Source organism: Mycobacterium neumannii, assembly GCF_048452905.1.
In the GTDB taxonomy this organism is placed as follows: Bacteria; Actinomycetota; Actinomycetes; order Mycobacteriales; family Mycobacteriaceae; genus Mycobacterium; species Mycobacterium neumannii_B.
The window spans coordinates 546,380-604,050 of the sequence record NZ_JBCGVF010000003.1 but is presented as its reverse complement, the minus strand read 5'-3'; the positions used below and the strand labels follow the sequence as shown (position 1 = coordinate 604,050).

Here is a 57,671-nt window from a genome sequence, read left to right as displayed (position 1 = left end):
CCGAACACCTGAACGGCGGTCTCCACGACGTCACGGCCGGCCGCGGCGGAGTACGCCTTGGCCGTCATGGCCGCCAGCAAGGCCTCCTCGGTGGGCAGGTGGTCGACGGCCCACGCCGCGTGCCACACGCAGCTTCGCGCGCCCTCGACGCCGATCAGCGCATCGGCGAGCATGTGCTGCACCGCCTGGAACGAGCCGATCGGGACCCCGAATTGGACTCGCTCCCCGGCGTAGCGGACCGCGTCATCGAGGGCGCCCTGCATGACCCCGAGCAGGTCGGCGGCGACGACGGTGAGTGCGAGTGCTTCGACGCGACGCCAGCGCTCCTCGGAGATCGGCTCGCCGACGGTGGCGATCGGCACCGCGCTGTCGGAGGGCAGTCGGCGCAGCGTCCGGGTGAGATCGAGGCCGTCGGCGGCCGCGCCGCCATCCAGTGGGGCCGTGCCGAGGTGGCGCAGCCCGTCGGCCTGGTTGGCCACCAGAACGTGGGTCGCGCCTGCGGCGTCGAACGCCACCGCGCCGCCGTCTGAGGCGCCGAACCGGCGCAGGTCGACGGTCAGCGCCGGGGCGATGCGCAGTTGTCCCTCGGCCAGAAGATCCAGTTCCTTCTCGGCGCGCGCGGCTTCCAACAACTCGGCGGCGAGCACAGCTTGACTGGCGACCGGCACCGCGCACAGCGTGCGGGCCAGCTGCTCGATCGCCAGGACCGTCTCGACCCCACTGGCCTCCAGCCCGCACAGGGCGGGGGAGCGCAGGGTGGGAATGCCGATCTCGACCACCTGGCTCCACTGCCGCGCCAGGGTGTCACCGCTACCGATGTCGCTCGGATCCGTGGTCGCCAACTGATCCGCCAGCTTGGATACCGTGTCCCGCAGGAGCTTTTGCTCGTCGGTCAGGCCGATGTCCATCGAGCGATCAGCCGTCTGTCAGAGGCTGTGTCAGCCCACACACCGCATTGGATTCGCAGCGCTCGCGATCCACTTCGACACGCATCCGGCTTCCTTCCTGGGCGTTCGGATACCATCATGAATGATAGAACGAATATTGTTCAACTGTTCACTCGAGGAGGCTCGTCTTGTCCCGGCTGGAGAATCGAAACGCCCTCGTCACGGGTGGTGCTCAGGGGCTCGGGCGCGCGGTCGCTCGTCGACTTGCGGCCGAAGGCGCGCGGGTGACGATCGTCGACCTGAACGAGGAGAAGGGGCGCGAGTGCGTCGGGATCATCGAATCGGCAGGCGGTAGGGCGGCATTCGTCCGGGCGAACGTGGCCAAGCGGGAGGACATCGAGGCCGCCGTGCGGGCGGCCTCCGTCGACGGGCGCCTCGACGTCCTGGTCAACGCCGCCCAGTATTTCGCGATGCCCAAGGCGCTGGAACTGGTATCGGACAAGGATTGGGAACTGTCGGAAGCCACGGGACCGAAGGCGACGTTCCGGTTCATGCAGGCGGCGTTCGGCGCGCTGAAGCAATCCGGTAAGGCGTCGGTGGTCAACTTCGTCTCGGGCTCTGCGCTCGGCGGGATGGCCTACACCGCACCGTATTCCGCGGCCAAGGGGGCGGTTCAGGCGTTGACGAAGGTCGCCGCCAACGAGTGGGCGCGCCACGGCATCCGGGTGAACGCGGTGTGCCCGTTCGCGCTGACGGACGTGCAGCGCAAGATGATCGGCACCGAATGGGACAACTACACCCGCACCGCGGATGCATCGCCGATGAAGCGCGGCGCCGATCCGGACACCGAGATCGCGCCGGCTGTGACCTTCCTCGCCAGTGACGACGCGGCGTTCGTCACCGGAACCGTGCTGCACGTCGACGGCGGCATGACCGAGTTGTCGACCGTGGACTATTCGCAGTCGCCGGGTGTGTTCAGCGCTACCTGAGCGTCATCTCCACGCTGGTGTATCCCCGCACGGTGGCGGTCAGCACGCGCTCGTGCGCCCCGATCGAGTAGTTCGGGAACTTCTCGACGATGTACTCCAATACGAGTTGAGCCTCCCGGCGGGCCAACCACTGGCCGAGGCAGATGTGGATTCCCCAACCGAAGTACACGTCCGTGCCGCGTGGGCGGTCGATGATGAACCGGTCGGGGTCGGGGTAGCGGCGTTCGTCTCGGTTGGCGCTGCCGAGCAGCAGGAGCACCCAGTCACCGGCGGCCATTGTCACACCGTGTTTTTCGACGGGTCGGGTCAGGGTGCGCGCGACCCAGTGGCTGGGGGTGTCGTATCTGAGTGCCTCGTTGACCGCGGCCGGGATCAATGTCGCGTCGTTGACGATTCGGCGCCACTGGTCGGGATGCTCGTACAACGCCACCAGTCCGTTGGAGATCAGCTTCTGGGTGGTCTCCGAGCCCGCCGCCGACAACAGGTTCGCGAACATCAGCACCTCGTGGGGGGTGAGCGAGCGCTCGCCGCCGGCCTCGGGGTCGTCGAAGGTCGCGTTCAGCACGGTGCTGATGAGATCGTCGCCGGGATGCCGGCGGCGATGGTCGATGAGATCACCGATATACGCGCTGATCTTGCGGTTGGCCTCGATGGCGCTGGCCGGCATCGCGACCTCGCCTTCGTGCCGGGTCAGGAACGCCTCCCACCACACTCGGAGCTGCTCGCGGTCGGCCTGCGGAACGCCGAGTAGGTCGCCGATCACATCGGTGGGAATGGAGAAGGCGAACGCCTCCATGGCGTCAACGGTGGTGTCCGGTCGCAGCTTGTCGAGGTGGTGTGCCACGACCGCGCGCAGCGCATTCTCTAAGGCCGCGACCGCCTTCGGGGTGAAGAATCCCTTGAGCACTCCACGGACCCGGTCGTGCCGTGGCGGGTCCATGGAGATGATCGAGTACTTGCGCCCGTCGTTGTCCGGGTTCTCCGGCGCCGGGCCCTGCTTGGAGGAGTACGTCGACCAATCGCGCAGCGCGCCGGAGACGTCGTCGAATCGGGACAGCACCCACCATCGGTCTTCAGGATCCCGGTACACCGGCGCCTCGTCGCGCAACCGACGGTACACGGGATAGGGATCATCGAAGATCGCCTTGGAGAACGGCGAATACGTCAGCTCGTTGATCGCTGGCACCATGATTTCGTCACCTGTCAACCGGGGGAGTTCGTTCGATGAGCTCGAGCAGGTTGCCGTCCGGGTCGGTCGCCATCAGACCGCGGTTGCCGGCGCCGAACGCGACGGTGCGGTCTGGAAGCGCTCGGCCCCCGTGCGCCACGATCGCGTCCACCGCCCGTTCGGCGTCGTCGACCCGAAACGACAGGTGGGTGAAGCCGAGGGTGTTCATCGGGCGCGGCCCCGTTGCCCCCACGGTTCCCGGCCGGACGTAGCCGAGCAGTTCGAGGCGAAACCCGTCGCGCTGCAGGTAGACGAGTTCGAGCAACAGGCCGGGCACGTCGAGCAGCTGGGCGGTGGCGTCGTCGTCGACTGTCATCCGGCCGACGACTTCGAAACCCAGTGCCGAGCAGTAGAACTGCTCGGCACGACCGATGTCGCGCACGCACAGCCCGATGTGGGTGAGGCGGTGCCCGTCGCTCATCGCGGTCGTTCGGCGAGGTCGTCGAGCAGCGCGTTGTGCTCACCCAGCAGCGGCGGCCGCGTCGGTGCGGCCGGCGGGGTCGCGCTGAACAGGTACGGCGTGCCCGGGTAGGTGATGGTCCTGTCCAGGTCCGGGTGTGGCACCGGAACGTGAAAGCCCCGTGCGATCGTGTGTTCATCGTCGAAGGCCTCGTTGGGGGGAAGCACTGCGCCGCAGGGAAAGCCGCGGCGCTGACTGGTCACGAAGAACTCCTTGGCGGGCAGTCTTGACGCGATGAGGCGGATCGCGTCGCGCGCGGCGCTGAGGATCGCCGTGGTTTCGTCGTCGACACCGATCATGGCCAGGTCGACTGGTTCCTCCCGGCCGGCCGCCAGTTCGAGGAACACGGCTTCCGGCAGTTCCACGGAGAGGCCGAGTTCGTCGAGCCACGCCAGCAGCCGCGCGAAGTCCTCCTGCTTGCGGGGGAGCACCCCGGTGGTGGCGTAATGCCCGTCGGCGCACCGTACTTGCACCGGAGAGCTGCGTGTCGGGTAGGCGTGTCTGCCCGTCTGGCGCAGACAGATGTCCTGGTTCACCAGCCAGTGATACGTCGTCTGCTCGCTCGTGACGTTGCACGCGGCATTGACGTTGACATCGACCAGTTGGCCCTGCCCGGTTCGATCGCGGTGTGCGAGGGCCACGAGAGCACCGATCGCGCAGTACATTCCGGCGATGTTCGCCGACTGATCGCCGGCTCCCCGAATCGGCGGCAGCGTGCGGTCGTCGTATCCGCAGTTCCACACCGGGCCGCCACCCGCGAGCATCGTCAGGTCGGTCGTCGGTTGGCCGCTGCGGACGCTGCCCAGCCCGAACGGGCTGACCGACACCCAGATCAACCGGGCATCACGGGACGCGCATGCGGCATAGTCGACGTCCTCACACCGGTCGCTGCCCGCGATGACCACGTCGGCAGTGGCGATCAGCGCCGCAAGATCCCGCTGTCCGGGATCGGTGCGCAGATCGACTGTGACCGAGCGCTTCCCGACGTTTCCCGCCCACCAACGCAGACTCCGATCCACCCCCGGCTGATCGTCGACGAATGGCGGCCGGGCCCGGTCAGTCGATCCGGTCGGCGGCTCGACGACGATCACGTCGGCGCCCAACTCGGCCAGCACCCGACCACCGACCGGAGTGAACTGGTCGGCGATCTCGATGACCCGCAGGTCGCTCAGGGCGGTCAGATCACACCTCGCTGTGCCCAGTCGTCGAGTTCTGCCTCGGAGTGGCCGAGCAGATCCACGAGCACCTCGCGATTGTGTTGGCCAAGGCGGGGTGCGGCCGAGGTGATCTGCCACGGAGTGGCAGAACATCGGATCGGGATGCCCTCGACACGCACCTCGCCCATATCGGGATGGGTCACCGTGGGGAAGAGCCCCATCGCGGTCAGATCGGGGTCGTCAACGATACGTTCCGACGGGCTCTTGACCATGCTCGCCGGTAATCCGGCGGCCACGAGGTCGTCGGCGAGCGTCGCCGCGTCGCGGGTAGCGGTGACGTCGCCGATTAGCGCGTCCAGTTCATCAGCGGCGCGCACACGCTGCTCGAGGGTGGTGAACCGATCCGACGACAGCTCGGGTTCGTTGAGGACCTTCGCGAGCACGCCGAGTTCACGCTCGTCGCGGCAGGCGATCGCGATCCAGCGGTCCGCGCCCGCACAGGGGTAGATGCCGTGTGGCGCCATCTCTGCGAAATCGGCGCGATTACCGCTGGCGGTCGCGGCGCGGCCGTTGACCGTCCAGTCGAGCACCTCCGTCGGCAGCATCGCGATGCCCGCGGGCACAGTCGCCAGGTCGACGTGCTGGCCCTCCCCGGTCCTGTCGCGGTGGTGCAGCGCCGCGAGGATGGCCGTGGTCATGTACAGCGCCGACATGTGATCCATGTAGGAGAAGCCCCACCCGGCGGGTTCGGCATCGGGGAGGCCGGCGGTGAACGTCAAGCCGCTCATCGCCTGGACGATCGGCCCCCATGTCTTGAAATCCCGATACGGGCCGGTGTGGCCGAACCCGCAGTTGGACACGTAGATGATGTCGGCTTTGATCTTCTGCAGTTCCGCATAGCCGAAGCCGCGCCTGTCCAGGACGCCTGCCGCGAAGTTCTCACAGACGACGTCGCTGATCGAGATCAGCTCGCGCAGCAGGTCTTTGCCTTCCGGCGTGCGCATGTTGATCGTGACGCCGTACTTGCCGACATTGTGGTTGTTGAACCCGGCGCCGAAGTTCACCCCGCGGCGCTCGTCGACGTACGGGCCGACGCCGCGCAAGGCGTCCCACAGTCCCTGCGTGGCAGGGTCTTCGACCCTGAGGACCTCCGCTCCGAACGCAGCAAGGATCTTGGTGGCTCCGGCACCCGCCAGCTGACCACTCAAGTCGCACACTCGTACGTGGGACAACGCGCCCGTCACAGAAGCGACAATAGCAGCTGGACATAAAGTGTTCTATTGTTCAATTCGATGGTGTTGACCACAACGGAGGCTGTGCAAATGACAGCAGGTGTCCCTGCGCCGATGAAGGGTGTGCGCGTGCTGGAAGTCGCGCAGTGGACGTTCGTCCCCGCTGCGGGGGCGGTGCTGGCCGACTGGGGGGCCGACGTCATCAAGGTCGAACACCCGCGCACGGGCGACTCCCAACGCGGGCTGCGCAGCCTGGGCCACATCACCATCGAGGGCGACCGAAACCCGGTGATGGAACACGCCAACCGCGGCAAACGGTCGATGGCCATCGACATGTCGACGCCGGACGGCCACGCGCTGCTGATGGACATCGCGCGCACGGCCGATGTGTTCCTGACCAACTTCCTGCCCGAGGCCCGCAAGAAGCTCAAGATCGACGTCGATGACATGCGCGCGGTCAATCCCCGCCTCATCTATGCCCGCGGCAGTGCGTACGGGCCACTCGGCGCCGAGGCCGACACCGGTGGTTACGACATGACCGGATTCTGGAGCCGCGCCGCGGGGGCCATGGGGTCGACCCCGTCCGACCTGGAAGGTGTTGTCCCGCAACCGGGCCCGGCCTACGGTGACTCGATCGGCGGCATGACCATCGCCGGCGGGATCGCGGCAGCGCTGTTCGAGCGTGAGCGCACCGGGCATGCCCGTGTGGTCGACATCTCGCTACTCGGCGTGGGTGTGTGGGCGTCGGGGGTGGCGATAAACGCGGCCCTCGTCAGCGGCGAACCCTGGGTGGCCAACCCCGCTGGCGCGAACGTCGCGCCGAACAATCCGCTGGTCGGCTTCTACCGGACCGCGGACGGCCGCTTCCTCGGCCTGTCGATGATGCAGGGTTTCCGCTACTTCGGCGAGTTCTGCCGTCGCGTCGGAGTGCGCGAGTTGGCCGACGACGAGCGCTTCGCCGGCCACGAGGCGTTGACCGAGAACGCCGCGGCGGCCGCCCAGATCCTACGGTCCGCGATCGCCGCGCGGCCACTTTCGCACTGGCGGGCGGCGCTGGAGGGCTTCGACGGCCAATGGGCGGTGGTGCAGAACACCGTCGAGGTTGCCGCGGACCCGCAGCTGCGTGCCAACGGCGGCATCGTCGACGTCGAAACCGGCGGCGAGCGAGCCGAACTCGTCGCCAGCCCGGTGCTGTTCGACGAGACGCCGCTGAGGCTGCGCCCGATGCCGGAGTTCGCCGCCGACACCGAACAACTGATTCTCGAACTCGGCGGTGACTGGGACCGCATCACGGCGCTGAAGGAAAGCGGTGCGATCGCGTGAGATCACCCACGCAGTAGGGCCACCACGCACGAGCCGCCACCGCCGACGGCCTGTGCGAGGCCGATTCGCGGTTGCGGTACCTGGCGCGGACCCGCCTCTCCGCGAAGCTGGCTGACGATTTCGGCGGCCTGTGCCAGCCCGGTCGCGCTGATCGGATGGCCGCGGGCGATGCAGCCGCCGTCCGTATTGGTGGGTAGGGAGCCGTCCGACGCCAGACCCCCGGACTCGGCAAGGTTCACCGCCCCGGCCGCGTCGGTCAGGCCCATGGCGATCAATGCGGTGATCTCCTCGCTGGCGCACATGTCGTGCAGCGACACCACCCCGATGTCCTGTGGATCCACGCCCGCGTTGGCGTACGCGCGTTTGGCGGTCAGGGTGATCTGGGAGGGTGGGCCCACGACCGGTCCGACCAGGGGCCAGTCGCGGTCGGCCGGCCAGCTGGTCTGCTCGATCGACAGCACCGGCACCGAACGCGGTACCGGATCTGTCGAGACGACGATGGCCGCGCCGCCGTCGACCGAGGCGTGGCACATCATCTTGGTCAGCGGTTCGGCAACCATCCGCGAGCCGAGCACGTCGTCGACCGTCACCTCGTCCGGGTTACGGTGTGCGGCAAGAGGATTGAGACGGGCCTGGTTGTAAGACTTGGCGGCGACGGCGGCGATGACGTCTGGCCCGCAGCCCGTGTCGTGCAGGAAACGGGCGGCCTCAATGGCGTAGTGCAGTTGCGGTGGGAAGCGGTCCCAGAAGCCGACCGCGGCCGGGACTACTCCGCCCGGTTCCAGTGCGGTGGTCTTCTCGTACCCGATGGCCAGCGCGGTGCGACAGCGACCGGACGCGACCGCCCAGACCGCATGCCGCAGGGCGACCATTCCGCCGGCAGACGCACTCTCGGTCGCGGTCACCGGTATTCCTGTGCGGCCCAACCGGTGTGCCACACCGATGCCGGTCTGCGGTCCTGCCAACGCCGAGGCGGTGAACACCTCGCCGACGGCGTCGTACCCGACGCCCGCGTCCTCCAGCGCCTTCTCGGCCGCGGCGACGCCGAGGTCGGCCAGCGGGGTCTGGCCGTGCTTGCCGAATTCGGTGACACCGACCCCGGTGATGTGTACGCCGGTCACGACGGATCCGCCACGAACATCTCGACGGTGTCCTCGCCGAGCGTGGCGCGAATCAATCGACCGGGGGTGCCCGGCGCGGGCCGGGCACCGTCAACCAGAACCTGGAACCGGCCGGTGTGGGTGTCGATCCACGCGACGCTGTAGCCGTCGCGACCGTAGTCGGGGTAGGGCGATTTCGACGGCACAAAAGTCGATGACCACACGGTCGCGATCTCGGACATCGTCAGACAGTCGTCCTCTCGTAAAGCGCACTGGAGGGTGTACTGCCCAGTGCGGGAGGTGGTGTCAGTGGCAACGGTCCCGCGCCGGCGAACCGCCACGGCAGACCCACCAGCCGTCCGGTTTGCAAATCCGGGTCGGGGTGAGCGATTTCGGGGAAGAAGCCACGCGCGGCCAGGTGCGGGTCGCCGACCAGTTCGTCGGCGCTGCGTACGACGGCGGCGCGGACACCAGTGGCGGCGAGTTTCGTCGCGATGACCTCGGCGCGGGACGACCCGATCTCTGCGGTGAGCTCGGCCGTGTCGATGGACTCGTCGTCGGTCGACTCGACCGCCACCCACCGCTCGTCGGCGCTGCGGTACACCGCGCGGCGCACGGCCGAATCCGAGTCCACCAGATCCGCTGATGCCGCGGCGAGGTATTCGGCGACGGTGTAGGCGACCACCTCCGACATCGACAGGTCGACGACCGCACCGGTGTCGGCGCGCGGCCCGACCGCCCACGCGGCGATGACGACCGCGGCCACCACGGACGACAACGGATCGGCCAGCACGGTGCCCAGCCGCGCGGGTTTTCCGTCGTCTCCCGTCGTCAGGCCCGCCAGGCCGCCGTAGGACTGAACATTGTTCGCGTACACGCGATATCCGGCCAACGGCCCGTCCGATCCGAAGCCCGACACCCGCATCACGAGTCGCCCCGACGCGGCCAGTCGCTCCGGTGACACGTTCAGTCGATTCAGCCGGGACGACCCGACGTTCTCGATGACGACGTCGGCCTGCGACAGTGCCTCGGCGACGTCGTCGATTGCGTGATCCGGGTCGATCAGCACGCTCCGTTTGGAATGGTTGGCCACGGCGTAATAGGCGCCGCGTTCCAGCCCCGCGATCCCGTCGGCGAACGGACCGCTGCGCCGGTAGATGTCGAGGCGGTCGGGATCCTCCAGGCGTACCACGGTCGCACCCATCGCACCGAGCAGCGAGCCGACGATCGGGCCCGCCAGGACATGGGTGAGCTCGGCGATGCGCAGCCCACGTAGGCCATCGGTCCGACGTTGACCGCTGTCGCCGAGATCGGTACGCCACGGCGGACCCAGCACGGTGACGTCGCGGTCCCCGATTCGCGCCGTGGTCAACGACTTCCGGTGGGCCAGCTGCGGCGACATCAGCAACTCACCGGGCAAATTCACCGGTGTCGAGGGGACGCCGTTGGCCTGCAGGATGGCTGCGCATTCGGCCTTGTCTCGGTCGCGGGTCCACTCGGTGACCTTGGCATTGATCAGGCCGGCGTTTTCGATCCGGGCGGGACGGTCGTCGAGGCCGGCCGCCCATTCGGGCTGTCCGAACGCCGCCAACAGGCCCCTCCACTGATGGTTCTCCACCGCCGTGATCCGCACCAGCCCGTCGCGGCACGCAAACACCCCCGACGGTGCAAGGTACCGACCGCTGCCCGCGCGACCCGGGCATCGGTACATGACATGTGCGCACTCCGGCAGAGCAGAGGTGTAAATGACCGCTTCCTGGATCGACACGTCGACGCGTACAGGTGTCGAGGAGTCGCGCCGGTCCAGTCCGTGGAGCGCGGCCAGTGCCGCGACGGCTCCCGCGGACTTGAGGGCGACGTAGCCCGGAGCTGGAACTGGCCGCCCGTCACCGTCCTCGATCGTCGCGAGGAGTCCACCGCTGGCTTGGGCGACCAGTTCGCCTCCGGGGTGCGGTGGTCCGTCGGCGCCGAACGGGGTGAGTGTCACCACCACCGTGGGCCCGTCGACGGGTGGGGCTGCTGTGCCGTCGACGATGACGATGTCTGCGTCGCGGGCGTGTTGGGCCGGGTCGGCGGCGGGGTCGAGTATCCGCTTGCGGCGGTCGAGCACGAAGTCGACCGCAGCGACCGGACCCTCGGGTGCCGCCAACTGTGGGCCCTCCCGACGCGCGTTCTCGCCGGGAATCCTGGCGACGTCGGCGCCGAGGCTCGCCAGGAGCGCGGCGGCGGCCGAGCCGGCGACGCCATCGCCGACCTGCAGAACGGCGACGCCGGCCAGGACATCCGTGGTCGCGGGACGTTCCTGGCTCACCGTGCGCGCTCCTTCCCGCGGTTGCTGAACAATTGAACATTATTCGTTCTGTTGAGTCCACTGTGACCCGACCGACTGACGCCGCGCCATGACTTCACAGATTCACATCATCTGTTTTATTGTTCATAGCATGTCGCCACTTGCCGGCCTGTCGGAAGCACGCTTCGATGACCCCGCGTTCTACCAGGGTGACCCCAACGCGACGTTCCGGCGGCTGAGGGAGAGCGACCCGCTGCACTGGTACGACGAAGGCCAGTTCTGGGTCGTCACCAAGTACGACGACATCAAGGCGATCTCGGCGCGACCGGAGAAGTTCAAGTCGGAGCGCATTGCGATCATGATGGATTTGATCGCGCATCGCCAAGGGGTCGACCCGCAAGGATTCGGGAGTCGCGGGATCATGTTCATGGACCCGCCCGAACACCGTGCGCATCGCAAGGCGATCGGGGTCAGGTTCACCCCGGCGGCGGTCGCCAAGATGGAGGATCGCGTGCAGCAGGTCGTCGCTGAGGCGTTCGACAGTCTGCCCGACGGTGAGTTCGACTGGGTCGAGCACATCGCAGAACCGATTCCGGTGTACATCTTTTCCCACTTTCTCGGTGTGCCGGAGTCGGACTGGTCGCAGGTCGCGTCGTGGGCGACGACCATCGCGAAAGCGGGCAGCGGGCTGGCCAGCGACGAGGATTTTCAGCTGATCTTCGATCAGATCGCGCCCTACCTGTTGGCGCTGGCCGCAGAGCGAGCGAAGGATCCGCGTGACGACCTGTTGACGATGCTCACGCAGGTGAGTATCGACGGGGAACCGTTCAACGAGGTCCAGATCATGGTCTACGCGATGACGCTGCTGGCGGCGGGTAGCGAAACCACCCAGAGCCTGCTGGCCGGCCTCATTCACTGTCTCGATGTGCATCCCGGGCAGGCCGAGGCGCTGTTCGCCGATCCTTCGCTGGCGGAGAACACCGTCGAGGAGACGATGCGGTGGTGGACCCCCGTGATGAGCATGGCCCGGCAGGCCGCCGCCGACGTCGAGCTGCGGGGTAAGACGGTCCGCGCGGGCGACGGCCTCCTGATGGCGTACGCCTCGGCCAATCGCGACGTCGACCACTGGGGCCCGACGGCCGACGAGTTCGACATCACCCGGCCCGATGCGTCCGGCCATCTCGGTTTCGGTGTCGGGGAACACTTCTGCATGGGGGCGGCGCTGGCCCGCCGCGAGGCGCGGTTCGTGCTCGCCGAGGTGATCAAGCGGGCGAAGCGAGTTCGCGTCACGGGGCAGCGGGTCAAGCGAAACTCGTCCTTGGTCAACACCTTCGACCGGCTGGGCGTCACGCTCGACTACCGCTGACGAGTACTGCTTCGCGACAACGGGATCATCCGCGTCCGGCCAGCCAGTCGGTGACGACTCGGCGATGCTGCGCACGCGAACCCAACGCCGCGATGAGCGTGGTGGCCCGCCGCAGATACACATGCGCGTCGTGTTCCCACGTGTACGCGATGCCGCCGAAGACCTGCATCGCCGCCTCCGGGACGGCGCGTAGCGAATCGATGGCCCAAAAAGCCGCCAGCGACACCAGCGCTTCCGCGTCGGGTTGATCGTGGTCACAGGCATCGGCGGCCCGATTGACCAGCGCCCGACCGACTTCGATCGCCCCGCGCTGGTCGACGAGCCGATGTTTGATCGCCTGAAACGCGCCGATCGGCCGGTCGAACGCGACGCGGACCTTCGCGTACTCGGTCGCGGCCTCGTTCGCGGCGGCGACGACGCCGACGACCTCGGCCACCTCCGCCACGCGCATGCGCATGACGGCTTCGCGGTGGCGGCGGACCGCTTCCCCGCCACGGGCGATCGTCTCGAGCGGCGCCCGGTCGAGACCGATGCGCGCCGCGGGGCCGTGATCGAGGGGGGTGACCGGCGTGCGCTGCACTCCCGCGCCCGCGAGGTCGACGACACCCAGCACCTGCCCGCCATCCGCCTGGGCAAGCACGACGAGGCGGGTGGCGACGGCGCCGTACGGGACGCAGTCGAATGTGCCCGACACCGTCTGCCCGACGAGCGTGGCCGGCTCCGCAACCACGAGCGCGACGCCGTCGACCCTTCGGCCCTCGGACCAGGCCGCGGCCCCTGTCGCGGCCAGTGGCAGCGGTGCCGCGACCGATCCGGTCACCTCGGTCAACACCGCCAGCTCACGCAGGGTGCCGCCGGCGCCGCCACCGCTTTCGGGCACCAGCACGTCGGGCCAGCCCAGCCCGCGGATGGTCGCCCACAGCTCGTCGTCGAACGCGGGGGCCGGCCCTTCCAGAAGCGCGCGGCTGCGGTCGACCGACCACGCCCGGTTCACGATGTCGAATGCGGAGCGACGCAGCTCGGCCAGTTCGGCTGCCGTGTCGGCTATCTCGGCGAGGGAGACGGTGGTATCAGGGGTCACGGGGCAGCCCCAGCAGTCGTTCGGCGATGACGTTGCGTTGGATCTCCGACGTGCCTGCACCAAAGGTGGCCGCCCGCATCAGCAGGTAGCTCGCGGCGACGTTGCCCCGCTTGGCGGCGCCGGGCGATCCGCGCTCCAAAACCCCTGACGCTCCGGACAGTTCGACACCGAAGTTCGCCATCGACTGGTCCACCTCCGAGCTGAGGAGCTTGGCGACGGAGGCCTCCGGGCCAGGAGCGACGCCCCGCACGCCGGCAGCGGTGGCCTGGGCGGCGATCTGACGCAACGCCTCGACCTGGGCCGCATACCGGGCGATCCGGTCGGCGACATAGCTGTCATCGAACCCGCTGTCGGTCAGCGCATTCGGCTCCTGCGCCATCTTCACCAGGATGTCGAGGCGACGCTCGATCCGATGCGTGCGGCTTTGGCCCACCCGCTCGTAGCCCAGCGTCGACTTCGCCACCGTCCAGCCGCCGTGCAGCGGTCCGAGCACATTGGCCAGCGGCACGCGCACTGCGTCGAAGAACACCTCGCTGAACTCGGCGGCGCCGGTGATCTGCCGAATCGGCCGTACCTCGATGCCCGGCGTGGACAGCTCGGCCAGGATGTAGCTGATTCCCTCCCGCTTCGGCGCGGTAGGGTCGGTCCGGGCCAACAGGTAGATCCGGTTCGCGTAGGAGGCCTTCGACGTCCAGATCTTCTGTCCGGTGATGACGAGTTCGTCGCCGTCGATGACTGCCTTGGTCTTGAGCGCCGCGAGGTCGCTGCCGGCCTCCGGCTCCGAGAAGCCCTGACACCAGACATCTTCCGCCGACAGGATGCGGGGGAGGTAATGCGCACGCTGCTCGTCTGTGCCCCACTGGATGATGGTCGGACCCAGTTGGTTGATCGCGCTGCGGTTGATCGGTTCCGGGGCGTGCACGGCAGCCATCTCGGTGTTGAAGATGAGCTGTTGGGTGGGAGTCGCGGCGCGCCCGCCGAATTCGGTCGGCCACGAGATGGCCGCCAGCCCGGCGACGTGCAAGCGATTCTGCCATTCCCGCAGTCGGTCGAGGCGAGCCGTTTCGTCTCCGTCGCGGCCGAGCAGGTCGGAGGTCAGCGACGACGACAGGAAGGCGCGCACCTCGTCGCGGAAGGTCCGGTCGGCGTCGGTGAGCACGACGCCGTAATCACGATCGGTCACGTGCCGCCGCGGATGATCGACGCCATGCGCTGTTTCATGTCACCGTAGGTGATCGCGGTGGTGCCGGCCTTGGGGGCGCGGCCCGCATCGACCTTCGGCGCGGACAGATCGAGTTCGGCGATCTTCTCGCGCAACGCCTTCACGGTGCAGTTCTGCCGCCCGAGACGCTCGACGGCGTCATAGCCGAAGGCGCGCGCGGCATTTCGCCAGGTGATGTCTTCGACCTCATCGGGCGAACAACCCTCCAACTGGGCGGCGAGCTGCTCGGGTGCGTCCGGCCAGCTGCTGTCGGAATGCGGGTAGTCCATTTCCCAGCAGAGGGTCTTCACGCCGATGCGGTCGCGCATCTCGACACCGACCCGGTCGCGGATGAAGCACGACATGAAATTGCGGCGGAAGACATCGGTCGGGGTCAGGCCGTCACCGAGGTCGTCGCCCGTCCACGCGCGCTGGCGGGCGTAGAGGTCTTCGAACCGTTCGAGCATGAACGGAATCCAGCCGATGCCGCCCTCGGAGAGGGCGAACTTCATCGTGGGGAACTTGACGACGACGGGGGAGAACAACAGGTCTGCGGTGAACCGCATGGTGTCGATGGCCAGCATCGAGTTGTACGCGAGGTAGGTCGTCTGGTCGGAGGGGACGGGAACGCCGCCGCCGGTGCCGATGTGAATGTTGACGATCGTCTCGTGCTCACAGACCGCTTCCCACAGCGGATCCCATTGCGGGTCCTGCCACGGCGGCTGCCCGTAATTTCCGATGTGTTGGGGCACCGTCACCGCGTGACAGCCGTTAGCCGCGAGCCGCGCCACCTCGCCGGCCGCGAGAACGGGGTCCCACAGCGGAAGGATGCCCAGCGGGATGAAGCGGTCCGGATGGCGGCCGCACCAATCCTCCAGATGCCAGTCGTTGTACGCACGGACCATCACTTCGGACACTTCGCGGTCGCCGCGGTAGGTGAACAGCGCCCCGGAGATGGTCGGAAAAGACGGGAAGCACAACGAGGCCAGCACCCCGGCCGCGTTCATGTCATCGACGCGGGCATCGACGTCAAAGCAGCCGGTGCGCATGTCCTCGAAGCGCGACGGTTCGAAGCCCCACTCGTCGTTGGGTCGGCCCGCCACGGCGTTGAGCCCGATGTTGGGCATCTGCAGACCCGCGTACTCCCAAAAGCAGACGCCGTTGTTGTCCTGCACGATCTTTGGTGCCTGGTCTGCGTAACGCGACGGCACCCTGTCCTTGAACATGTCGGGTGGTTCGACAGTGTGGTCGTCGACGCTGATCAGCACGAGGTCCAGAGGGTCGATCACCGGGAACAGTCTAGGCTATTGAACAAAGTATGTATATCTGTTCCAGCTATGCGGTGGAGTTCACCGCCGCCGCCAGCCAGTCGGCCATCATCCCGTAGACCGACTCGATGCTCTCTCGCGCGCTGGCGTCGTCGCCGGATGGTTCGTAGTCCACGTCCCACTCGACCCTGCAACCGTCGGCACCGGACCCGATGACCGAGACGACGGTCTCGAAGCGGCTAACCGGCAGCGGGTTGTTGGTGATCCGGTAGGAGATCTGTTTCTGCTCGGGCCGTGCCCACAACAGCGTCTCGACCGTCGGCTCGCCGTCTGCGGAGCCGCGGATCCTGCGGCTCATGCCGGGCCCGTCCCCTTCGACCTCGACGTCGTTGATCACCGGAATCCACCGGACGTCGGCGAAGTCGGCGAGTAAACGCCAGACCGCCTCGGCGCTCGCGGCGACATCCTTGCTGACCGTGATCGACGCCATGTGGCGACCCTACCACTTATGTAACAATAGAGCGGATTATGTTCAGATGTGCAGTGTGCTGCCGGGTGGAATCGGGGTGTCGTGAGCGCTGACGATGGGTTCGCGGGCGATTTCGAGGTCGACGAGAACTGGGTGCGCTACGAACTTGTCGAACCACACATCGCGCAGATCGCGATCAGCAGGCCCGACCGCCGCAACGCGATCCTGTCGCCCGACATGCACGCCCTGTTCAAGGCTCACCTCGATCGAGCCGAGGCCGACGACGAGGTGAAGGTCGTCATCCTCGCGGCCGACGGCAAAGACTTCTGCAGCGGCGACGATGTCCGGCGGCTGCCCGTCGAACAGGCCGGCCTGAAGAAGGGCAGGAAACTGCCGCAGACCGCGCGGATGGGCAATGCCCGCCGGTTGCACCGCCACCTGACCAACTGGCTGGAGTTTCCGAAGACGGTCATCGCCGCGTGCCAGGGTGCGACGCTGGGAGCCGGGATGAACCTGGCGCTGGCCGCCGACATCCTCGTCGTCTCCGAGGACATGTACCTGGCGCGGCCGCAGGCGCGGATCGGGTTCGCCGGGTTTTCCACCGCGATGCCGTTGATCCTGCTCAAGCTGGGTCCGAACCGCGGCTACGAGGCGATGATCACCGGACGGAAGGTGCGCGCCGCGGAGCTGCGTGACTGGGGGGTGGCCGCGTCGGTCGTGCCGGCCGACGGTCTCCGTGAGGAGGCGCTGCGCTACGCGCGTGCGATCGCCCACCACTCGGCCGACGGGCTGATGGTCGGCAAGCACGGGTTGATCACGTTCTGGCACGCGGTGGGCATGGCGCAGTTCGGGGACTGGGTTCCCATGGCGCACAGCGTTTTCAGCAACCTGTCCTGGCGAGACGACGAGTTCAACTTCATGAAGGAGCGGTCGGCCAGGGGCGGCCGTGAGGCGCTCGCCGAACTCGAGCGCCGGTACCGGGAGTGGGACTTCGACTAGACAAAACAATTAGACAGAGACTGTGTTTGTGTTTTGTATGATGAGCGTGCGGTGAGGAGAGACGAATGGGTGTGCTGGACGGACGGACGGCCTTGGTCACCGGTGCAGGCCGAGGGATCGGTGCCGCCATAGCCGAGGGTTTGGCGGCCGAGGGGGCAACCGTCCTGGTCTCCGACGCCGGCGTTGCGGTGGACGGCACGGGGCACGACGCGGGGCCGGCGGAGGCGGCGGCAGCTGCCATCAATCAGCAGGGTGGCAAGGCGTTCGCCGACGCCACCGACATCACTGACTTCGCCTCCTGCGAGGACTTGATCGGACGCGCCGCCGATACGCTCGGCGGCCTGGACGTGGTGGTCAACGCTGCGGGCATACTGCGCGACGGCATGGTCTTCAAGATGAGCGAGCGGGACTGGGATTCCGTCGTCGCCGTCCATCTCAAGGGCACGTTCAACATCACCCGGCATGCCGCCGCATGGTGGCGGGAGAACCGCGGCGGCCAGTACCGGCTGATCAACTTCACCTCGATGTCCGGACTGCAGGGCGCACCCAGCCAGCCGAACTATGCGGCCGCGAAGATGGGCGTCGTCGGTCTCACCTTCTCCTGCGCCAACGCCCTGCGCAACTACGGCGTCACGTCGAACGCGATAGCGCCGATCGCCGGTACCCGAATGACGCAGGGCATCAAGGGAGGTGGAAGCATGGACTATTCCGATTCCAACGTGCGGCTGTCGCCGAAAAATTGCGTGCCCCCGGTGGTGTACCTGGCGAGCGCACAGTCCGACTGGCTCAATCGTCGCGTCATCTTTGCCGGAAACGGCCGCATCAGCCTGATGTCGAACCCAGTCGTCGAGCGAGAGCTCGTCTCGGCCACCGGCACCTGGGACATCCCCACTGCCTTCGCCGAGATCGAGACGTCGTTCAAGGAAGCCGTCCTATGGCCCAACATCTTCGACAAGCCCCCTGCCAAGTGACCCGACGGGGGAGGTGACGAATGACTGAGCTGACGACCCACCGCGTACCGCAGAAGTACGCCTGCGGCGAGACTTTCGTCCCCAAGAGCCGCTACATCGACCCAGAGTTTTTGCAACTCGAGCTCGACCGGCTCTTCTCTTCGGTCTGGCAGCCCGCCTGCCGCGAGGAGGAGATACCCGACCCCGGCTGCTACTACGAGTACCGCATCGGCAGGCAGTCGATCGTGGTGGTGCGCCAGAAGGATCGCGGCATCAAAGCGTTCTACAACTCATGCGCACACCGCGGGATGAAGATCGTCTGCGGTACCGGCACCGCTACGGAGGGCGACCTGCGGTGCGGATTTCACGGCTGGCGCTACTCGTTGGACGGCCGGTCCTCCTTTGTGCCGTGCCGTGAGGAGTTCGCCCCTCGGCCGCGCGAACAGTGGGGGTTGACGCCGGTCCACGTCGGGAGCTGGGGCGGTTGGGTGTTCATCAGCATGGCGTCCGATCCGCCGGACCTGCTCGACTGGCTCGATCCGCTGCCCACTGCACTCGCCCCGTTTCGCCTGCAGGACATGCGATATGGGTGGCGTAAGCGGACGACACTACCGGCCAACTACAAGACCGTCATCGATGCGTTCATCGAGGGCTACCACACGCCCGGCACGCATCCGCAGACGTTGCGCACCGCCAAGACTCCTCACCCGAGCACCGAGCCCGCACAACCCCAGGAGTACGTCTACGCGCCCTACACGCCGACAATCGCCTACAAGAACCACTCCCGGTTCATCTACACGCAGCGTCCCGAGACCACCGAACGCGACAAGGGCCGCCAGCAGCAGGCCTCCCGCCCAGAGGTGTTCGCGAACGCGATGCAGTACAACTACCTCGGCGTGAACGCGCTTGTCACCGAGCGTGATTACCGAGCCGCGCAGCGGTTGGCGACGATGGAGCCCAGTGAGATTCCGCCGTTCGTCCTTTACCACCAAATGTGCGAGGAACTGGCGCTGGCCGAAGGTGTCGACTTTCCGCGGATGTCGATTGAGGAGTATTTCGCGGGCAACGGCGACTGGCACATCTTTCCCACGTTGGTCATCCTCGTCGAGAAGTCGTGTCTGCTCGGGTACCGGATGCTGCCCGACGCGACGGATCCGAACAGGTGCACCTTCGAGATGTTCACGCTCGAACACTTCGCTCCCGGTGAGGTCCCCGATACCACCTGGCAGGTGTTCGAGCGCTGGCAAGATCATGACGGCTGGGGCGAACTGCCGACGCAGGACCTGCAGAACATCGCCGCGATCCACGCGGGCATGCACTCGAACGGCTTCGAGGGGCTCTGGCTGAACACCGCCCAGGAGATGACGATCCGCAACGAGCACGCGATCGCCGATCGGTTCATCTTCGGCGTCGACGAGCGGTGAGCGACGGGGGATGAGTGAGGCGATACCGCAGCGGCCGGTGCCGCTGCTCACCGAGCTGAACCGGCCCTATTGGACGGGCGGCTCCGACGGCACGTGGCGGCTGCAACGCTGCCTCGGCTGCGAGCGCCTGGTCCATCCGCCGGCCCTGCGCTGCCCGCACGATCACGGTGTTCTCGAGTACGTGGCGCTCAGCGGCCGGGGACGGGTCGAAACGTACACCGTCAACGAGCATCCGTTCTTCCCGGGTTTCGCGCCGCCCTACCTGGTGGCGTTCGTGAATCCGATCGAGGACAGCCGCGTTCGGGTGCTGACGAACGTCGTGAACGTGCGGCCGGGAGACGTCTCCGTCGGACTGCCGGTGCGCGTCACGTTCGAACGGCACACCGACGGAGACGACGAGGTGTTCATCCCGCTGTTCGAACCGGACCTCTGATGGGTTCACCGCTTGCCGAGAAGGTCGTCATCAGTGGGGTCGGCCAGTCCGAGATCGGTCGGCGGCTGGGCCGAGACGCCCTGCAACTCACCGTGGACGCGTGCCTGGCCGCCGTCGAAGATGCAGGACTCACCCTCGCCGACATCGACGGGTTGACGACGTATCCGGGTGCGTCCCAGGCCGGTCCGGGGTTCTCGGGGGCGTCACTGCGCGACATTCACGACGCGCTCGGCGTCAAACCGAATTGGGTAGCCGGAGGGGTCGAGTCTCCGGGCCAGCTGGGCGCCGTGGTCGATGCGATGCTCGCCGTCGCCGGTGGCATGGCCAACCATGTGCTGTGCTGGCGCAGTATCTGGGAGGGTACGGCCCAGGGCGCGGGCCGACGTCAGGGCTACGGCGCGCGGGGTGGTAGGCCGAGCGGGATGATGGCCTGGCAGCTGCCCTACGGCGCCACCGCGGCCAATCTGGCTGCAATGCAATTGCGCGCAAGAATGATTCGATACGGCCTCACGCGCGAACAGCTCGCCTCGATTGCGATTGTCGAGCGCGCCAATGCGCGACGAAATCCGTCGGCGATATACACCGACCCGCTCGACATTGAGACCTACCTGAATGCGCGGATGGTGTCGGAGCCGCTGTGCATGTACGACTGCGACATCGCCTGCGACGGAGCGACCGCGTTCGTCATCTCGCGGGCCGAGCATGCTCGAGCACTGGACCATCCCGCGGTCACGGTCGAGTCGCTGGACTGCGCTCATCACGACCGCTTCACCTGGGAGGGCGGCGAGGACATCACCCGGATCAGCTCGCGTTGGTCGACCATCTGGGACCGAACGGATTTCACCGTGGCCGATGTCGATTACGCCTCGTTGTACGACGGGTTCAGCGTATTCGTGCTGTGCTGGCTGGAAGATTTCGGCTTCTGCAAGGTGGGAGAATCCGGCGACTTCATTGCCGACCCGGCACGCATCTCGCTCGGCGGTGACCTGCCGATCAACACCGCGGGCGGCCAATTGTCCGGAGGACGGCTGCACGGATTCGGTCACCTGTACGAGGCGTGTTTGCAGATCCGGGCCGAGGCAAGCGGCCGTCAGGTTGACGACGTATCACTGGCAGCGGTCGGGGTTGGGGCTGCCAACAGTGGAACGACAGCCATGCTGCTGCGACGGACGCTCTAGGTGGGCAGCAGATCCCAGCGTGCTTCGACCACCCTGAGGCATGTTCTCGTCAACGTAGAGGAGCCACTTTGCACATCGACCTACAGACGTGTTTCGAGCTGGAGCAGGCCAAATCGAGATACTGCCGGTTGTTGGACACCAAGGACTGGGCCGGATTGGCTGAGCTGATGACCGACGACATCGTGTTCGATCTAGGCGGCGGCGATGAGGTGCCGCCGATCGTCGGACGCGACGCCACGCTCGAAGCAGTGCAGACGTCTGTGACAGATGCGGTCACGGTTCATCAGGTGCACAGCCCGGAGTTTCACCTCAACGAGGATGAGGCACGCGTGATCTGGGCGGCTCAAGAGCGAGTGAAGTGGAACAACGGGACGGGGTTGACTGCCTACGGTCACTACCATGACCGATGGGTGCGACGCGACGGAGTGTGGCGTATCGCGGAGCTTCGGCTCACCCACCTTCTCATCGACGTCGACTGATGGGGTCTCGCTGCGTCAACTGAGGCGGGGATAGGTCATGAGGTCCACCCAATTCTCGGCTATCGATGTTTGAGATTTGCCACTGGCGTACAGGCTGATTCCGGCGTACGGGTCGAGAAACTTGCCGGTCGCCGGATCGTAGGTCGTCACGGCGGCGCCCGCCTGTGGTTGGGTTGCTCCCGCCAATCCGTCTTCAGCCGGTAACGGGTCGTTCCGGGGAGCGGGCGGCGCTGTGGGACTCGGACCTCCAGCAGCGGTTGGCGCCGACGGCCGGACGTATGGCGGGATCACCTGGTCGGGCGGCGGCTGAAATGGTAGAGGCGGTGGAGGCGGTCCGGGGGTAACCGGCGGGACCTGCGTAGGATACGGCGCGGTCAGTGCCGGCCCCGGCCCGGGCGGCACACCTGGCGGAAGCTGTACGGCAGGAGGCCCGGGATCGTAGTCCGCTTGCGGCGGAATGTAGGGATACTTGTTCTGCGGCAGGGTCATCCGAGGATCGGTTACCGGTGTTCCCACGGGCACCGGCGGTCCACGCCATGGGTTGCTTCCGACCGGCACATAACCCCGCGGATCGCGGCAAAGCTGCACCGTCGGCGCCCGTTTGCCGGGGAATTCCTGGCAGGGATAGTTGCGTGCGCCGCGAACGACTGTCGGATCGTTGTGCGGGACCTTGCAGTACATGTCTTTGGGGACGTCGCGAAGCGTAGTGTCGGCGGGCGAACGTATTTCGGCCGGAGGCACGAACCCGGTGATACACGGCGGCGGATCACCGAAATTCAGCTTGAAGTCCGCCTTGGCGCCTTCGTCGGCCGGGTACTGATTGGCAATCGTGATGACTGCCGCGGCCAGGGCAGGCATGATCACCAGAACCTGTTCGATCGACTTGTGATAGATGACGCCAACACGGCCGGCGTTGGCGAGGTTCGCAGCCAGCACCGGAAATGTCGGGCGGATGCCCTCGAAGAGTGCAGTTGCTTCGTCGGCGGAGCCGGGGGCCGACTGCAGAACCGCGCGTATCTCGGGGTCGGCGTCACGGAGCTGAGTCGTCAGGCGTGCCAAGCCATCTGCCACCGACCTGATTTTCTGCCCGGACGCACGCTGAGCGTCGAGCAGCGGTTGAGATCGTTCGAGGAGCTCAATTGTCTCACCGGACGTGTTGTCGGCTTCTTCGATCAGCGACCGTGACGATTCGATGAGCCGCGCGAGCTCGGGACCCGACCCGTCGAAAGCTGTGAATGCCTCCCTCAATACGTCCCGCAACCGGCTTCGATCAAGCGAATCGACCAGGCTTTGCGCCTCGCGCAGCAGGCCGGCGATGTCGCCGCTGATGTGCGTGCGGTCGCGGTCGATGTGCCCATCGTCACCCAGGAAATCCGTGGACGCATTCGGCGGCGGCACCAGATCGACGTACAGCTCGCCGATGGCCGACACACTTTTGACGTAGGCGTCGACGTCGTCGGGAACTTTCATGGCGTCGTCGATCCGCATCTCGACCAGGACATCGTTTTCGCGGGTCAGCGAGACCGATGTGACCTTGCCGATGGTCGTCCCGCGGTAGGCGACGTTCGCATTCGTATACAGACCGCCACTGGCCACGAAATTGGCCGTCACGGTGTAGGTTCCGAGGCCGAACGCCTTCGGTAACTGCACGTAGAACACTGCGATCACGAACACACTGACGAGCGCGACCAGGGAGAAGATGGTCAGTTGGAGGCGGACGAGTGGAGTGAGCATCAGGGTTGGCCTGCTGACTGTGGATCGGGAGGATTGAGGGGCGGGATCTTGAACGGATCGGCAGCCTGCCCGGACAACGACGATGTCGCTCCGACGAGGTAGTCGGGGACGGAGACGACTTCAGAAAGACGTTTCATGTTGGGATCGAGGGTGCTTGTCGTGAAGAAGTTCTCGCCCATTCGCCGCAGGGTGAGGTCAAACGTGGCGAAGACGTTGAGGAAGTCACCTCTGACGGCCCGCTTCAGCCCGTCGTTGAGCGGTATCGGAAACGCAGGCAGGATCGGCAAAGCGTCGACGAGCGTTTCGGCGTTGTCGTTGAGAGCCTTGACCACGGCATAAGCGTGAACGAGATCAGCGGTGAAGTCCGCCTTCGTCTGGGCCAAGAGGGGGGCAGAGACGTCCGCGAGCCGCTTCAGAGCCGCAAAGGCATCAACGATGCGGTGGCCATTGTCGTTGAGTACGCGCGTGGCCGACGGGAGTGTCACCAGTGCGCGCTCGATCTTGTCCCTACCACCGGCGAGTCGACCTGCTAGGCGATTGACCTCCTCCATCGCCGTTGCGATGTCGTGCGCCTGAGCATTCAAACCTGCGGCCAATTCGGCGAGTCTGGGCAGGAACCCGGCGAACTGACCGGCGCGCCCGGCAATGGCAGCGTACGTCTCATCCGTAATATCCTGCAGCACACCGAGGTTACCGTTGTTGACGACGATGGCCAGGGACGACAGCACATCCTCGGTGCTCGGATAATTGCCGGTGTTTTCAATGCCGATTCGGAAATTCGGGCCCAGGGAGCCGATGGGTCGTTCGGCGACGGGTTCGGCCAGTTCCAAATGCCGCGAGCCCAGCAGAGACCGACGGTCGCAGTGGCGTTGGCGGGCAGATGCACCGAGCCGTCGAGGGACAGCTGCACCAGCGCATAGAACGTGCCGTCGTCACGCTGCACGGGCTTGATACCTGACACACTGCCGACGGTCACGTCGTCCACCTTGACGGGGGAATTCTGTGGCAGCGACGAAATATCGGGTAGCTCGACCGATACGGTGAACGAACCGTCGCCGTGGCCCGCGGTACCCGGCATGTTCAGTGAGTTCAACCCATTGAATTGGCATGCCGAAACCACCACCGCGAGTGACCCGATCGCCGTCGCTCGCCGCGCCCATCTGTGAAGGTGTCGGTTGATCATCTGCCGGCTCCCGCCTGTCCGTCGGGCTGGTGGGGCGCGGTTGGCGCGTCCGGCACCATGAGCGAACTCAGATCGGCGTCGGGCGGTATTGATGGCGGAGTCACCCCGGGCAGCGGGTGCCATTGCAGTTGTGCAATGGGCGTCTGCGCTTTCGCTTCCGTCTGTGGTGTGTCATAGATGATCTGCCCCTTGTACGCCGTGATGCTGGTTATCGGGCGAAACAGGAACGGCGGATAGTTCATCTGGAGCCGTTTGACCACCGGCGCCATCCGTTGGCGGCAGATCTCTGCGCGCTTGTAATTCTCCGGCGTCTCGGAGGTCTCGAACATCCCCGCGCACATGAGCTGAACTGGGTTGCCGAAGTTGGGCAGTGTCACGATGCCGTTCAGCGAGGCTTGGGCCGGATTGTAGATGTTGTAGAAGTTGGCTAGCGCCGTCGGCGCGAGGTGCAGAACTTGTTCGATGTCGTCGCTGCGTTCGGTGAGCAGGCTGGTGAAGTCGGCGAGCCGATCGATCTGGCCGATCAATGCATCGTTGTTGTCCTTGAGCAGCCCCCGGACGTCGGAGAGCGCATTGTTCAGTGAGCCGAGAGCTTGATCGATGTCGCGGGAACTGTCCGCGAGCACCTGAGAGACCGAGGCGACATGTGACGTGAACGCCACGATCTGTTCATTGCTCTTCGAGAGGGCGTCCACGACGATGCGCAGGTTCCTCACGGTGTCGAAGATGTCGGTACGGGAATCCCCGAGACGCCCTGCCACTTGCGATAATTCACGGACCGCACTCCTGAATGATCCGCCCGAACCGTCGAAAGTATCTGCGGCTTGGTTGATCAACTCGCTCAGTGGGCCCTGCGCCGAGCCTGGTCTTGGCCCAAGTTGTGCCGACAATTTGGTCAGCTCATCTTTGACCTGATCCCATTCGATCGGTACCGCTGTCCGATCGAGTCCGACGACCGCGTTGTCGGACAGGGTCAGGCCGCCGTCGTAGATCGGCGCGAATTCCACGAACCGAGCGGAGACCAGATTCGGCGAAACTATCAGGGCGGCGGCATCGCCCGGAATAGGAACGCTTGCGTCAACACTCATTGCCACCCTGGTGTGCTCCGGGCTCGGTTCGATTCCGGTGATCCGGCCGACGGTGACCCCGGCGACCTTCACTTCGTCGCCGACGTACAAACCCACTGCCGAGGAGAACAAGCCGGTGATGTTCCGTTGCTGTGCGCGCGGCCATACTGTGAACACCCCGGCTGTGAGTGTCATGGTCAGCACGGCTATGAGCACAGCCCGAGGCCATCCTCGGGGGCGGTTGAGTCCAATCGTCATGGCGTTCTCGGCCTGATCACGAGTCGCTCTCGAATGAATCCGCGAAGCATGTCGGCCAGACTGTCGGGCAGCTTGCCCGGCTGGAAGTAGGTGTCCAACAGCACGCCGGCAACGGCAGGAGTCGGCACGCCCCAGATGTTGACGGAAAAGCCCGGCCCGGACCCCACAACTTCACCCAATGTGGTGGAAAAGGCAGGGAGCCGTTTGAGCGCTTCGTCGAGGTGGGCACGGCGGGCGTTCAGATTCTCGAGCACGAGGTTGAGCTTGACCAGTGCGGGACCGAATTCACGACGGTTGTCCGCGACGAACCCCGATATCTGCCTCGACACATCGCCGATTCCCGCGACGAGTGAGGCGAGCGCGGTGCGCTGTTCACTGAGCTCGCCGAACAGCTCGTTACCGTCGGTGATCAACTGATTCAGTTGGCGGGAGCGAGTGGCCAGGATGGTGGACAGCGACTTCGCGTGAGTCAACAACTTGGCGAGATCTTCGTCGCGGGCGTTGATACTGCGGGAGAGCGCGGCCACGCCGTCGAGCGCGCTGCGAAGCTGGGGGGTGGCATCGCGCATCGTCGCGGTCAGGGTTTCAAGCGCGCTTTCGAAGGCGTCGGTGTCCAGCTCGGCTGCGGAGTTGCCCAGATCCTGCAACGCGTCGGGCAAGGTGTACGGAGTCGTCGTGCGCCCCAGCGGCACGGTGTCGACCGACCCTGCACCACCCGGGGTGACTGCCAGAATCCGTTGGCCGAGAATGGTGTCGGTCTTGATCGCCACCAGCGTCTGGTCGCCGAGGCGTAGATCGCGGTCGACGGTGAAAAGGACCTTCGCGGCACGGGCGCTCAAGTCGAGGTCGACCGAGGTCACCTTGCCGACGTTGTAACCGTAGATCTGCACATCGCTACCACTGGTGACTCCGGCGGCGTTGGCGAAGTACGCAGTGTAAACCGTTCCCTGTGGCATGAAGGGCAGAGTGGAGTAGCCGAAGGAAACCAGCACCAGCAGCACAACAAGAGTGATTCCGAAAATGCCCGTGCGTAACGGGTTTCGGCGACCGCGTTCCTCAACCGTCATCAGAGCACCGTCCCTTCGACGCGTCCGACGGCCCGAGCAGCGGAATCAAGATGTCGCTCCCCGCTGGGCCGTTCACCTTGATCTTTACTGCGCAGAAGAAGATGTTGAAAAACGCGCCGTACTGACCGAGCGCGCTGAGTCGCAGGTAGTTCTCGGCGAGGGGCTCGATCACGGCATTGACTTCGTCTTTCCGATCATCGAGGACGGTCGCCAACGGTCGCGCGTGCTCGATCACCCCCTGCAACGGACGCCGCGACGAGATCAGCAGATCGGTGAGGTCGGCCTGCGCGGAGGAGAGCGGCTGGATCGCCCCCGCAATAGGCCCGCGCCCCGCCGACAAAGTCGTGGTCAGTTGCTGCAATTGATCGATACTCGTGTCTAGTTGTGCCCCTTTGTCATCGATCGACGTGAGTACGGTGTTGAGGTTGTCGATGACTTCGCCGATCAACTGGTCGCGTCCTGCCAGCGTCCGGGTGAACGAGTCGGTATCCGACAGGACCTTGGCCAAGGTGCCGCCGTTGCCTTGGAGCAATTCGATGATCGCGTTGCTGACCTCGTTGACCTTGCTCGCGTCGAGGCCTTTGAGGACCGGACGCATACCCCCCAACAGAGCGTCGAGATCCACTGCCGGTGCGGTGTTCCCGCGCGGAATTGTGCCGCCGGGCGGCAACACGCGCAGTTCTCCGGGACCAGTGGTGATTTCGAGGTATCGGTTGCCGACCAGGTCCTCATATCGAATCGCCGCGCGCGTCGAGCTGTATATCCGATACTCCTTGTCGATCTCGAACTCGACGTCGACGTGATCGCCGTTGATGGCGATGTCGGTGACCGACCCGACGGGAATGCCTGCCACGCGCACGTCCTGGCCGGGCTTCAGGCGCGATACGGAGTCGAACTCTGCGCGGTAGGACACCGATGAGCCGAAACGGAACTTTCCGAAGGTCATGACGAGAAGGCCGAGGACGAGCAGCATCACAACGGTGAACGCCGCAACCTTCAGCCCGAGCCGGTCCTTGGGCATCAGTAATCGTCTCGCTCGGCATAGGCGCCGTTGAACAGAAACTGGAAGGTTGACAGCGGATCGAATTGGAGCTCGGTATTGGGCTGATACGGAATGTATGCGTTGTCCGTCACCAGAAACGGCGGCCGGAACCACGATCCGTTCTTCATCTTCCCGGGCAGATTCGGCAGTCCCCGACAATTGGGACCGCCGGATGCGTTGACGATGGGCAGGCTTTCGGGGTAGGTGTACGGCGCGACGCCGGGAATGAAGAAGGCGTTCATGAAGACGCCGGGCACAGTGCCGCCCCAAGCGGGAGCGAATTCCTTGAGCGTGGTCGCCAAACCGGTCAGAAGGCAGCCCAATTGAGGGGAGTAGTCGCCCAGGACCTTCAATGGGGCACGCAACCGCTGAACCGCGGCGACCAAGTCGCTCTGGGAGGGCTCGAGCACGTCCGATGCGGTGTTTCCCAGCCCGACCGCCGCCATCAACGTCGTGGCCAGGTTCTCCTGCTGGTCGACGATGGTTTCGCTGAGCGGAGCGGCGTTATCGAACAAGGTCAGTAGGTCCGGCGTCGCTTCTGCGTAGATATCGGCGACTTCGCCGACCTTTTGAACACCCGACTGGAGGGTGGGCAGGTGCGGATTGAACGTTCCCATGTAGTCGGTGAAGGTCGAGATCGTGGTCCCGATGTCCCTCCCGTTTCCGCGCAACCCTTCGCCGATTGCGGTCATGGTGGCGTTCAGCTCCACCGGATCGATCTTCTTCAGAGTGTTCACAAGCGTTTCGAAGAGCGTGTTGGCTTCCACGGCGACCTCGGCGGCATGCAGGTGTGAGTTGGCCGCGAGTGCGCTCTTATCGGGAATTGTCGGGCTGAGGAACTCAACGGACTTCGCGCCGAACACGGTGTTGCTGGCGATACGAACGGTGACGTTGGAAGGGATGTAGTCCATCTGTTCGCGGCGGATCTCCAATGTCAGTTCCGCCTGTGCGCCGTCGTATTCGATCGAGGACACTTTGCCGACTTCGACTCCCAGGTACTTGACCTTCGCATCCCGGTCCATCACGAGACCGGCCCGCGCCGAGGTCACCGTGACGGTGTCGACGGGAATGAACGCCCCCGAGTACGCAAGGTAAGTCAGCGATGAGATCACCGCGAACAACGCGGTCATGATGAGCGCCGCTATCCGCAGCGCTCTCTTGCGGTGGATCTTGATCAACGCCCTGCATCCTGCGCGCGATATGGCGGGAGTTGAACCATCGTCATTGGACAGCCAGTTCCAGACGTTCCAATCTGCGGACCAGGATGCTGTTCAACCAGTTCCCGACGTCGACAGCCTCGATCCATTCGGTCCGTTCGAGCACCATGCGCAGGACGATCCGGGCCTCCAGTCGGGCGAGCGCTGCGCCCACACAGAAATGAGCACCCTTGCCGAACGTGACGTGGCCCTTTCCGCTGCCGCGGTCGAGCCGGAACTCATGCGGTGAATCGAATTGCGCGGCATCGCGATTGGCTGCGCCCCACAACAGCAGCAGATGTGAGTTGGCGGGCAGGTCGACGCCACCCAGTGTGGTGTCGTGCAGGACGTGGCGGTAGTGGCCGCGGAACGGAGGCTCGTAGCGCAGCGTCTCCTCGATGAAGGGCACCAGGAGGTCACGATCTTCGCGGACCTGTTTCTGTATGTCCGGTTGGCTGACCAGAACCCATGCGGCGCTGCCGAGCACCGAGGCCGTGGATTCCCCGGCGGCGCTGAAGAGTGTGAGCATGATACTCAAGGCGACCGGCTGTTCAACCTCGCCAGAAGCGCAGCGCGCAGCGAGATCGCTGATCAGTCCCGGTTGTGGATCGGTGGCTGCCGCTTCGAAGTGTTTCAGCACGTAGCCGCCCAGTTCCATTGCCGCCAGCCCGGCGGCTTCGAGTTGCTCCGGAGTGACGATCCCGTCGAGCAACGTGGTGGTGGCGTACCCCAACCTGATGAGCTTGTCCACATCGTCGTGGGGCAGGCCGAGCAGCTGAGCGACCACCTTCATCGGAAGCCGGTTGGCGATGGCGCTCATCCATTCGATCCGCCCGTCGTTCACCGACTCCGTTCACAGCTGGTGCGCTGTCTCCTCCGCGAACTCCTCGATCACCTGGACTCGCCGAGCCGACAGATGCGGCAACAGAATCTTGCGATGCACGGCGTGTGCGGGATCGTCTGCGGTGGCGAGCGCGTGCGCCGGGTCGCCGAGCGGCATCATCGGGAACGGGTTCACCGCGCCGCTGTGGTCGTAGACCACGGTTGCGGTGAGATTTGAGGAGAAATCCTGCACCCGGTTGGTCGCCTCGACGAGCGCGTCCCAGCCGCAGACCGCGTAGAAATCGGACTCGCCGATGCGGTGCACCGGTGCTTCTGACCGCATCTGCTCGTAGAGCGGGTACGGGTCCTGGATGGCGGCATTTCCGAAGAATTGAGCAGGGTCATCCAAAATCGCCACGGTCCTAGCGTTCGTCTCCTGATGGAGACCGTCAACGGCGCTGGAGGAAGTTGACATGCTCCTCGTGGCGCGGTCGGGCAAGACCTTCTCACGAACGCGCCTTTCACCAGCGGCGTTCCGTGAGAGAATCGGTGCTGTTCTTCTCATCCTGAGAGACTGAACCTTGAAGCCTGTCGGCGAACAGGAGACGCGTGCTGTGGCTGGTACCGATTGGCTGGTCGGTCGAGATCGCGGCTCCGAGGCGACCAAACGCATACACGCCGCCGCCGCCGACCTGATCGCCCGTAGGGGGTGGGAGGCGTTCACCATCGACGCGCTGGCTGCGCAGGTGCACTGCTCGCCCGCCACGATCTACCGGCACGCCGGCGGTAAGACCGCGATCCGCGACGCCGTCGTGGCGATCCACGCGGCCCGCACAGTCGAAACGGTGCGCGAAGCCATCCGCGGACTCACCGGTGCGGAGCGGGTGGTGGAGGCGACGGCGTTGGCGTTGCGGCGCGCCCGGTCCGACCCGTTGACCAAGGCCCTCCGCTCCGCCAATCCGCTCGTAGAAAGCGACTGGCTTCCCATGTCTGAGGTCGTCGCGCAGTTCGCCGCCGAGATGCTCGGACAAAAGGAGTCCGACCCCCTCGCGCAGCAATGGCTGATTCGCGTCTTCTTGGCACTCTTGACCTGGCCCATGAAGGATCCCGACGCCGAGTACCGGATGCTGCAGCGATTCCTCGGTCCGCCCTACCGTCAAGACGCCCAGCAGGACTGACCCGAAAGTTGCGGTACGCGGCGGACGGGTGGTTGCCACCGAGCGCGGTGGTGCCCTGCCAATTTGGCCGTTTCGACCGGCACCCCCTGCGTGTGGACATAAACTTGCGCGTCCAACCCGAGGTGACTGTCCGATCGCGGTGCGTCGCAGGGATTTCCGTTTCAGATGGCGCGGCCGCGAGGTCGAGCTTCGCATCTAGCGCGACGGCACCGTCGGCGCACGAGGAGGACCGCAACGTTGTGGACGAATGCGATGACCACGCCGTGACCCACGAACGAGGGCGTCTTCACGGAAAGTCCGCCGTGATCACCGGGGCGGCGTTCGGCATCGGCCGGGCGACGGCCGTGCGCTTCGCGCGCGAAGGAGCCCGGTTAGTCATCGCCGACATACAAAGCGAGCCGCTGCTCGCGCTGGCCGACGAACTGCGGCACGACGGGACGGAAGTCGACACAGTTGTCGGGGACGTCTCGGTCGAAGGCGATGCGCAGCGGATGATCACAGCGGCGACCGACCGCTACGGACGGCTCGACGTGCTGGTCGCCAACGCCGGGATCATTCCGCTCGGCGGTGCGCTGGAGGTCTCCGCCGCCGATTGGGACGAGGTAATGGCCATCGACGGCCGCGGAATGTTCCTGACGTGCAAGTTCGCGATCGAGGCGATGTTGCCCAACGGGGGTGGCGCCATCGTCTGCCTCTCCTCGATTTCCGGACTGGCAGGCCAGAAGCGGCAGGCCGCCTACGGGCCCGCCAAGTTCATCGCTACCGGCATGACCAAGCACCTGGCGGTCGAGTGGGCCGACCGCGGCATCAGGGTCAATGCCGTTGCGCCCGGGACGATTCGAACCGAGCGGGTCAAGCAGCTTCCCGATGAGCCGGGTGGCTCGCAGTATCTGGCGGCGATCGAGCGCATGCACCCGCTCGGCCGTATCGGCGAACCGGCCGAAGTCGCCAGCGCCATCGCCTTTCTCGCGTCCGACGACGCCTCGTTCATCACCGGAGCGGTGTTGCCCGTCGATGGGGGATATCTAGCGCAATAGTGCTCGAACCCCAAGGCTGTCCTGAAATACCTTCGGCCACAAGACATTACCTCCGTTCGAGCTAAGGAGCTCCGTGGATGCGAGTGACACGAACCGGCTCCGGTGGGCCGCCCTTGGTCTTCGTGCACGGGCTTGCTTGCGACGGAACGGACTGGCAGGCGCAGGTCGACTGGTTCGAGACAAGGACCACCGTCGTCGTATGTGAGTTGCCGGGGCACGGTTCCAGCACGGCCGCACCAGAGGACTGCACAGTCGAGGCGTACGGCGCCGCGGTAGCCCGAGCCATGACGGAGTTGTCGCTGCCGCCGGCGATCGTCGTGGGCCACAGCATGGGATGTCGCGTCGCTCTTCAGGCGTGCCGGACAGCGCCCGGCGCCGTGTCCGGGCTCGTACTCGTCGACGGTAGCCGCATCGGCGATGGTGATCCCGCAATCGCCGAGCAGGCCATGGCCGCTGAACTCGCAGGCGACGGCTACCGGCGATTCATGCAGCGGTTCTTCGAATCGATGTTCTTCGCGTCGAGCGACCCCGATCTGGCGAAGCGGATCATTGACCGAGGTGTTGGTTTTCCCGCGCCGGTTGGGAGAAAGCTGCTGACGGGTCTGGTCGCTTGGGATGCCGGCGAGGTGCAGAGCGCACTCGACTCTGTCCGCGTCCCGCTTCTTGCGATTCAATGCACGACCCTCGATGCGGCACGCGACCGTGTGTCGCTCGAATCGGGACAGAGTGCACCCTGGACCGACCTGGTGCTTGCTCATGTGCCACAGGCCACCACCGCGATGTTGCCCGGGTCTAGCCACTTCCCGCAGATCGAACAGGCCGCGGAGGTAACCGCGCTGATTGCCGACTTCTGCGACGCCATTCAGCGTCATCAATGACGCCTGTCCTCTCCGCCGCCTAGGTCATGCCGTTCTTCGGGCGGCCGACGACTGCGTCCGGAAGTAACCTCTCGTCTGCACCCCGGCAATACCTGAACCCGGGCGAACCGACCCGAGGAGTCGCGATGTCTGAGTCCATCGAACGCCTGATGGAAGGCAACCTGCTGCGGGTCTTCAACGAGCGCGATGCCGATCGCCGCCGAGCGGCCATCGCGGACACCTATTCACCGGATGTTCGTTGGACCGACGACGAAGGCGTGTCGGTCGGGCACGATGCGCTCGATGCGAAAGCGCAAGCGCTGCAAGACGGACAGTTGGCCGGGCTGTCTTTCGTCAAGGCGGGGCCCGTCCACCACACGCGGGGGTTCGGTTATGTCCCCTGGAATGTCGTTGCTCCGGGCAGCACTACGCCGATCGTCTCGGGCTTCGACGTCGCGCTCAGCGCTGAGGACCGCATCACCGACCTGTTCACCGTGATCACCGGGGCACCGCAATGATCGGACGGCCCGAGTTCATAGCGATAACCTTCTGAACATGCCAAAGTCTTTCGACTGCTCCGTCGAAACTCCGGTCAGCATTGAGCAAATACACGCTGTGTATTGCCAGAGGGACTACTGGGAAGCACGGTTGGCGCCTCATAAGGACCTGGTTGAACTTCGCGCATTCGACGTTGACGCAAGCGGCACGGTGCGCACCACAGTGGTTCAGGACCTGCGAAACATCGTCCTGCCTCCTCCATTTGGGAAACTGTATCCGCGCGGTTTGGAACTCGTCCAAAGCGAGACCTGGACCGTCGATCATGACGCGACAGTGCGTGGAGACATACATGTAAAGGCTCACGGAGCCCCAGGCTCAGGACGCGGCCGCGTTGTGATTACCCCGTCCCGCGACGCGAAACGCCTCGAGTGCAGCGCAACCGTTCAAGTCAAAGTCCCCCTTGTAGGGGGCAAACTCGAGAACCTCTACGGCCGTCAGATGATCGATCAGATCCCGGACACACTTCGCTCCATTAAAGAGTGGATCGACGAGGGCGCCTGACCCTTCGCCGGGAGCCGACGAGCTGCCGCCGCTGTCCGCAAAGAGAAGATTTCTCCGAAATCCCTTCTCGGCCGGGATCGATCGTGGTTCACTGACCTCCACGCAAATTCTTGACGCGCGTCAGGGGGTATCGGTGGCTGATCAAAGCGTCGACGATCGGGAGCAAGGCCACGACTCGGAGTTGGCCGTGGACGTCCGTGTCCGCGTCCACCCGGACACCGACGCCGAGGCACGTGGGGTCATCGTCGAAGACTTCGGTGAGATGACCGCCGTGGCCGTCGATATCGGCTCCAACCACATCGCGGATCCCGCCCGTCGCTGGGCAGTGATGCTCGACGAGGGCACGCTGCTGTTCGCCGACTCCGAACAACTCACACCCGAGTAGCTCCCGGTAGGCCTCTGATCCCACCCGTCCTCAAGCAGGTGGCGGTGGCGGCGCGATCGGCGGTGGTGGGGGAGCCGGCGGCGGTGGCGGTGGTGGCGGCCCGAAAATGAACGGCGGCAGACCGGGAATCGGCATCGCCATCGGATCGGGCGGCGGTGGCGGCGGAGGCGGCACACCCGGCGGAGGCGGCGGTTCCTCCCGACGCGGCGGCGGCGCCGGCGCGATCCCCGTGCTGGTGTTGATCGTGACGACGGACCCCGGGATGGTTCGACCACTCGGCGTGGTCCCGACCACCGCACCGTAAGCAGCCCCGCTGTTGACCGGCGTCGTCTTCTCGGCCACCTGGAATCCGGCGTCTTTCAGCCGCTGACGGGCCGTGTCGACATTCATGCCCGTCACGTTCGGCACCTCGCTGCCGGGACCGCCCTCGACGTAGCGGGGATCGGTCGGCGGCAGACGCACCTCGCCGAGGTCGGTCGCGATCGGCTTCATCGCCTCGAACCAGATTCGCGCCGGCTCGTTACCCCCGTACAGGTCTCCGCTGTAGCACTTGCGGAGAGGGAACGAGCAGATCCCCGACGGTGAGTTGGAGTCGTCGAAGATGTAGACGGCGCCCGCGAGCTGGTTGGTGAATCCCAGGAACCCGGAGGACCGGTGGGACTCGGTCGTGCCGGTTTTACCGGACATCGGCAGATCCCAGCCCACCGAACCCGCGGCTCCCGCGGCCGTACCGCCCCCCTTGTCGTCCTTGCTCAGCGCGTTCGCGAGGGTGTTCGCCAACCCTTCCGGGACCGCTTGGTCGCACTTCTCCGCGGTGAAGGTCACCTCGTTGCCATGACGGTCGATGATCTTGTCGATCGGGTTGGGCGGACACCACGTGCCGCCGGAACTCAACGTCGCGGCCACATTCGACAACTCGAGGGCGTTGAGCTGGAACGGCCCCAGGGTGAACGATCCGGCGTTCTGCCGCTTGATGTACTCGGCGAGGCTTTCATTGCTTCCGCGGTCGTACGGCCGCGCCGTTCCCGGAAGGGCATAGGAGCGCAGTCCGAGACGAACGGCCATGTCGACTGCGCGAGGCACGCCCACTTGCTGGATGAGCTTGGCGAACGCGGTGTTAGGGGAGCTGGCCAGCGCGTCGGTGACGTTCATCGACCCGCGGTAGTTTCCGGCGTTCCTCACACACCACGTCTCTTTCGGGCAACCGGGGGTGTCGCTGCTGCCGAGTCCGCGGGCTTGGAAGGATCCGGGGACGGCGAGCTGGGCATTGATGCCCATGCCCATCTCGAGCGCCGCGGCGGTGGTGAAGATCTTGAAGATCGAACCTGCGCCGTCGCCGACGAGTGAGAACGGTTGCGGCTGCACTGTCTGCCCGGCGTCCTTGTTCAGGCCGTAGTTCCGGTTGCTGGCCATCGCGAGCACCCGATGCGAATCCTTGCCCGGCCTGATCACGCTCATCACGCTGGCGATTCCCTCCAGCGTGGGACTCGCGACCTTGTCGATCGCCCGTTTCACCGACGACTGGACCGTCGGGTCGAGCGTGGTGCGGATCAGGTACCCGCCGCGGGCGACCTGTTCCTTGTTGATTCCCGCATGGGCCAGATACGCCAGCGCGTACTCACAGAAGAAGCCACGGTCACCGGCGGCGATGCACCCACCCGGAAGCTCCTTGGGGCGGGGGAGCACTCCGAGCGGCTCGGACTTGGCGGCTCGCAGTTCGTCGGTGTGCTGGGGGAGGTGTTCGATCATGGTGTCCAACACCAGGTTCCGACGCTGCAGGGCCCCCTGGGGGTTGACGTAGGGATCCAGCGAGGTGGGCGACTGGACCAGACCGGCCAGCAGCGCCGCCTGCTGCCAGTTCAACCGCGAGGCGTTGATCCCGAAGTAGGTCTGCGCGGCGTCCTGAACACCGAACGCCCCGTTTCCGAACCCCACGAGGTTCAGGTAGCGGGTGAGGATCTCCGCCTTGGTGAACGTCTTGTCCAGCGTCAACGCCATCCGCATCTCGCGGAGCTTGCGCGCCGGAGTCAGTTCGACCGCGGCGCGCCTCTCGGCGTTCGTCTGCGCGGTCACCAGCAACTGGAAGTTCTTGACGTACTGCTGCTCGATCGTCGAACCGCCGCGGGTGTCGAGGTTGCCCGACAGATAACCCGACAGACCGGTGAGTGTGCCTTGCCAGTCGACGCCCGCGTGCTCGGCGAACCGCTTGTCCTCGATCGAGACGATGGCCAGCTTCATGGTGTTGGCGATCTGCTCGCTCTTCACCTCGAACCGGCGCTGGCTGTATAGCCAGGCGATCGGCTTACCTGCGGCGTCGACCATCGTCGTGACCTGCGGGACGTCTTCCTCCACCAGCTGCGCCGAGCCGTTGGCGACGACGTCAGAGGCCCGGTTGGACAACAGACCAAATCCGCCCGCAAACGGAAACATCAGCGCCGCCACCAGCACCCCGGCCAGCGTGCAGCACAAAATAAGCTTGATGACCGTCCCCCCGGCCGGTGAGCGCTCCGGCATGTCAGCAGAGTATTAAATAAGGTCCCGCCGCATAGGTTCCCGCGCCGAATTCATGGCATCCCGGCGAAATGCCCTGGCAGACGGGGGTCAGCTTCGGTCGAGATCCCACTGGCCGAAGTCGGCTGCCAGGACTTCGTCGACGTCGACGTGGGTGTCTCCGATGGGCACGCCGGGCTCGGACGGGCCGATCACCACGGCCTGATAGAGCACAGCCCGGGGATCGCGCTCACCAGCCGACCAGGCCTTGGTCTGCCACACCCACCAATGTCCGTCGCTGGTCGAGCGGCCAACAACGCCGTCGCCGATCGCCCACGAGCACGCCCGAGCGTGGCCGTACAAGCCAGTGCGATCGACCCCCAACACCGAATTGATTCCGCGGTACCACTCGAGCGCGACGTTCTCCCACGTCTCAGCGTCGATGTCCTCGTCGACGCTGAAGAAAATGGGTGCCGAATCAGGACCACCCGCGGCATTGTGCAATCGCTGCGCGGTCAGGGCGTCGGCGACACCACCGTCGTATCCGCGCGTGTAATCGGACGGCGTCGGCCAACCCGGCTTGCCGTACTGATAGCAGCTGACAACATGCAAGCCCTCGGCACGCAGCGAGTCGGCATACTCGCGCGTCACCGGTTTGAAGTCGAAGTCAGCGCCCGGCCGCAGTTCGGAGACGTAAACCAGCGCCCCGTCGAAGCCCGCTGCCTTGAGCTGATCGGCCGGAACCTTGCGGTGCGCGAAGTCGACGAGGCGCAGGGGGGCCGCCGATGCACTCGGGCCCGAAAGGGTCGCTGCCGCTGCCCCGAGGAAGAACAGCGGCGGCGCCGCGACGGCATACTTGAAAAGTTCGCGTCGTGAAGGAAAGTGCCCTCCGCCACGATTCGATGACTTCGGGGAGTCCTGCACGGCGCGATGCTAACAACATTGACGACGCACCGGTGCCGGTCGATTGATTCCTCTGTACCGAAACGCCCCCGCTCTATGCTGATGACCGATACGCAGCTGGACACGGCGGCGTCGCACCCGAACCTTCGACCGGACGGGGTGGCCATGCCCGCAGACCGACTCGCCATGCACGGCAAAGGGTCCTTGTCGAGGTGCCTTTCCATCGCCACGGTCGTTCTCGCTCTGACCGCGTCTGCGGCGTGCGGTGGCGGGGTCGATCATCCGCCGGCCGACTCCGGTGTGCGGGCCGCGCCGCCGCCCCCGTCGACCGCGACGCCCACCACGGCCATCCCGGCACCCGGGCTGCCGCCCGTTGACGAGTTGATCAACAACGCGATTGCCGCACACGAACTGCCCGGCGCAGTGGTCGCGGTCGGACATCGTGGCGAGTTCGTCGTCCACCATGCGTACGGCTCACGGAAGCTGGCGGGCGAGCCCGGGCTCGACGGGGCCCCGGCACCTGCCGAGCCGATGACCGAGGACACGATCTTCGACGTTGCGTCCCTGACCAAGAGCCTCGCAACGGCGACCGCCGTCATGCAGCTCTACGAACAGAACAAGGTCGGACTCGACGAACCGGTGCAGCACTATCTGCCTGCCTTCAACAGTGCGCGCGATCCGCAGCGGACCCAGGTGACGCTGCGCATGTTGCTCACCCACACTTCGGGTATCGCGGGCGATATCGACCTGCGGGATCCGTGGGGCCTGGCCGACCCCGACAGCGCCGAAGGAATCCGCCGCGCGCTCGCCACGCCGCTGCAATTCGAGCCAGGAGAAGTATTCCGCTACTCCGATATCAACTTCATCCTGCTCGGGGCGCTGATCGAAGAGATCACCGGCGAACCAGAAGACGTCTACGTCCAGCGGAACGTGTTCGCGCCCCTCGGCATGGAGGACACCCGCTACCTCCCTCCGACCAAGGCGTGCGGCCCGCACAAGATCAGAGGGACCGCGGTCGCGTGGGCGGCCACATCGGAGCCGCCTGCACCGACCACCTGTCCCGAAGGCGCCTGGAACACCGACGTTTTGACCCGGATCGCGCCGACCGCCCTCGACGAGGAAGGCAGAGCCCAACCGGGCGCCAACCCCGATCTCGACTTCCCGCTGCGAGGCACGGTCCACGATCCGACAGCACGGCGCATGGGTGGCGTCGCCGGGCATGCCGGTGTTTTCTCGACGGCCCGTGACATCAGCGCCTACGCGCAGGCGCTGCTGGACCGATTGGCGGGCCGCCCCAGCACGTTCCCGTTGACGCAGGAATCCGTTCGGCTGATGACGACGCCCCAGCAACCCGGCCACTCACCCGGACAGGTCGAAGCGGCCAACGAAGCCGTCCGAGAGGCTATCGCCGCGGCACCCAACCCGAATCCGCTTCTCGCCCCGAACTATCCGGCGATACAGGGTCAAAACCTGCGCGGGCTCGGTTGGGATATCGACACGGGCCATTCGAAACCACGTGGACTGCTCTTTCCCGTCGGCAGCTTCGGGCATACCGGATTCACCGGGACGTCGATGTGGATAGATCCGGCTTCTGACACCTATGTGGTCCTGCTGACGAACGTCATCCACATCCGCGGCAGCAGACCGCTTTCGAACCTACAAGGAGAACTCGCCACGGTGACCGCCCGAGCGCTGGACCTGAACACCGACACGCAACCGGCCCCCAAACCCCGCTGAACGAGTAGGAAATGACCGAGTTGTACTACACGCAAAGACAGTTCGAGGCGTACGGACCATCGCACTTGGCGGTCCTCGCGATCTTCGCGGTAGGCGCGGCACTGCTGATCTGGCTGGGCCGTAGACAGACCGAAGCGCAGGCGCGGGTGTTCTCACGCGTATTCGCGTTGCTGATCGTCGCGGCGTTCGCGGTGGCGTTGGTCTACAAGGTGATCCGACCCGACATCCAGACTTCCATACCGATCCAACTGTGCGACATCGCCGAACTCACGGCCGCCTACGCGCTGTGGTCGCAACGGCATTGGGCCTTCGCGCTGACGTACTACTGGTGTCTGCTGCTGAGTTCGCAGGCATTGCTCACGCCCGACGTGGGAACACCTCGGGAGGGCGCACCGGATTTCCCGCATCACCTGTTTCTCACGTTCTTCGTGCTTCACGTCTTCGCGGTCTGGGCGGCCATCTACCTCACGTGGGGACGGGGGAATCGTCCGCGATGGCGCAGCTACCGCTTCACCATCGTCGTAACCCTGATCTGGGCCGCGGCGACCTTCACCTTCAACGCGATCGTCGGCACGAATTACGGCTATCTGAACAGGAAGCCCCCGACCGCATCGTTGTTGGATGTGTTCGGGCCGTGGCCGATGTATCTGGCGGTTGAGGTGGCGATCATCGTCGCCGCGTGGGCACTGATGACGTGGCCATGGGAGCGGAAGCGACGACACGTCGAGGCGGCTTAGCGTCCTATCGAGAGCCGGCGCCGTCGAGGCGGCGGCGAAGGAAGGCCAAGTCGGGTCAACGACTGGGTCCCGGCGCGCCGAAGGACGGCGCGGGTTCCGGCGATGACGCTGCGCCGCCCGACGACGGTCGCGCCGGCCAGGAATCCACACAAAGCGCCCAGAAGAAAGATGCGCCGCGTATGTCGATTATTCCGCCGCATGGCCGTCGACGCGGCGAATCCGCACACGGCGCCCAGGATCGCGACCACGACCAGCAGCCCCACCCAAAACGGCAGTCCGAGCGAACCCATAAACAACCTTCCGGCCCGTCATCCGCGAGCCGCTGGGGTCAATGGAATCACCGACACTGCGGTGCTGACGGTCCTGTACGCGTTTCGTGACCGAAGCGAACGCGAAGCGTTGCAGGACGCCTACGTGGTTGCGCGACGCCTACGTGATCGTCACGCCACCGTCCACCACGATGGTCTGACCGGTGACGTAGCCACCGGCCTCGGATGCGAGCCAGACGACGGCGGCCGACAGCTCGTGTGGCTCACCCAAGCGCTTGAACACGACGCGGTCGGCCAGGGTGCGGTCCAGATAGCCCGGCTTGTACTCGTCGGTCATCTCGGACTTGAAGAAGCCCGGTGCCAGGGCGTTGACGCGGATTCCCTTGCGCTCACCCCACTGTTGGGCGAGGTCGCGGGTGAGGCCGACGATCGCCGCCTTGCTGGCGCTGTAGGCGGCCTGGGGGAGCGCCGCGGTGGTCAGACCCAAGACGCTGGAGATGTTGATGATCGAACTGCCCGGCTGCATCACACGCCCGCACGCTTGGGCGGCCCAGTATGAGCCGTTGAGGTTGACATCGACGACCTTGCGAAACTCCTCAGGCGTTTCCCGAGTGGCAGGCACGGCGGTGCCGACTCCGGCGTTGTTCACCAACACATCGACGCGGCCGAACTCCCGCATCGCCGCGTCGACGAGCGCCGTGCACTGATCGGGGTCTGCGACGTCGGTTTGGACGTTGAGGGCACGCGTGCCGGCGGCCCTGACGAGTTCTGCTGTGGCTTCGAGCTTTTCGGCACGTCGGGCGGCCAGCACCACATCCGCACCGGCTTGTGCAACCGCCTCGGCGAACGACACTCCAAGCCCGGACGATGCGCCGGTGATGACGACGACCTTATCGTCGAGTCGGAAGCGGTCCAGAATCGTCATCTCCGACGTTCTCCTGTCTATCGTGGTAGCTGTGCGACACCAACCGTAATGTGTGGGGTACATCGCGTCGGCCTGGCGGTGCCAGCCCGTCGAGGGTTCGAACCGGCCATTGCGGGCACCACTAGGGGCAGTCGGTTCCGGTAAGGGATAGCGAGTAACGCATGGTTGTACCCGGATGGGTGTGGGCACTGACGATCGTCGCCATCGTCGGACTCTTGGCTTTCGACTTCTTCTTCCATGTGCGCAAGGCCCACGTCCCGACCCTCAAGGAGGCAGCGATCTGGTCGGCGTTGTACGTCGGGATCGCGGTGCTGTTCGGGATCGGTGTGCTGATCTTCGGGGGCGTCGACCCCGGCGGCGAGTACTTCGCGGGATATATCACCGAGAAAGCGCTGTCGGTCGACAACCTCTTCGTCTTCTTGATTATCATCAGCAGCTTCCGCGTGCCACGCGAGGACCAGCAGAAGGTGCTGCTGTTCGGCATCGTGTTCTCGTTGATCGCGCGGACCGGTTTCATCTTCGTCGGCGCTGCGCTGATCAACACCTTCGCCTGGGTTTTCTACGCGTTCGGGCTGATCCTTCTGATTACTGCGGGCAACATGCTGGCACCGAACAACAGCGACTCGGAGACCGCCGACAACTTCATCATTCGGCTGGCGCGCAAGCTCTTTCACACCACCGACCACTACGACGGCGACAAGCTGTTCACGACCGTGGACGGCAAGCGCGCGATGACGCCGATGCTGCTGGTCATGGTCGCCATCGGCGGCACCGACATCCTCTTCGCTCTCGACTCGATCCCGGCGATCTTCGGTCTGACCCAGAACGTCTACATCGTCTTCACCGCGACGGCGTTCTCGCTGCTGGGCCTTCGGCAGCTGTACTTCCTCATCGACGGCCTGCTCGACCGGCTGGTCTACCTTTCCTACGGTCTCGCGGCGATCCTGGCGTTCATCGGTGTGAAGCTGATTCTGCATGCGCTGCACGAGAACAACGTGCCGTTCATCAACGACGGAGAACCTGTCACGGTCGTGGAGGTCAGCACCGGCCTCTCGCTCTCGGTGATCATCGGAGTGCTCGTCGTCACCGTCGTCGCATCGCTGTTCAGTAAGAGGGGATCGGCCCAGACTGCGATCGCCAACGCTCGCCGGCACGCTCGGGCCTATCTCGATTCCGAGTACACAAGCAGCGCCGCGGAACGCGAACGCATCTTCAAGGCGCTCCTTCGCGAGCGTGACCAAATCTTGGAGCTCGGCCCCAAGTACCGGCAGCTGGTTCGTGACGAAGATGCGCTCATCGAGCTGCTCGATCGCGCGGCCGCCAAGCACGATGAGGCGGTCGACCGTGGCGAAGCTGAACCCTTCACCCGCAAGGGGCTCACAGCCCCATAGCGCTCGGGAAATCACTTGTGTCTCTTTGGTTTCAGTAGTCACAAGTAGGCCTGGTTTGTCGGTGGGCGGGGTTAACGTTGCAATGTGGGATTCGAACATATGAGCGAAGTTATCGCGGGGATGGCCGACCAGCTGTCCGCGTTGGTCGCCGAGTCGTTCGACGCCTTGACCACTTCTGAGCAATTGGCACTGACAGCGCAGTGGGAGAGCTTCACCCGGCGCCAAGCGGCAGTCAGCCACAGCATGGTGGCCGGGCTGGGTCGTGCGCCGATCGAGGAGTTGGGGGAGCGCAGCGTGGCCGGGGCGTTGGCGGTGTTGTTGCGCATTTCCAAGGCTGAGGCGCATCGGCGGGTGGCCGAGGCTCAGGCGTTGGGGCCGCGCCAGGCCATGACCGGCGAGACACTCGAACCGGTGCTGGCCCACACCGCCGCGGCTGTGGAGAAGGGCCTGGTGGGTGCGGAGCATGTGCGGGTGATCCGGCGGTTCTTTGATCAGCAGGTGCCGGCCTCGACGCCGTTTGACGTGCGCGAGGCCGCCGAGGCTCAGCTGGCGCAGCTGGCGACCAAACACACGCCTGAGGAGTTGCGCGCGGCCGCGCACCGGCTGGCGGCCTATTTGAACCCGGATGGGGACTTCTCCGATGAGGTGCGCGCAGCGCAGCGCTGGTTGCGGCTGGGCCGGCAGCGCCTTGATGGGATGAGTGAGCTGCGCGGATTGGTTGATCCGGCCACCCGGGCGGCGTTGGAGGCGGTCCTGGCCACCGAAGCCGCCCCCGGCAAGAACAACCCGGCCGATGACACCGCGTGTGTGGACGGCGAGCCGTCGCCTGAAGCGGTGTCGGCGGACGCCCGCACGACCGGCCAGCGCAACCACGATGCGCTCAATGCCATGTGCCGGAAGTTGCTCGCCTCGGGCACGTTGGGCAGCAATAACGGGTTGCCGGCGACGCTGCTGATCACCACCACGTTGCAGGAACTGGAGTCGGGCACCGGGCATGGGTTCACCGGGGGCGGGTCATTGGTGCCGATGAGCGAGGTGATCCGCCAAGCCGCTGAGGCGCATCACTATCTGGCGATCTTCGACAAGGCCACCGAAGAACCCCTCTACCTCGGGCGGGCTCGACGCTTGGCGTCCAAAGCCCAACGGCTGGTGCTCTTCGCCAGGGATCGGGGCTGCACCCGGCCCGGCTGCACCGCCCCGGCTTACCACTGCCAGGTGCATCATGGGGACAACGATTGGGCCGCTGACGGTCAGACTGACATCGACGAGCTGACTCTGGCGTGTGGCCCCGACAATCGGCGGGTCAAACCCGGCGGCTGGCGCACCTACAAACGCAAAGACGGGCGCACCGCATGGCTTCCTCCGCCGCAGCTCGACACCGGCCAAGCCCGCGTCAATAACTATCACCACCCCAACCGCTACCTCATCCCCGACGAGGGAGACGACGAGGACAGCGCAGAGTGTCCCGACAGCGACGACGGCGACGAATCAGAACGAGGGTGAATAGCCTGCCGCACAGCACTTCGCACGTGTGTGGGCGAGTCGGGCGCGCCTTCACGCGATGCCTACCGCCGACGGGCACGGTCGCAGAACGGCTCCGCATACACCGAAGGGGGCCGCATCGCTGCGGCCCCCGTTCGAACGTGGTCAGGGCTGCTTGGCGTACCGGATCAGGAATGCGGCCGCGACATACCCCGCGGCGACACCGATCACAAGCCACAGCACGAGCGGCACCACCAGCGACACCGGTGACCATCCGATGCTGGAGAACGTCGCAGCCGTGTAGAAGAGCCAGAGCACGCGGTAGATCGACCAGAGCGCAGTCAGTCCCGCGGAGATTCCGATCACCAGGCTGTACGTCCGGTCGACGCGACCGACCTGCTCTTCGACGCGGGCGGGGACGATGTTCATTGCTGTTCCTTTTCGTCATCACGTTGCCGGGGTGGCTTCGTCGTGACTGAAGTACAGCCGGGGACCGGGACTACCGATCCCAAAAAGTTCAACCCGCGGCGAGGATCGCCGACAGCAAGACGAACGCCGACATCTCCGATCGCGATGCCCACCCAGATCGCCGAGCTGATTCGGTCCGTAGATGCATACGGATCATGGCTCATGGCACGTCTGTGCCCCAGGAGAGCCAGTGCACACCTCGCGATCAAAGATCGCAGAACCGGCGGCCTTCGAGGCGCAGGAGAGCGACGTCTAGAAAGGCAGGACTGTGCTCACCGTTACGCTGCCCGTCGACGTTGGGTGAACGAGAAGCGGTCGATGGCAGGGGATGGTCGAGATGGGTGTGTACGTAGTCACCGGGGCCGCGTCCGGCATGGGTCAGCAAGCCGCCACCAAGCTGCGGGCACAGGGGCACACCGTCATCGCTGTCGACGTCAAAGAAGGCGACATCGAGGCCGACCTGTCGACCGCCGATGGGCGACGGACCGCCGCTGATCAGGTGCTCGCCAGGTCTGACCGACTGGACGGTGCCGTGTTGGCCGCAGGAATCGGGCCGACGCCCGGCAAGGACAGCACGCGGCGGATATTCGAGGTCAACTATCGCGGTGTGGTCGACCTGTTGCGGGCATGGCGCCCCGCTCTGGCCGCTACTGATCGAGCCAAAGTCGTGGTGATCGGCAGCAATTCGACGACCACCACCCCCGCGGTGCCGCGACGCACAGTGCGTGCGCTCTTGGACGGCGATACCGACAAGGCGGTGCGCTCCCTGAAGCTGTCCGGGCCTGCCGCGCCGTCGCTCGGCTATGCAGCCTCCAAAATCGCGGTCTCCCATTGGGTCCGGCGCACCGCGGTGACATCACAGTGGGCGGGCGCGGGCATCAGGCTCAACGCCCTCGCCCCCGGCGCCATCATGACGCCGCTGCTGGAGAAGCAACTGGCCACACCGCGCGAGGCCAAGGCGGTCAACGCTTTCCCGGTGCCTGTCGGGGGTTTCGGAGATCCCGGCCAGCTCGCCGACTGGATGTTGTTCATGCTGTCCGACTCCGCCGACTTCCTCTGCGGCAGCATCATTTTCGTCGACGGCGGGTCGGACGCCTACTTCCGGTCGCGGGACTGGCCGAAATCCGTGCCCGCTCGGCGGCTGCCGTCGTACCTGTGGCGGTTCCAGAGGTTCAACGCCACCAAGTCCAAATAGCCGCCACCGAAAAGTCAGAACTTGGCTACGGCGCCGGCGTCAACGGGTAACGCCGCTCCGGTGATGTACTGCGATTCGTCGGAAGCCAGAAACAACACGGCGTTGCTCACGGCGCGTGCTTCGATCACCGGTTTCGGCAGCATGTGGAAGTGTCCGATGACCTGCGTGGCGTCCTCCATCGTCGGATCGGTGAGATCGGGCCGGACCGTGCGTCGGAAGTGATCGTTGTCGATCATCGGCGTCAGGATGTTGCCGGGGTGGATCGAGTTGACTCTGATCCATTGCGGTGCAAGCTCATTGGCCAGCGAGTTCATCAACCCGACCACAGCGTGCTTGGCCGACGCGTAGTGGGCCATGTAGCCGCCGCCGCGAAGCCCCAACATCGAACTGACCAGGATGATCGAGCCACCGCCGTTGGTCATGTGCGGCAGTGCGGCTTTCACGGTGTGCCAGACGCCGGTCACGTTGATGTCGAACATCGTCTGCCACGCGGATTCCTGGATCATCGCGGCGGGCGCCGGGTCGGCGCTGATGCCGGCGTTGGCGACGAGGATGTCGAGCGATCCGAGTTCACCGACCCCGCGCTCGAGAGCCGTCTGAAGGCTCGAGAGGTCGCGCACATCCGCCTTGGCGGTCACGATGCGGCGGCCCGACTTCTCGACCAGCGTTGCCGTGTCGGCGAGGTCTGCCTCGGTGGGACCGGGATATCCGGCGGCATCGATGTCAGCGCAGACGTCGACGGCGATGACATCGGCCCCCTCCTCGGCGAGCCGGACCGCGTGTTCGCGCCCCTGACCGCGGGCGGCGCCGGTGATGAACGCGACCTTGCCGGCAACCCGGCCGACCCTGTTCTCTGTCATTGCGGCCTTTCGCGTACACGGAAGTGGCGGTCAGTCAACACGGTAGCGCCGAGGGGTGCTGATTCGACGCTCCCCAGAGGAGGTCAAAAAGGTGGCCGCGGAAATCAGACCCGCGCGGCAGGGGGCTCGATTCGCTCGAGCTCGGCACGCGCCTGTCGCTCGACGAACAACGGGATGAAGTCGCGGATGGGACGACCCGCGAAGCGGGCGTGCTGTTCGCGGACCAGGCTCGTCACCGCATCCGCGGGAACGCTGGGATAGGACCCCGCCAGACGGGCGGCGATCTGATCCAGGATCTGCTGCTCATTCAACTCGATCACGGGCAAATCTTGCTCTTAGAGGGGCTAACCGGTCAAGGTGCGACTGGATGAAATCTCTCACTCGTCGCGTCGTACCGTGAGCCCGCCTCAGACGTCCTCGGGCGCTTCGCCGATCTCCTGCGCCACCCGGCGGAGGACTTTTCTGCAGTAGCGCGTGGCCGGCGGCTCTCTCGATCAGCATCGTCCGCGGCCGCCTGCCGCGCCGGCAAGGGTGCTGACGTACGAAGCAGGCTGCCGGGCAGGTACTTTCGTGAGGGCAACCCTAAGTGTGCCGAACGACGAAGTTCACCACGGCCTCGGCGAAGGCGTCGTTGCGATCTCCGGCCACCATGTGTCCGGCGCCGCCGACATCGACGAAGTCGACCTCGGGGAAGCGGCCGAGGAACTCCCGGGCGCGCGCTTCGGTCACGAGGTCACTCATCTGCCCGCGCACCAGCAGCATCGGAACTCCGTTGCGCAGAATCGCGTCGACCGCGGCGTGCATCCGGTCCACTTCAGTCACTTCGATCGGCGGCAGCGCGGCGGTGCCGTCGATGAACTTCGGATCCCAGTGCCAGTACCAGCGACCGTCGCGTTCGCGCAGGTTCGTCTTCAAGCCGTTGAGGTCGGCGGGCCTCGGTCGGTGGGGGTTGTACTGCTGGATCATGTCGGCGACCTCGTCGAGCGATGCGAAGCCCGACGTCATCTTCTCGGCCATGAAGTCGTGGATGCGTGACGCGCCGGACTGGTTCATATCCGGCACGATGTCGACGAGGACGATTGCGCGCACTGCACCGGGCGCGAGTTCACCGGCGAGCAGCATCGCGGTGAACCCACCAAGGGAAGCGCCGACGATGACGGGCCGGTCGGGGAGTTCCCGGAGCACCTCGAGCACGTCCGCGGCGAAGGTGGCAACGCGGTAGTCACCGTCGGCCGACCAGTCGGACTCGCCGTGCCCGCGGAAGTCGACCGTGACGGCCTGCCATCCGCGTTCGGCGACCGCGGCCGCCGCTCGGCCCCATGAGCGTCGGGTTTGTCCGCCGCCGTGCAAGAACACCACAGCCGGCGCGGTCGGATCCCCGATGCGGTCTGCGACAATCGTCACGCCATCGTTGCCGGACACGCGAAACACGTTGGGGGCCGCGCTCATCGGCATGTCCCGGCGATGACGGTCCGAGTGATCGCCTCGGCCCGGCTTCGGCGGAACGACCGCCCTTCGGTCAGGATCGCGTACACGATTCCGCCGACGATGGCGTCGGCCGCCGCCTGCGATGTGGCGTCGTCGATCCCGCCGGCCGACAACCGCGCTCTGACGCCCTCGTGCAGTGGGTCGCTGAAGCCGGCCTGCATGCGTGCCTTGATGTCCTCATGCTCCATTCCCGCGACGGTGAGGATGCGAAGCATGGCGTTGCCGCGCTCGCCCGTGAGCGTGGCCGCGAGGCTGGCCGACCACCGGCTCAGGTCCGCCGCGAGGTCGTCGGTGTGCCCGACGGGCCGCAGGATCTTGTCCGCATCCTCGAGTAGCACATCGGCGACGAGAGCCGGGCGGCTCGGCCACCACCGGTAGATCGTCTGCTTGCCGACACCGGCGCGCGCCGCGACCGCCTCGATGCTCAGCCCGTCGAACCCGCGCTGCAGCAGCAGTTCCTTCGTGGCCGAGATGATCGCCGTTCGCGACCGCTCGCTGCGGCGGCGGGGCGCTTTCGCCTCGGTGACCATCGGTTGACTCCGCATCTGACGGGGGTCGGCTTTACAGATGGTGACAGCACTGCATAATCTTTGGCAAGACGAGACGTTGCGTCTCGTTAGAGTGGAGAGGGACGCGATTGGCCGGTCACCGGTGACGCCCAATAAGCTCGTCATCGGCGCCAGCGGCTTCTTGGGTTCCCACGTCACCAAGCAACTGGTCGCCCGCGGCGACGACGTGCGCGTGCTCATCCGTCCGACCAGTTCGACCCGCGGCATCGGCGGTTTGCCGGTCGACATCCGGCGCGGCGACATCTTCGACGTGGACGGCGTGCGCTCCGCGATGCGTGGATGCGATGTCGTGTACTACTGCGTCGTCGACGCGCGTCCGTGGCTGCTCGACCCCGCGCCGATGTGGCGCACCAACGTCGACGGCCTACAAGCGGTGCTGGATGTCGCCGTCGACGCGGGACTGCATCGCTTCGTGTTCACCAGTTCGATCGCCACTATCGGCCGCTCCAGCGACGGCCCCGTCGACGAGACCACCGCTCACAACTGGCTCGACGTCGGTGGCGATTACGTCCGCAGCCGGGTGCAGGCCGAGCAGATGGTGCTGAGCTACAGCGCCGAGAAGGGCCTTCCCGCCGTCGCGATGTGCGTCTCGAACACCTACGGGCCGGAGGACTGGCTGCCGACCCCGCACGGGGCGCTGCTTTCGGCGGCCGTGCGCGGCAAGCTGCCGTTCTACATCGACGGCTTCGAGAGCGAGACCGTCGGCATCGAGGATGCAGCGCGAGCCATGATCCTCGCGGGTGAGCGCGGCCGGATCGGTGAGCGCTACATCGTCTCCGAGCGGTGGATGAGCGCGCGAGAGATCTTCGAAGCCGGCTGTAGCGCAGTGGGCGTCGAGCCTCCCCGACGCGGCGTCCCGATCGCATTGATGGCAGCCGCGAGCTACCCGAGCAGCTGGATCGCCCGGCTCCGCGGCTGTGACACCAAGTTGGCACCGCTGAACATCCGGCTGATGAACATCATGTCTGTAGTGGACCACTCGAAGGCGGTGCGCGAGTTGGGCTGGGAGCCGTCGCCGACACCCGACGCGATCGCGGCGGCCGCGCATTTCTTCCGAACATCACGCCGGTCCGGCAGGGAGTCCGTGTGAGCCTGGCCCTGACCCCCGAACAACGGGAACTCAGCGAGTCGGTCGCGCAGTTCGCGGCGCGGCGCGCCCCGGTGTCGGCCACCCGCGAATCCTTCGACCTGCTTGCCCAGGGCCGCCTGCCTTCATGGTGGGAGGACTTCGTCGCCAACGGATTTCACTCCGTGCACTTGCCCGAGAACTACGGCGGTCAGGGCGGCGCCCTCCTCGATGCCGCCTGCGTGCTCGAGGCGGCTGGCAGGACATCGCTTCCCGGACCGCTGCTGCCGACCGTGGCGACGGGCGCGGTCGCCTTGTTGGCCGAACCTACCCCTTCGGCCGCAGCGTTGCTGACTCGCCTCGCCGACGGCGACGCGGCCGCGTTGGCGTTGCCCGGGAACTCGACGTTCACTGCCCGCGACGACGGCCAGCGGTGGTCGATCGACGGCGACTCGAACCTACTCGCGGGGATCTGCACGGCGACAACGACTTTGGTCTCTGCCACCACCGACCGCGGGAATAGCATCTGGCTCGCCGTCGATACGAGGCACCCCGCGGCGGCCGTCGAATCCGTGCGCGGCACCGACCTGTTGACCGACCTCGGCAGGTTGCGGTTGACCGAGTATCCGGTCGAGAAGACCGACGTGCTCAACGGGATCGACGCCGAACGGGCCGAATACCTTGCCACCGCGCTGACAGCGAGCGTGGCCGCCGGTATCACGCAGTGGTGTGTGGAAGCCGCCACCGCACATCTGTGCACGCGCGAACAGTTCGGCAAGCTCATCGGCACGTTCCAAGCGCTGCAGCACAGCGCCGCAATGCTTCTGGTCAACAGCGAGTTGGCCAGCGCGGCGACCTGGGACGCTTTGCGCGCGGCGTCCGAACCGATCGACCAACACGCGATGGCGGCGGCCGGTGCGGCGCTGATGGCCGTCGCACCGTGCCCGGACCTTGCCCTGGACACGCTGACGATGTTCGGCGCCATCGGCTTCACCTGGGAACACGACCTGCACCTCTACTGGCGACGGGCCACCAGCCTGTCCGCGTCGATCGGCGACAGGAATCGCTGGGCCAAACGGCTGGGTGAGCTGACCGCCACTGGTCAGCGCGACTTCTCGGTCGACCTCGGTGATGCCGAAGCCACGTTCCGCGCCCGGATCGCCGAGACCCTCGACAAGGCCGCGGCGCTGCGCAACGACGGCCCGGGCCGCCAAGGCGACTACGAGCACTTCGCCACGGGCGCGCAGCGCACCGCCATCGCCGATGCGGGATTGATCGCCCCACACTGGCCGCCGCCCTGGGGAATCGACGCCAGCCCGCTGCAACAGCTAATCATCGACGAGGAGTTCGGCAAGCGCCCCTCGGTGGTACGACCGTCGCTGGGAATCGCCGAGTGGATCCTGCCTTCACTGATCAAGGCCGGCTCGAAAGAGCTGCAGCAGCGGCTCATCACGCCCACCCAGCGCGGCGAACTGGCGTGGTGCCAACTGTTCAGCGAGCCGGGTGCGGGTTCGGATCTCGCCGCGTTGGCAACGCGGGCGACCAAGCTCGACGGCGGATGGCGCATCCACGGGCACAAAATCTGGACCTCGTCGGCGCACCGGGCCGACTACGGAGCGCTACTTGCCCGGACCGATCCGACAGCCCCGAAACACCGTGGCATCGGCTATTTCATCATCGACATGCGCTCACCCGGAATCGAGATTCAGCCGATCAAGCAGGCCAGCGGGGAACAGGAGTTCAACGAGGTCTTCCTCGACGACGTCTTCGTCCCCGACGAGATGCTGCTCGGCGAACCGACCGGAGGATGGGCGCTGGCCATCGCCACCATGGCCGAAGAACGTTCGGCCATCAGCGGTTACGTGCAGTACGACCGGGCAGAGCCACTGCGTCGAAGCGCCGCGGCACCCGAGGGGGCGGGTCGGGACGCACTGCGCGAGCTCGGCGAACTCGACGCCTACGCCAACGCGATCAAAGCACTCGGTGTGCGCGAGACTATCCGGCTGCTCGACGGGCAAGCTTCGGGCGCGGCGTCCAGCATCGCCAAGGTCGCGATGAACGTGCTTCTGCGACGCACGTTTCCGGCAACCCTCGGCTCGGCGGGCCGATCGGCGATGGCCGCCGATTCCGACGTCGTACAGCCGTATCTTCGAGTGCCCGCCGAGCTGATCGGCGGCGGCACCAAGGAAATTCAGCTCAACATCATCGCCCAGATGATCCTCGGGCTTCCGCGCAAGTGATCAACCAAAAAGGACACCCATGGGACTACGTGGTGAAGCCGCGATCGTCGGCTACATCGAACTCCCGCCGGAGCGGATGAACAAGGCCACTCCGGCGCCGTTCACCCTCGAACAGTGGGCGGAGTTGGCGTCGGCTGCGCTGCAGGACGCCGGGCTCTCAGGGGAGCTCGTCAACGGCATCGTCACCTCGCACCTTGCCGAGTCGGAGATCTTCGTACCGTCCACGATCGCCGAATACCTGGGTGTGCGAGCCAACTTCGCTGAGCTCGTCGACCTCGGCGGGGCGAGCGCGGCAGCGATGGTGTGGCGGGCGGCCGCGGCGGTCGAGCTCGGCTTGTGCGACGTGGTGCTGTGTGCGCTGCCGGCGCGCTACATCACGCCGATGTCGGAGAAGAAGCCGAAGCCGTTGGTGGATGCCGTGTTCTTCGGTTCGTCGAGCAATCAGTACGGTTCTCCGCAGGCGGAATTCGAGATCCCGTACGGCAACCTGGGGCAGAATGGGCCATACGGTCAGGTAGCCACCCGCTACGGAGCGGTGTACGGCTATGACGAGCGGGCGATGGCCAAGATCGTCGTCGATCAGCGCGTCAATGCCAATCACACCGAAGGCGCGATCTGGAAAGACAAGCCACTCACCGTCGACGACGTGCTGGACAGCCCGATCATCGCCCACCCGTTGCACATGCTCGAGATCGTGATGCCGTGTGTGGGCGGCGCAGCGGTGGTCGTCGCGAGTGCGGACATCGCCAAACGGGCGCGCAACAGGCCGGTGTGGATCAAGGGCTTCGGCGAGCACGTCCCGTTCAAGACCCCCACGTATGCGGCCGATCTCCTGCACACCCCGATGGCGGAGGCCGCCGCAACCGCATTCGGCATGACCGATCTGACCCGCACCGATATGGACATGGTCTCGATCTACGACTGCTACACGATCACTGTGGTGCTGTCGCTGGAGGACGCCGGGTTCTGCGAGAAGGGCAAGGGCATGCAGTTCGTCGCCGACCACGACCTCACGTTCCGCGGGGACTTCCCGCTCAATACCGCCGGGGGCCAACTCGGTTTCGGCCAGGCCGGTCTGGCGGGCGGGATGCACCACATCTGCGATGCGACGCGCCAGATCATGGGCCGGGCCGACTCCGGGCAGGTGCCCGACTGCAATCGCGCGTTCGTGTCCGGTAACGGTGGAATCTTGTCCGAGCAGACCGCTCTGATCTTGGAGGGAGACTGACCCGTGACCACCTTCGAGCGGCCCATGCCGGTGAAAACCCCTACCACTGCGCCTTTTTGGGAAGCGCTGGCTCAGCACCGCATTCGGATCCAGTATTCGCCCTCATCGGATGTGTACGTGTTCTATCCGAGGGTGCGAGCGCCGAAGACCTTCGCCGACGACCTCGAGTGGCGCGAGATCTCCGGAAAGGGCACGCTGTACTCGTACACGGTGGCGCGCCGGCCCGTCGGGCCGCACTTCGCCGATGCGGTGCCGCAGCTGCTGGCGATCGTCGAATGGGATGAGGGACCGCGATTTTCCACCGAGCTGGTCGACGTCGAACCCGGCGACCTGAGAGTCGGGATGCGGGTCAAACCCGTGTTCTTCGACTACCCTGAGCACGACGTGACGATGCTGCGCTACACACCGGCATAGTCGCTCAGCGCCGCAGCGGGGCCAGCAGCGCTTCGAGGCCGTAGGCGAACACCGCGTCATAGTCGGTGGGTGACTGCAGCGCTTGCACGAGGGCACGGTCGGGCCAGTCATCGGTCCACAGCGACGGGTCCTCCTCATCGTGCTTCTCACCGCGCACGGCCGAAAACTGCATCACCGCAGACGAAATGACATGCACTTCCACCGCGCGCAGCACCAGGGCAGCGTCCTGGCCCGTCACCCCGAGCTCGGCGAGTTGGGCCGCCAGCGCCTGCTGAACCGGCAGGAACAACCGGGGTGTCTGGTCGCGCTCGTGGGCGATGGCGAGTAGATGTTGTCTGTTGATGAGCGCCCGCCGTTGAGCATGCGCGAGCGACGCGATGCGGTCGACCGCGTTGTCGCCCTCGGTGGGCAGATGTGCCATCTCGTCGAGCAGTCGGTCCACGAGACTGTCGAACAGCTTGTCGCGGCCGCCGACGTGCCAGTAGATCGACGTCACCGCCACCCCTAGCTGCTCGGCGAGCCCGCGCATGGTGAAGCCGTCCACCCCGTGCAGTTCGATCATCCTGGCGGCGGCGTCGAGGATGACCTCTGCGTTGACCGCCTCCTGGGCCTTAGCGGCCGTCCGTCGTGTCGCCACCGGGCTCACCCCCGGTCATCCGTTCGGACTCGGGCAGGTCGAGGTAGCGCTCCAGGTTGCGGTGCATGTTGATCACGCGGCGCTCCTCGTTGGACAGCGTCAGGTGCTTCAAGCCCGGCTGGTGCAGGCCCCGCTGTAAACCCGCCAACACCGAGATGTCTTGGGTGAGAACCAGTCCGGGGTGGGCTTCGTCGGCCTTCATGCGCACGTCGACGGGCTTGGCACGTGGCGCGCCTGGCGCCATCCGTGTCCACAGCAGCATCACCAACTCGCCGCGGTCCGGATCGGATCCCGGATGTGACGTCATCACCGTCAGGTGGTCGGCATTCATCAGCAGCGTCATGTTCGGGAATACGTTGTACTGGTGCAGCCGCATGATCTGCTCGGTGTCCGCCCATTGCAGGTCGACGCCGCGGGATGCGGCGAATGCGCGTGTGCGGGCGGCGATGACATCGGCGACCGACGCGCCGGCTTCGCGGTCGTCGGGCAGCGGGGTGCCCTCCTCGACGCCCATCAATGCGCCCTGCGTGCACACGTATGCGTCCCACACCTCGTCGTCGCTGACCGACTGTTTCAAGTGGGGGCTCGGCACCCCGTACAGCTGTTCGGATTTGCCCGTGTGTCCCCAGATCGTCTGTGGGGCGTAAACATCGTCCATACAACGATGCAACTCGGGGTGCAAGGTTTGAATGTGGTAGGTCTCGCTGTAGCCGTCGGCGATAGTCTTCCAGTTGGCGTCGACGTCGATCGTCATCGTGGCGTAGCAGCGGAAGTCGGCCAGCCTGCACCATTTGACGTCGGCGGGCATCTCCTCCAGGTAGTCGAGCAGCGGTATCGCGTCGACATCGAGGTTGACGAAGACCAGCCGTTCCCAGGTGTCGACGGCGAGCGGCACCAGCGGCAGCTCGGACATGTGTAATTCGCCGAACCCCTTGCGGTTCGGTACCCGCCGCAGCGATCCGCCGAGATCCCATGTCCAGCCGTGGTACCCGCACCGCAGATCGCGCAGACCCGAGCCCGCCCCGGAGCACAGTGAGTTGCCGCGATGCCGGCACACGTTCTGAAACGCCCGCAGATCGCCGTCGTCGCCGCAGACGATCAGCACGGAGTATGGGCCGCAGCGATATTCGAAGAAATCGCCGGGCTCGGCGACGTGGTCGGTCGTGCAGGCCAGTTGCCACACCTTGGGCCACATGCGTTCGATCTCGAGCGCAGCGAATGCGGGCGAGTAGTACCGCTCGGCGGGCACCAGGGTGGGCCGCGCGGGCGGGGTGCCGATCGCATCTTCGCGTCGGACTTCTTGCGCTGTGTGCGTCACGAACGGTCCTCTCCGAAGTCGCCGCGAAGCTTCTGTAACGGTGTTACAGTGCCCGACACTAGCGGCTGAAATCCGGATGCGGAGGAGTAATCGTGTTCGACCTGAAAATCACCGGCGGAACCGTCGTCGACGGCACAGGAGCGGACCGGTACACCGCCGACATCGGTATCAGGGACGGCAAGATCGTCGAAGTCCGTCGCCGCGGACCTGGCGACGCTCCGCTCGAGGGCGAAGCCGCCGAGACGATCGATGCGACCGGGAAAGTCGTCGCCCCCGGCTTCGTCGACATCCACACCCACTACGACGGGCAAGTCAGCTGGGACAGCTTGCTCGAGCCTTCCAGCGGCCACGGGGTGACCACCGTGGTGACGGGCAACTGCGGCGTCGGGTTCGCACCGGTGCGGCCAGGCCACGAGGAATGGCTGATCGGGTTGATGGAGGGCGTCGAGGACATCCCGGGCACCGCGCTCACCGAGGGCATTTCGTGGGGGTGGGAGAGTTACCCCGAATACCTCGATGTCGTCGAGAAGCAGGACTTCGCCATCGATGTGGGCAGTCAGATCGCCCACGGCGCGGTGCGCGCGTATGCGATGGGGGAGCGCGGAGCCCGCAACGAGCCCGCCTCACCGGAGGACATCGCGGCGATGGCCCGCCTCGTGCAGCAGGGCATCGAGGCCGGTGCGCTGGGTTTCTCGACGTCGCGCACGCTGGGGCACCGGGCCATCGACGGCGAACCGGTTCCGGGCACCTTCGCCGCCGAGGACGAGTTGTTCGGCCTCGGCCGCGCCATGGCCGCCGGCGGGCGAGCGGTGTTCGAGCTGGCGCCGCAGGGCGTGGCAGGCGAGGACATCATCGCGCCCAAGAAGGAACTGGAATGGATGAAGCGTCTCGCCGCCGAGATCGACCGGCCCATCTCGTTCGGGATGATCCAGGTCGATGCGGCGCCCGACCTGTGGCGAGAGCAGCTTGACATTTCGGCCGAGGCCCACGCGTCAGGCAGCGAGCTCTATCCGCAGATCGCCGCCCGCCCGTTCGGGATGCTGTTCGGATTCCCGGGCCATCACGCTTTCACCCACCGGCCGACATTCCGGAAGCTGAAGGCCGAATGCGGCCGCGAGGAGTTGGCCGCGCGCTTGGCGGACCCGGCGGTCAAGGCCGCGATCCTGGCCGAGGAGGACCTGCCGCCGGACCCGAATGTGTTGTTCGACAACATGTTCGCGCTTGTGCAGCACTCGTTGGGCCGCATCTATGCGCTGGGCGATCCGCCCGACTACGAACCGACCGTCGAACGCACCGTGGACAAGATCGCCAGCGACCGCGGTGAGGACCCGCTGGCCACGTTGTACGACCTGATGCTCGAGGACGACGCAACGGCGATGCTGATGCTGCCGTTCTACAACTACTTCTACGGCAACCACGACGCGATCCGGGAAATGCTGCTGCATCCGGCTGGTGTAGTCGGACTGTCCGACGGCGGCGCACATTGCGGCATGATCTGTGACGCGTCGTATCCCACCTTCCTGCTCACGCACTGGGCGCGGGACCGCCGCCGCGGTGACAAGCTTCCGCTGGAATACGTGGTGCGCAAGCAGGCTCACGACACTGCGCAGCTGTTCGGGCTGACCGATCGCGGCGTCATCGAGGTTGGCAAGAAGGCCGACGTCAATGTCATCGACATGGATGCCTTGACTCTGCATCCCGCACGGATGGCCTATGACCTGCCCGCGGGGGGACAGCGGTTGGTGCAGGGCGCCTCCGGTTACACCGCGACGATCGTCAGCGGCGTGGTGACGCGCCGCAATGGCATCGATACCGGCGCCCGGCCGGGGCGGCTTGTGCGCGGCGCTCGCTGATT

General features: G+C 65.8%; 52 protein-coding genes and 2 pseudogenes (1 of these 54 cut by a window edge). 25 read left to right on the top strand and 29 right to left on the bottom strand.

The window, feature by feature from the left end; all coding sequences use genetic code 11:
• Window positions 1-908, bottom strand: the 5' portion of a protein-coding gene (locus AAHH99_RS09145; RefSeq protein WP_418768368.1) for an acyl-CoA dehydrogenase family protein. Its footprint begins 139 nt before the window's first position; 908 of the gene's 1,047 nt are visible here — the first part of the coding sequence; it begins with the start codon at window positions 906-908; its stop codon lies beyond the left edge, outside the window.
• 167 nt (window positions 909-1,075) lie between these two features.
• Here AAHH99_RS09145 and AAHH99_RS09140 point away from each other — a divergent pair, with 167 nt between their 5' ends.
• A complete protein-coding gene (locus AAHH99_RS09140) occupies window positions 1,076-1,876 on the top strand; it encodes an SDR family NAD(P)-dependent oxidoreductase (protein ID WP_416586912.1) in 801 nt (266 codons plus the stop codon).
• Here the strand turns inward: AAHH99_RS09140 and AAHH99_RS09135 are convergent.
• The 4 genes from AAHH99_RS09135 to AAHH99_RS09120 are packed head-to-tail and all read right to left on the bottom strand — an operon-like array spanning window position 1,869 to window position 5,965.
• Window positions 1,869-3,065 (bottom strand): cytochrome P450, encoded by a 1,197-nt coding sequence (locus AAHH99_RS09135; protein WP_418768367.1) that lies wholly within the window; start codon window positions 3,063-3,065, stop codon window positions 1,869-1,871. The genes AAHH99_RS09140 and AAHH99_RS09135 overlap by 8 nt on opposite strands.
• Window positions 3,066-3,072: 7 nt before the next feature.
• On the bottom strand, window positions 3,073-3,525 hold the full coding sequence (locus AAHH99_RS09130; RefSeq protein WP_418768366.1) for a VOC family protein: 453 nt from the start codon (window positions 3,523-3,525) through the stop codon (window positions 3,073-3,075).
• Complete coding sequence (locus AAHH99_RS09125) at window positions 3,522-4,727, bottom strand: CoA transferase (RefSeq protein WP_418769570.1); 1,206 nt, start codon at window positions 4,725-4,727, stop codon at window positions 3,522-3,524. Before AAHH99_RS09125 ends, AAHH99_RS09130 begins: the two co-directional genes overlap by 4 nt.
• A gap of 14 nt (window positions 4,728-4,741) precedes the next feature.
• Window positions 4,742-5,965: a CaiB/BaiF CoA transferase family protein gene (locus AAHH99_RS09120; protein ID WP_418768365.1), complete on the bottom strand. Its 1,224-nt coding sequence runs from the start codon at window positions 5,963-5,965 to the stop codon at window positions 4,742-4,744.
• 78 nt (window positions 5,966-6,043) lie between these two features.
• Between AAHH99_RS09120 and AAHH99_RS09115 the strand changes: the two genes are divergently transcribed.
• Window positions 6,044-7,276, top strand: a complete 1,233-nt coding sequence (locus AAHH99_RS09115; protein ID WP_418768364.1) for a CaiB/BaiF CoA transferase family protein — start codon at window positions 6,044-6,046, stop codon at window positions 7,274-7,276.
• A gap of 2 nt (window positions 7,277-7,278) precedes the next feature.
• On the opposite strand, the gene AAHH99_RS09110 is transcribed toward AAHH99_RS09115, so the two are convergent.
• The 3 genes from AAHH99_RS09110 to AAHH99_RS09100 are packed head-to-tail and all read right to left on the bottom strand — an operon-like array spanning window position 7,279 to window position 10,687.
• Window positions 7,279-8,397, bottom strand: coding sequence for a thiolase family protein (locus tag AAHH99_RS09110; RefSeq protein ID WP_418768363.1), 1,119 nt, complete (start codon window positions 8,395-8,397; stop codon window positions 7,279-7,281).
• On the bottom strand, window positions 8,394-8,618 hold the full coding sequence (locus AAHH99_RS09105) for a hypothetical protein (protein WP_418768362.1): 225 nt from the start codon (window positions 8,616-8,618) through the stop codon (window positions 8,394-8,396). Before AAHH99_RS09105 ends, AAHH99_RS09110 begins: the two co-directional genes overlap by 4 nt.
• Window positions 8,619-8,620: 2 nt before the next feature.
• Window positions 8,621-10,687: a CoA transferase gene (locus AAHH99_RS09100; RefSeq protein WP_418768361.1), complete on the bottom strand. Its 2,067-nt coding sequence runs from the start codon at window positions 10,685-10,687 to the stop codon at window positions 8,621-8,623.
• A 130-nt stretch (window positions 10,688-10,817) separates the two neighbouring features.
• Between AAHH99_RS09100 and AAHH99_RS09095 the strand changes: the two genes are divergently transcribed.
• The gene (locus AAHH99_RS09095) at window positions 10,818-12,032 is read left to right on the top strand and encodes a cytochrome P450 (RefSeq protein ID WP_418768360.1); all 1,215 of its coding nucleotides are present in this window, start codon (window positions 10,818-10,820) and stop codon (window positions 12,030-12,032) included.
• A 25-nt stretch (window positions 12,033-12,057) separates the two neighbouring features.
• On the opposite strand, the gene AAHH99_RS09090 is transcribed toward AAHH99_RS09095, so the two are convergent.
• Genes AAHH99_RS09090 through AAHH99_RS09075 form a run of 4 tightly spaced genes read right to left on the bottom strand, consistent with a single transcriptional unit; the run spans window position 12,058 to window position 16,072 of the window.
• The gene (locus AAHH99_RS09090) at window positions 12,058-13,113 is read right to left on the bottom strand and encodes an acyl-CoA dehydrogenase family protein (protein WP_418768359.1); all 1,056 of its coding nucleotides are present in this window, start codon (window positions 13,111-13,113) and stop codon (window positions 12,058-12,060) included.
• Window positions 13,103-14,296, bottom strand: coding sequence for an acyl-CoA dehydrogenase family protein (locus tag AAHH99_RS09085; RefSeq protein ID WP_418768358.1), 1,194 nt, complete (start codon window positions 14,294-14,296; stop codon window positions 13,103-13,105). Before AAHH99_RS09085 ends, AAHH99_RS09090 begins: the two co-directional genes overlap by 11 nt.
• Window positions 14,293-15,603, bottom strand: a complete 1,311-nt coding sequence (locus AAHH99_RS09080; protein WP_418768357.1) for an amidohydrolase family protein — start codon at window positions 15,601-15,603, stop codon at window positions 14,293-14,295. The genes AAHH99_RS09085 and AAHH99_RS09080 overlap by 4 nt, the downstream gene beginning before the upstream one ends.
• Window positions 15,604-15,649: 46 nt before the next feature.
• Window positions 15,650-16,072 carry an SRPBCC family protein gene (locus AAHH99_RS09075; RefSeq protein ID WP_418768356.1) on the bottom strand — a complete coding sequence of 141 codons (423 nt, stop codon included), beginning with the start codon at window positions 16,070-16,072 and terminating at the stop codon, window positions 15,650-15,652.
• A gap of 81 nt (window positions 16,073-16,153) precedes the next feature.
• Here AAHH99_RS09075 and AAHH99_RS09070 point away from each other — a divergent pair, with 81 nt between their 5' ends.
• The 6 genes from AAHH99_RS09070 to AAHH99_RS09045 all read left to right on the top strand — a co-directional run bounded on the left by AAHH99_RS09070 (window position 16,154) and on the right by AAHH99_RS09045 (window position 21,514).
• Window positions 16,154-17,050: an enoyl-CoA hydratase/isomerase family protein gene (locus AAHH99_RS09070; RefSeq protein ID WP_418768355.1), complete on the top strand. Its 897-nt coding sequence runs from the start codon at window positions 16,154-16,156 to the stop codon at window positions 17,048-17,050.
• Between the two features lie 65 nt (window positions 17,051-17,115).
• Window positions 17,116-18,021 carry an SDR family NAD(P)-dependent oxidoreductase gene (locus tag AAHH99_RS09065; protein ID WP_418768354.1) on the top strand — a complete coding sequence of 302 codons (906 nt, stop codon included), beginning with the start codon at window positions 17,116-17,118 and terminating at the stop codon, window positions 18,019-18,021.
• A gap of 20 nt (window positions 18,022-18,041) precedes the next feature.
• The gene (locus AAHH99_RS09060; RefSeq protein ID WP_418768353.1) at window positions 18,042-19,424 is read left to right on the top strand and encodes an aromatic ring-hydroxylating oxygenase subunit alpha; all 1,383 of its coding nucleotides are present in this window, start codon (window positions 18,042-18,044) and stop codon (window positions 19,422-19,424) included.
• A gap of 10 nt (window positions 19,425-19,434) precedes the next feature.
• Window positions 19,435-19,857, top strand: a complete 423-nt coding sequence (locus tag AAHH99_RS09055; protein WP_418768352.1) for a Zn-ribbon domain-containing OB-fold protein — start codon at window positions 19,435-19,437, stop codon at window positions 19,855-19,857.
• Window positions 19,857-21,035 (top strand): thiolase family protein, encoded by a 1,179-nt coding sequence (locus tag AAHH99_RS09050; RefSeq protein WP_418768351.1) that lies wholly within the window; start codon window positions 19,857-19,859, stop codon window positions 21,033-21,035. Before AAHH99_RS09055 ends, AAHH99_RS09050 begins: the two co-directional genes overlap by 1 nt.
• 68 nt (window positions 21,036-21,103) lie before the next feature.
• Window positions 21,104-21,514, top strand: coding sequence for a nuclear transport factor 2 family protein (locus AAHH99_RS09045; protein ID WP_418768350.1), 411 nt, complete (start codon window positions 21,104-21,106; stop codon window positions 21,512-21,514).
• Between the two features lie 15 nt (window positions 21,515-21,529).
• Here AAHH99_RS09045 and AAHH99_RS09040 read toward each other — a convergent pair whose 3' ends face one another.
• The 7 genes and pseudogenes from AAHH99_RS09040 to AAHH99_RS09010 all read right to left on the bottom strand — a co-directional run bounded on the left by AAHH99_RS09040 (window position 21,530) and on the right by AAHH99_RS09010 (window position 30,301).
• Entirely contained in the window at window positions 21,530-23,248 is a 1,719-nt protein-coding gene (locus AAHH99_RS09040; protein ID WP_418768349.1) for an MCE family protein, read from the bottom strand.
• Window positions 23,248-24,431: pseudogene (locus AAHH99_RS09035) on the bottom strand (MCE family protein). The gene AAHH99_RS09040 and the pseudogene AAHH99_RS09035 overlap by 1 nt, the downstream one beginning before the upstream one ends.
• Window positions 24,428-25,693 carry an MCE family protein gene (locus AAHH99_RS09030; protein WP_418769569.1) on the bottom strand — a complete coding sequence of 422 codons (1,266 nt, stop codon included), beginning with the start codon at window positions 25,691-25,693 and terminating at the stop codon, window positions 24,428-24,430. Before AAHH99_RS09030 ends, AAHH99_RS09035 begins: the two are co-directional and overlap by 4 nt.
• A gap of 59 nt (window positions 25,694-25,752) precedes the next feature.
• Window positions 25,753-26,823 carry an MCE family protein gene (locus AAHH99_RS09025; RefSeq protein WP_418768348.1) on the bottom strand — a complete coding sequence of 357 codons (1,071 nt, stop codon included), beginning with the start codon at window positions 26,821-26,823 and terminating at the stop codon, window positions 25,753-25,755.
• Window positions 26,813-27,844 carry an MCE family protein gene (locus AAHH99_RS09020; protein ID WP_418768347.1) on the bottom strand — a complete coding sequence of 344 codons (1,032 nt, stop codon included), beginning with the start codon at window positions 27,842-27,844 and terminating at the stop codon, window positions 26,813-26,815. The genes AAHH99_RS09025 and AAHH99_RS09020 overlap by 11 nt, the downstream gene beginning before the upstream one ends.
• Complete coding sequence (locus tag AAHH99_RS09015; protein ID WP_418768346.1) at window positions 27,844-29,043, bottom strand: MCE family protein; 1,200 nt, start codon at window positions 29,041-29,043, stop codon at window positions 27,844-27,846. The genes AAHH99_RS09020 and AAHH99_RS09015 overlap by 1 nt, the downstream gene beginning before the upstream one ends.
• Before the next feature lie 43 nt (window positions 29,044-29,086).
• Window positions 29,087-30,301 (bottom strand): annotated as a pseudogene (locus tag AAHH99_RS09010) (cytochrome P450).
• 196 nt (window positions 30,302-30,497) lie between these two features.
• Here AAHH99_RS09010 and AAHH99_RS09005 point away from each other — a divergent pair.
• The 6 genes from AAHH99_RS09005 to AAHH99_RS08980 all read left to right on the top strand — a co-directional run bounded on the left by AAHH99_RS09005 (window position 30,498) and on the right by AAHH99_RS08980 (window position 34,399).
• Window positions 30,498-31,061: a TetR/AcrR family transcriptional regulator gene (locus AAHH99_RS09005; protein ID WP_418768345.1), complete on the top strand. Its 564-nt coding sequence runs from the start codon at window positions 30,498-30,500 to the stop codon at window positions 31,059-31,061.
• Window positions 31,062-31,324: 263 nt separating this feature from the next.
• The gene (locus tag AAHH99_RS09000) at window positions 31,325-32,098 is read left to right on the top strand and encodes an SDR family NAD(P)-dependent oxidoreductase (RefSeq protein ID WP_418768344.1); all 774 of its coding nucleotides are present in this window, start codon (window positions 31,325-31,327) and stop codon (window positions 32,096-32,098) included.
• A 77-nt stretch (window positions 32,099-32,175) separates the two neighbouring features.
• Window positions 32,176-32,976 (top strand): alpha/beta fold hydrolase, encoded by an 801-nt coding sequence (locus AAHH99_RS08995; protein ID WP_418768343.1) that lies wholly within the window; start codon window positions 32,176-32,178, stop codon window positions 32,974-32,976.
• Between the two features lie 125 nt (window positions 32,977-33,101).
• Window positions 33,102-33,473 carry a nuclear transport factor 2 family protein gene (locus tag AAHH99_RS08990; RefSeq protein WP_418768342.1) on the top strand — a complete coding sequence of 124 codons (372 nt, stop codon included), beginning with the start codon at window positions 33,102-33,104 and terminating at the stop codon, window positions 33,471-33,473.
• Between the two features lie 37 nt (window positions 33,474-33,510).
• Complete coding sequence (locus tag AAHH99_RS08985; protein ID WP_418768341.1) at window positions 33,511-34,014, top strand: DUF2505 domain-containing protein; 504 nt, start codon at window positions 33,511-33,513, stop codon at window positions 34,012-34,014.
• A 133-nt stretch (window positions 34,015-34,147) separates the two neighbouring features.
• A complete protein-coding gene (locus AAHH99_RS08980) occupies window positions 34,148-34,399 on the top strand; it encodes a hypothetical protein (protein WP_066841545.1) in 252 nt (83 codons plus the stop codon).
• 30 nt (window positions 34,400-34,429) lie between these two features.
• Here the strand turns inward: AAHH99_RS08980 and ponA2 are convergent, their stop codons facing one another.
• Together ponA2 and AAHH99_RS08970 are read right to left on the bottom strand one after the other, a co-directional pair.
• Window positions 34,430-36,913, bottom strand: a complete 2,484-nt coding sequence (gene ponA2, locus AAHH99_RS08975; protein WP_418768340.1) for a transglycosylase/D,D-transpeptidase PonA2 — start codon at window positions 36,911-36,913, stop codon at window positions 34,430-34,432.
• 87 nt (window positions 36,914-37,000) lie between these two features.
• Window positions 37,001-37,813 carry a DUF1906 domain-containing protein gene (locus AAHH99_RS08970; RefSeq protein WP_418768339.1) on the bottom strand — a complete coding sequence of 271 codons (813 nt, stop codon included), beginning with the start codon at window positions 37,811-37,813 and terminating at the stop codon, window positions 37,001-37,003.
• 165 nt (window positions 37,814-37,978) lie between these two features.
• Here AAHH99_RS08970 and AAHH99_RS08965 point away from each other — a divergent pair, with 165 nt between their 5' ends.
• Both AAHH99_RS08965 and AAHH99_RS08960 read left to right on the top strand, forming a co-directional pair.
• Window positions 37,979-39,529, top strand: coding sequence for a serine hydrolase domain-containing protein (locus AAHH99_RS08965; protein WP_418769568.1), 1,551 nt, complete (start codon window positions 37,979-37,981; stop codon window positions 39,527-39,529).
• A gap of 11 nt (window positions 39,530-39,540) precedes the next feature.
• A complete protein-coding gene (locus AAHH99_RS08960) occupies window positions 39,541-40,266 on the top strand; it encodes a TIGR02206 family membrane protein (protein ID WP_418768338.1) in 726 nt (241 codons plus the stop codon).
• A gap of 429 nt (window positions 40,267-40,695) precedes the next feature.
• Here AAHH99_RS08960 and AAHH99_RS08955 read toward each other — a convergent pair whose 3' ends face one another.
• Entirely contained in the window at window positions 40,696-41,460 is a 765-nt protein-coding gene (locus AAHH99_RS08955; RefSeq protein ID WP_418768337.1) for an SDR family NAD(P)-dependent oxidoreductase, read from the bottom strand.
• 161 nt (window positions 41,461-41,621) lie between these two features.
• Between AAHH99_RS08955 and AAHH99_RS08950 the strand changes: the two genes are divergently transcribed.
• A complete protein-coding gene (locus tag AAHH99_RS08950) occupies window positions 41,622-42,851 on the top strand; it encodes a TerC family protein (RefSeq protein ID WP_418768336.1) in 1,230 nt (409 codons plus the stop codon).
• 84 nt (window positions 42,852-42,935) lie between these two features.
• Complete coding sequence (locus AAHH99_RS08945) at window positions 42,936-44,354, top strand: HNH endonuclease signature motif containing protein (RefSeq protein ID WP_418768335.1); 1,419 nt, start codon at window positions 42,936-42,938, stop codon at window positions 44,352-44,354.
• Window positions 44,355-44,498: 144 nt separating this feature from the next.
• On the opposite strand, the gene AAHH99_RS08940 is transcribed toward AAHH99_RS08945, so the two are convergent.
• On the bottom strand, window positions 44,499-44,762 hold the full coding sequence (locus AAHH99_RS08940; RefSeq protein WP_418768334.1) for a hypothetical protein: 264 nt from the start codon (window positions 44,760-44,762) through the stop codon (window positions 44,499-44,501).
• Between the two features lie 376 nt (window positions 44,763-45,138).
• Here AAHH99_RS08940 and AAHH99_RS08935 point away from each other — a divergent pair, with 376 nt between their 5' ends.
• On the top strand, window positions 45,139-45,996 hold the full coding sequence (locus tag AAHH99_RS08935; RefSeq protein WP_418768333.1) for an SDR family oxidoreductase: 858 nt from the start codon (window positions 45,139-45,141) through the stop codon (window positions 45,994-45,996).
• Between the two features lie 14 nt (window positions 45,997-46,010).
• On the opposite strand, the gene AAHH99_RS08930 is transcribed toward AAHH99_RS08935, so the two are convergent.
• The 4 genes from AAHH99_RS08930 to AAHH99_RS08915 all read right to left on the bottom strand — a co-directional run bounded on the left by AAHH99_RS08930 (window position 46,011) and on the right by AAHH99_RS08915 (window position 48,874).
• Window positions 46,011-46,856 carry a mycofactocin-coupled SDR family oxidoreductase gene (locus tag AAHH99_RS08930; protein ID WP_418768332.1) on the bottom strand — a complete coding sequence of 282 codons (846 nt, stop codon included), beginning with the start codon at window positions 46,854-46,856 and terminating at the stop codon, window positions 46,011-46,013.
• A gap of 104 nt (window positions 46,857-46,960) precedes the next feature.
• A complete protein-coding gene (locus tag AAHH99_RS08925) occupies window positions 46,961-47,176 on the bottom strand; it encodes a three-helix bundle dimerization domain-containing protein (RefSeq protein WP_418768331.1) in 216 nt (71 codons plus the stop codon).
• A 262-nt stretch (window positions 47,177-47,438) separates the two neighbouring features.
• Window positions 47,439-48,305, bottom strand: coding sequence for an alpha/beta fold hydrolase (locus AAHH99_RS08920; RefSeq protein ID WP_418768330.1), 867 nt, complete (start codon window positions 48,303-48,305; stop codon window positions 47,439-47,441).
• Window positions 48,302-48,874 (bottom strand): TetR/AcrR family transcriptional regulator, encoded by a 573-nt coding sequence (locus AAHH99_RS08915; RefSeq protein WP_418769567.1) that lies wholly within the window; start codon window positions 48,872-48,874, stop codon window positions 48,302-48,304. The genes AAHH99_RS08920 and AAHH99_RS08915 overlap by 4 nt, the downstream gene beginning before the upstream one ends.
• Before the next feature lie 121 nt (window positions 48,875-48,995).
• On the opposite strand from AAHH99_RS08915, the gene AAHH99_RS08910 reads away from it, so the two are divergent.
• The 4 genes from AAHH99_RS08910 to AAHH99_RS08895 are packed head-to-tail and all read left to right on the top strand — an operon-like array spanning window position 48,996 to window position 53,861.
• Complete coding sequence (locus AAHH99_RS08910; RefSeq protein ID WP_418768329.1) at window positions 48,996-50,003, top strand: NAD-dependent epimerase/dehydratase family protein; 1,008 nt, start codon at window positions 48,996-48,998, stop codon at window positions 50,001-50,003.
• Window positions 50,000-52,219, top strand: coding sequence for an acyl-CoA dehydrogenase (locus tag AAHH99_RS08905; protein ID WP_418768328.1), 2,220 nt, complete (start codon window positions 50,000-50,002; stop codon window positions 52,217-52,219). The genes AAHH99_RS08910 and AAHH99_RS08905 overlap by 4 nt, the downstream gene beginning before the upstream one ends.
• 19 nt (window positions 52,220-52,238) lie before the next feature.
• Complete coding sequence (locus AAHH99_RS08900) at window positions 52,239-53,447, top strand: thiolase family protein (protein WP_418768327.1); 1,209 nt, start codon at window positions 52,239-52,241, stop codon at window positions 53,445-53,447.
• 3 nt (window positions 53,448-53,450) lie between these two features.
• Window positions 53,451-53,861, top strand: a complete 411-nt coding sequence (locus tag AAHH99_RS08895; protein WP_418768326.1) for a Zn-ribbon domain-containing OB-fold protein — start codon at window positions 53,451-53,453, stop codon at window positions 53,859-53,861.
• Window positions 53,862-53,865: 4 nt separating this feature from the next.
• Here AAHH99_RS08895 and AAHH99_RS08890 read toward each other — a convergent pair whose 3' ends face one another.
• Window positions 53,866-54,498 (bottom strand): TetR family transcriptional regulator, encoded by a 633-nt coding sequence (locus tag AAHH99_RS08890; protein WP_418768325.1) that lies wholly within the window; start codon window positions 54,496-54,498, stop codon window positions 53,866-53,868.
• The gene (locus AAHH99_RS08885) at window positions 54,473-55,816 is read right to left on the bottom strand and encodes an aromatic ring-hydroxylating oxygenase subunit alpha (protein ID WP_418768324.1); all 1,344 of its coding nucleotides are present in this window, start codon (window positions 55,814-55,816) and stop codon (window positions 54,473-54,475) included. Before AAHH99_RS08885 ends, AAHH99_RS08890 begins: the two co-directional genes overlap by 26 nt.
• Window positions 55,817-55,908: 92 nt before the next feature.
• On the opposite strand from AAHH99_RS08885, the gene AAHH99_RS08880 reads away from it, so the two are divergent.
• Entirely contained in the window at window positions 55,909-57,669 is a 1,761-nt protein-coding gene (locus AAHH99_RS08880; protein WP_418768323.1) for an N-acyl-D-amino-acid deacylase family protein, read from the top strand.
• Window positions 57,670-57,671 lie beyond the last annotated feature (2 nt).

Coding starts and splice junctions, on each gene's coding strand:
- AAHH99_RS09135 (WP_418768367.1), bottom strand. CDS start 3,065: ATGGTGCCAGCGATCAACGAGCTGACGTATTCGCCGTTCTCCAAGGCG.
- AAHH99_RS09130 (WP_418768366.1), bottom strand. CDS start 3,525: ATGAGCGACGGGCACCGCCTCACCCACATCGGGCTGTGCGTGCGCGAC.
- AAHH99_RS09115 (WP_418768364.1), top strand. CDS start 6,044: ATGACAGCAGGTGTCCCTGCGCCGATGAAGGGTGTGCGCGTGCTGGAA.
- AAHH99_RS09105 (WP_418768362.1), bottom strand. CDS start 8,618: ATGTCCGAGATCGCGACCGTGTGGTCATCGACTTTTGTGCCGTCGAAA.
- AAHH99_RS09095 (WP_418768360.1), top strand. CDS start 10,818: ATGTCGCCACTTGCCGGCCTGTCGGAAGCACGCTTCGATGACCCCGCG.
- AAHH99_RS09075 (WP_418768356.1), bottom strand. CDS start 16,072: ATGGCGTCGATCACGGTCAGCAAGGATGTCGCCGCGAGCGCCGAGGCG.
- AAHH99_RS09065 (WP_418768354.1), top strand. CDS start 17,116: ATGGGTGTGCTGGACGGACGGACGGCCTTGGTCACCGGTGCAGGCCGA.
- AAHH99_RS09060 (WP_418768353.1), top strand. CDS start 18,042: ATGACTGAGCTGACGACCCACCGCGTACCGCAGAAGTACGCCTGCGGC.
- AAHH99_RS09055 (WP_418768352.1), top strand. CDS start 19,435: ATGAGTGAGGCGATACCGCAGCGGCCGGTGCCGCTGCTCACCGAGCTG.
- AAHH99_RS09050 (WP_418768351.1), top strand. CDS start 19,857: ATGGGTTCACCGCTTGCCGAGAAGGTCGTCATCAGTGGGGTCGGCCAG.
- AAHH99_RS09040 (WP_418768349.1), bottom strand. CDS start 23,248: ATGCTCACTCCACTCGTCCGCCTCCAACTGACCATCTTCTCCCTGGTC.
- AAHH99_RS09030 (WP_418769569.1), bottom strand. CDS start 25,693: ATGACACTCACAGCCGGGGTGTTCACAGTATGGCCGCGCGCACAGCAA.
- AAHH99_RS09025 (WP_418768348.1), bottom strand. CDS start 26,823: ATGACGGTTGAGGAACGCGGTCGCCGAAACCCGTTACGCACGGGCATT.
- AAHH99_RS09020 (WP_418768347.1), bottom strand. CDS start 27,844: ATGCCCAAGGACCGGCTCGGGCTGAAGGTTGCGGCGTTCACCGTTGTG.
- AAHH99_RS08995 (WP_418768343.1), top strand. CDS start 32,176: ATGCGAGTGACACGAACCGGCTCCGGTGGGCCGCCCTTGGTCTTCGTG.
- AAHH99_RS08990 (WP_418768342.1), top strand. CDS start 33,102: ATGTCTGAGTCCATCGAACGCCTGATGGAAGGCAACCTGCTGCGGGTC.
- AAHH99_RS08985 (WP_418768341.1), top strand. CDS start 33,511: ATGCCAAAGTCTTTCGACTGCTCCGTCGAAACTCCGGTCAGCATTGAG.
- ponA2 (WP_418768340.1), bottom strand. CDS start 36,913: ATGCCGGAGCGCTCACCGGCCGGGGGGACGGTCATCAAGCTTATTTTG.
- AAHH99_RS08965 (WP_418769568.1), top strand. CDS start 37,979: ATGCACGGCAAAGGGTCCTTGTCGAGGTGCCTTTCCATCGCCACGGTC.
- AAHH99_RS08960 (WP_418768338.1), top strand. CDS start 39,541: ATGACCGAGTTGTACTACACGCAAAGACAGTTCGAGGCGTACGGACCA.
- AAHH99_RS08955 (WP_418768337.1), bottom strand. CDS start 41,460: ATGACGATTCTGGACCGCTTCCGACTCGACGATAAGGTCGTCGTCATC.
- AAHH99_RS08950 (WP_418768336.1), top strand. CDS start 41,622: ATGGTTGTACCCGGATGGGTGTGGGCACTGACGATCGTCGCCATCGTC.
- AAHH99_RS08940 (WP_418768334.1), bottom strand. CDS start 44,762: ATGAACATCGTCCCCGCCCGCGTCGAAGAGCAGGTCGGTCGCGTCGAC.
- AAHH99_RS08935 (WP_418768333.1), top strand. CDS start 45,139: ATGGGTGTGTACGTAGTCACCGGGGCCGCGTCCGGCATGGGTCAGCAA.
- AAHH99_RS08930 (WP_418768332.1), bottom strand. CDS start 46,856: ATGACAGAGAACAGGGTCGGCCGGGTTGCCGGCAAGGTCGCGTTCATC.
- AAHH99_RS08920 (WP_418768330.1), bottom strand. CDS start 48,305: ATGAGCGCGGCCCCCAACGTGTTTCGCGTGTCCGGCAACGATGGCGTG.
- AAHH99_RS08915 (WP_418769567.1), bottom strand. CDS start 48,874: ATGGTCACCGAGGCGAAAGCGCCCCGCCGCCGCAGCGAGCGGTCGCGA.
- AAHH99_RS08900 (WP_418768327.1), top strand. CDS start 52,239: ATGGGACTACGTGGTGAAGCCGCGATCGTCGGCTACATCGAACTCCCG.